Consider the following 56,810-nt stretch of genomic DNA (forward strand, 5'->3'; position numbering starts at 1 on the left):
TTACCCTCAATGCTTGAGAATTTACTGTGAACCGTCCGTTTGTTGTTGCCCAGATCAGCGACCTGCACCTGAAAGCCGGTAATCGCCTCACCTATGGCGTGGTCGACACGCTGGGCGCACTGCGCCGTGCCGTCGACCATCTGAATGCCAGTGACCCACGGCCCGACATCGTGGTGGTCAGCGGCGACCTGGTGGATTTTGGTCGCGCCGATGAATACGCCGTGCTGCACCCGGAGCTGTCGCGCCTGCACATGCCTTGCTATCTGGTACCGGGCAACCATGACACGCGTGGGCCGTTGCTGGATGCATTCGGCGATCACCGCTATTTGCCGACGTCGGCGGATGGCCCGCTGGACTGGGTTGTGGATGAGCACCCGTTGCGCTTGATCGGCCTCGATTCGACCATCCCCGGTGGCCATGGCGGGCAGTTGCTGGAAAGCCAGTTGCAGTGGCTGGACGCGCAATTGGCGCTGCGCCCGCATGTACCGACCCTGCTGATCCTGCATCACCCGCCGTTTATCAGCGGCATCGGTCATATGGACCGTGAACCTTTTATCAACGCGGCTGCGCTGGAAAAGGTCGTCGCCCGCCACCCACAAGTGGAGCGTCTGTTGTGCGGCCATTTGCACCGCCCGATGCAGCGGCGTTTTGGCGGAAGCCTGAGTTGTGTCTGCCCCGGCACCTCCCACCAGATCGTGCTCGACCTGCAAGACGCCGCGCCCGCGCATTTCAACCTGGAGCCGGCGGGTTACCTGTTGCATCGCTGGGATGAACAGCACGGGTTGATCAGCCACAACGGTGTGTTCGGGGACTACCCGGGGCCCTATCCGTTTTATGACGCCCATGGATTGATTGACTGAGGTTTCACGGAGGTCCACTTCCTTACAACCAGGTAATTGAACGTTAGTTAACGCAGCGACCCACGCAAGTTTGGTCGCGTGCACCCTGCTGCCCTTTTTTGCGCCCGGAACTTGGATTCCGCGCCGGAGTTCGCCTTGATGAAAGCCACTTTGAATGTTTTAAGCGTATTGACCGGCGGCTTGGGCATTGCCCTGAGCCCCTTGGCCTCGGCTGACTTTCTGAACGACAGCAAAGCCAACCTGAACATGCGTAACTTCTATTTCAACAACGATAACCGCGACGGCACCGCCGCGCCGTCGAAGACCGAAGAGTGGGGCCAGGCCTTTATTCTCAACTACCAGTCGGGCTTTACCGACGGCACCGTAGGCTTTGGCCTGGATGCTATCGGCATGCTCGGCCTGACCCTCGACAGTGGTGCCGGCCGCCATGTCGGCAGCTCGATGATCCCCAACGATGACGGCAAAGCCGCCGACAGCTGGGCCCGTGGCGGTGCGACCGCCAAGGCGCGTTTCGCCAAGAGCGAGCTGCGCTACGGCTACCTGCGCCCAAACCTGCCGATTCTGGTGAGCAACGATGGCCGTCTGTTGCCACAGTCTTTCGAAGGTGGGCAGATCACCAGTAAAGACATCGACAACCTGACCTTGATTGGCGGCCAACTGCAACACACCACCGGCCGCGGGTCCAGCGACCGCAGTGGCCTGGCAGCGGCAGGCGGCACCCAGGAAAGCAATAAATTCAACTACGCCGGTGCCGACTATCAAGTAAACAAGGACCTGCTGGTGCAGTACTACTACGCCAACCTTGAAGACTATTACCAACAACACTTTGCCGGGCTGATCCATGTGTTGCCGTTGGGTGACTACGGCTCACTGAAAACCGATCTGCGTTATTTCAAGACCACCTCCGACGGCAAAAACAGCAGCGCCGCCGGCCGTGCAGAAGGCTATAAGTTCAGCGGCTATACCAAGAACGGCACGGGGGAGATCGACAACAACACCTGGAGCGCCGCGTTCATCTATTCGCTCGGCCCGCACGCCATTACCGCCGGTTACCAACAAGTCTCGGACGACAGCAACTTCGCCCAACTCAACCAGGGCGGGCTGGTGAATAAAGGGGAGGGCGGCTCCAGCCTGTACCTCTACACCGATCGTACCGTGCAAACGTTTATCCAGGCCGGTGAACGCACGGCCTTCGCCCAATACGCCTACGACTTCGTCGCGCTCGGCGTGCCCGGCCTGAAAGCGTCGGTGATGTACTTGAAGGGCGACCACATCCTCACCGCCAGCGGCAACAACGCCAGCGAATGGGAACGGGATATCTCCCTGGACTACGTGGTGCAAAGCGGCCCGTTCAAGAACGTCGGGTTCGGCTGGCGCAATGGCGTGTCGCGCAGCGAAGTCGCGCGGGACCAGGACCAGAACCGGGTATTTGTGAATTACTCGATTCCGTTGATGTAAGGCTCAAGGTCCGGTGACGCCCGGCACAAGCGATTTCGCGTGGGTTGCTGTGCCATTGGTTATCTGATGAAAGCCGCAGCGCAGATAAAACGCTGCGGCTTCTGGTGTATCGGTGGTCAGGTGCACCTGTTGAAAATGTGCCGCTGCGTGTTCCAACAACCGTTGCACCAGCGCCTTGCCAACGTTGTGTCTGCGCATTGAGGGGGCAACGTATACGCGGCGTAACCGGCCGGTGTCTGGATTGGAGTACGGATCACGTGAAACACCTCCGATCGCAATCAACAGGTTGTGACGAAACACGCCCAATAGGCACTCACCAGGTTTGTCAAACCGCAGGGTGCCGTTTTCCCATTCGCTGACAAGCCGGGTCAAAAATCTGACCGCATTGGATGATTCTATCGTTTGGCCGGCTGACACTCTACCTGTGGCGAGGGAGCTTGCTCCCGCTGGGGCGCGCAGCGGCCCCGATTTAATGTGTAGCGGGCGCCCAGGGACTCACTACAGAGTGTGGCTTCGGGACTGCTGCGCAGCCCAGCGGGAGCAAGCTCCCTCGCCACAGGTGCGCCAATCAACCACAAACGTTCAAGATTGCGCACCACCCCGCTCAGTAGACTCGCCCGACTTCTTCTACTGCAGGTTCGCCATGGACATTTTCCTTTACGCGTTCAGCGTCATGTACAGCCCCGGTCCGGTCAATTTGATGGGCCTCAATGCCGGGCTTACGGGCAAATTGCGTCGCTCCAGCGGTTTCTACATCGGCGTGGGGTGCGCGATGCTGCTGATGTTCGTGCTGTTTGGCTACACCGGCGAAGCGATCATTTCCCAGGCGGCATTGCCGTATATTTCTTTGATTGGCGGCGTGTACACGCTGTACCTCGCCTACCAGGTGTTCACCGCACGTACCGAGGTGGATGACGCCCCAAGCACGCCTGCCAAGACCTTGACCTTCTGGAATGGCCTGGTGATCCAGTTGCTCAACCCCAAGGGCATCGTCGCGGTGTTGCCAATCACCAGCGTGATGTTGCCGGCGGCGCATATTACCGGGGCCTCGATCTTTGGCGTATCGGCCTTGCTGGGGCTGGGGGCGGTCGGCGCGCCGTGGGTTTACGCATTGTTGGGCGCACTGTTGGGGCGGCGGATCAACGGGGCGGCGGCGTTTACCTGGTTCAACCGCTGCATGGGGCTGGCGTTGGCCGGGTGTGCGTATTTCATGTTTCACGCGTTCTACCTGCACGTTATTGCGCCTTGAACCCGGTGGCGCGCAGTTTCAGGCCACAGGGCGCTTGAGCTCAATGGCATCAAGGCTTTTCCAGCGGTACAGCATCACCGAGATCGCGCAGTTGGCGACAAAGATCCCGTTGATGTTGTACCCGACAGCTTGTTGCGCACTTGGCTATTGGAGTCGCTGAAAACCTGGGCAGGACGGTGGATCATCAGGTAAACCCTATGTGCAATGGTGCGACCGCGCGCAAGCTTGCGCAGCCCATGTGGGACACTTGATGGATATCGCCGACGTCGATGATGAAGTCTGTGCGGCTTTTTTTGTGTTAAGTGTTGGAGAGGACGATGACGAGCATGAACGAACAATCCGCCGAGGCAGTGATCGCGTTCTGGAAGCAGGCAGGGCCAAAACGCTGGTTCGCCAAGGACGACGCGTTTGACGCAGCCTTTCGCGAGACCTTTCACGCCACGCATATGCAAGCCGCCCGGCGTGAGTTGGAAAGCTGGCTGGATTCGGCGCAGGGTGCGCTGGCCTTGCTGATTTTGCTGGATCAATACCCGCGCAATGCGTTTCGCGGCACGGCCCATATGTTTGCCACCGACCCGCTGGCGCGTTTGTATGCGCGGCGGGCGGTGGACGCCGGGTTGGATCAACAGATCGAGCCCGAACTGCGCGCCTTCTGTTATCTGCCGTTTGAACATTCCGAAGACCCGGCGGACCAGCAGCGTTCGTTGGCGCTGAACCAGTATTTGGATGCCAGCACCTACCATTGGGCCAAGGAGCACGCGGATATCATTGAACGGTTTGGGCGGTTTCCCCATCGCAACGCGGTATTGGCCAGGGCAACCACCCAACCCGAGCATGAGTTTCTCAAGGCCGGTGGTTTCGCCGGCTAGGCCGTGATCGTTCCCATTGCGTGGGAGCGATCATGGGCCTCCTAGACCTCGGTGGGTGCCAAGGCTGCCTTGGCGCCCACCGGACGAAAGCGCCGCAACCCCTTGAGGTCGACCGCCCAGCGCAAGGCTTCGGTGGCCGACGGGCGCTGGCCATGGCTGATTGCGCTGTCATCCTGAGTGAGCGTGCCGAGGTAACCCTGGGCACCGCCGCGCTCGCTCCAGTATTGGGTGTGGCTGAGCCAGGAGCGGGCGAGCCAGCCTTTCCAGGTGCCTACGGTGACGGGTAAATCCAGCACGCCTGCACCCATCACCGGCTTGACCGGGCCGCCGACGATATCGCCAAACAAGCCGTAGGGCGCGGGAAAGTAGAGGTTGGTCCAGCGCGTCACGGCAAACGCCGCAGCATGGTGCAGGTACTGCGGGGTAAACGGTTTTTGCCCAAGCATCACTGGCTTGCGTGCGTTATAGCCATAGCCCTTGGTGTCTTCGGTCGGTGGGCAGGCCGGCGCTTCGCGGCGTTCAATGCGTTTTTTGAAGTCACTCACACTGCGGCCCAACAACAGGCTGGCGTGGGCCATCGGGCTGCCGACGGTGACCAGGTCGCTGATGCGCCACGGATTGCCCAGGCCGCGTTGCTCGATAAATGCCTGGGCCTGCTGCTCGCGGAACCTCAAGGTGCTGCCCAGGCTGCCATCGAGGGCGGCGCCGGCGTTGGGCAATGCTTCATTAATCACCGGTTGCAACGTGGCATTGGCGGCATAACGGCTGGCCAGCTCGCGGTTGCTGGGGATCACCTGGGTCAATTGGTCGTGGTGTTCATGCCACAGGTAACCGACGATGTCGTAAGCAATCACGCTGCCCAGGCTGTGGCCGACGACGATGATACGGTCGTAGTCGCCCTGGTTGTGCAGGGCGCGCAGCAACGCCACCCCGTCTGCGCGGATCTGTTCGCGAATCACCACGTTCTGCGGGTTGGGACTCAAGTAGCGCGCCGCATCGCCCAGGTAAGACAGCGCTGAATAGCGCAACCCTAGCCCGATGGCGCCAAGCAGCAGTGGCAACAGTGCGAACGGATTGTCACTGGGCTCGAACCCGCCCCGGGCCGTGGCTAGAGTGCCACTGGCAATCAGCAGCAGGAGCACCATCAGCGTCCAGCGCGTGGTGCGCCAGATCGGCACGATGGCCTCGGGAATGTCACGGCGCGGGCGTTTGAAAATATCCCATAGCCAGCCCAGCAGGTGACCGACCTTGGTGCCCTGCATTTTGTGGGCCCAGTAGTATTCATAGAAGTCCGTGGAGGTGCGACCTGACGACTTCAGTACGCGCAGGTCGAAATTGCGCGAAAGCCGGTCTGGCTTGCTCCAGTAAAACGGTGTGCCATCGGGCGGGGCGGCAGGGATCATCGCTTCGACGAAGCCGCGTAGCGTGTCCATTGGGCGCTGTTCGCCGATGCCGTGGATAACCACAACTGCTTGTTTCATAAGCTTATCTTCCTTGAAAGCTATGGGGGTAATGCGACGAATACCGGGGCGGTTTTGCTTCGTAGCCAAGAGCTATGATATTGCCATCAATGCGACTGATTCCGCCAGGAATGCACTCGGTGCGCCAGACACTTTTTACGCCAGCCCTGTTAATTCTGACAGTAGACGGAGTATTGGATTCGGCGTGTAGTGCTGTGAGTCCGCCCAGGTGAGGGCGGGTACCTACCTGTTACTGAGGTAGGTGCTCTTAGGCCCCAGGAGTGTCGATCATGTCCGATTCAAGCCAAGCCCCGCGTGAAGTCTGCTGCACCGTTGTATCTGAGCAGTGCCATGAAGATCACAAGGCCTGCCTCGATCATGGGGAGGTGGCGCACGTGCATATTCATGTTCATGTACACCATAAATGCTGTTCGACGGGGGCGGTGTCCGTACCCGTACCCGTGCCGGTGGCCGAAAAAAAATTGCCAGTTATCAGGCTTGGTTTTACCAATATTGCAATTGGCAGTCCGAATTATTCTAAAGTGATGCCGCAGGTCAAGTTGCCAGCCAACTATGGTGCAGAGGGCACGTATAATAAAATTCAATCTGTCATTACGTTTGATGCGATGGCCGATATTGTATCGGTCACCGTAACCGCTGCCGAACTCAAGGCTAAATATGACGTGCTGTCGGTAGGGCTGCATGTGAGTACGTTTACCGTGGCACAAGCTGCCAAGTTGAAAGCGTATGCCGATTTGGGCGGTGTCTTGCTGCTGACCTGTGATAATAGTACTGCGGCTGGCATGACAAATGTTCTGCAGGTATTTGGGCATACCGGCTCCTTTGTTAGCAGTGCTATAGGGAGTTACACCGGGGTCTCCTCTGCGTCGGAAAACTTCAGTGACTGTTTTGGTGATTCGTCTGGGCTGCCACTTAAGGGGGGAGGATTACTTGTGATAACCGCCGCACAACTTCCAGCCGGCAGCAGGGTGTTAGCTACCTTTGGTTCTAATGTGCTTTTTTGGGTGGTAGGAGGGACAAAGGGTCGGGTGATCGCCTTTAGTGATATAGACCTGGCGGTGATTGATGTCGATGGCGCTACGATCGATAACGGGCAAGAGAGATTTGTAAATAATATGATGGCTTATGTTTTTGATCAGGTGCTGGTGAGCGCGGAATAAGCGCATATGCGGTCGGCAGTAACGTTCCGGTAAGTTTGCTAAGTTTATAGGAGTTTTGAATATGTCTGATTCAAGCCAGTCCCCGCGTGAAATCAGTGGTGTCGTAGTTTCTGAGACGTGCCGTGAAGATCACAAGAACTGCCTCAGTGGTGAAGAGGTGCATATACACGTGCATGTTCATGTGCACCGTCATTGTTGTTCGGCGGCGACTGCGGCCGTGACCAAGCCAGTAAAGTTGCAGGTTATAAAGTTTGGTTTTACGAGTGTCGCCATTGGTAATTCAAGTTACCCCAATTTGATGGCGCAGGTTAAAGAGCCCGCAAATTACGGACCCAACGGGACTTATAATAAAATCCAGTCTGTAGACGCTATTGATGCCGCGGCAGATATTGTTGCTCCCTCTATAACGGCTGCTGAATTGAAGGCTAAATATGATGTGCTGTCTGTCGGGTTACATAATAGTAGTTTTACCGTGGCACAAGCAGATAGGTTGAAAGAATATGCAGCGCTAGGCGGCGTCTTACTGTTAGCCTGTGATAATGGCGCCGCTGTAGGCATGTTGAATGTTTTACAGCGATTTGGGCATACCGGTACGCTTGCTGGCGTGCCTGTTGTGGGGGTTTACAGTGGCTTGTCTTCCACAACGGAAAACTTGAGCAGCTATTTCGGCAACTCTTCAGGCGTGACAATCAAGGGGTCTGCATCACTTGCAATGACTGCAACACAACTTCCCCCAGGCAGCAAGGTGTTGGCTACTTTTGGTGCTAATGTGCTTTTTTGGTTGGTAGGCGGCACGATGGGCCGAGTGATCGCATTCAGTGATATTGAACTTACCACCACTGAGGTTTCAGGCACCACGGTAGACAATGGGCAAGAGAAGTTCTTGAATAACATGATGGGCTATGTATTTGATCAGGTGTTGGCAAACGCTGGATAAGGGCTCGCATTCCCACTTGGAATGCCCCCATAAAAATCGCGCATTGTCTTTCCAGCTGCCGATCTCGTAGCGTGGGCATTCACCCAAGGAGAGCCTTTATGCCGTCACCGTCTTTGCGCCTTTATGTCGATGCTCAATTCACCAGCCCCTACGCCATGTCGGTATTCGTCACCCTGCTGGAAAAGGGCATGACCTTCGAAACCGTCACCCTTGACCTGGACACGGCGCAAAACCAGGCAGCGGAATTTGTCCAACTGTCCCTGACTCAGCGTGTGCCCACGTTGGTGGAAGGCGACTTCGCCTTGTCGGAGTCCTCTGCAATCAGCGAATACCTGGATGAGGCTTTCCCCCAGACCACGGTATACCCGACGGACTTAAAACAGCGGGCGAGGGCGCGGCAGGTTCAGGCGTGGTTGCGCAGCGACTTGCAGGCTATTCGCCAGGAACGTTCGACGCTGGTGGTGTTCTATGGGCAGAAGATGCCGCCGTTGTCGCCTGCGGGTGAGGCGGCCGCGCACAAGTTGATTCAGGCGGCACAGGCGTTATTGGCAGGCAACCCGCTGTACCTGTTCGGTGCGTGGTCGATAGTCGATGTGGACCTGGCGGTGATGCTCAACCGTTTGATCCTCAACGGTGACAACGTGCCCGCCGAGTTGGTGGCCTATGCACAACACCAATGGCAGCGGCCTTCCGTGCAGGCCTGGGTCAACCTGCACCGCCCGGCGCTCTAGGGGTTACAGCCATTCCTGGGCCACACGCCGGCCCAGGTCTTCCCAATCGGCCATGCCCAACACCCGCGTGGTGTTCAAGCCGCGCAGGTAACCGAGCAGTTGCTGGGCGCTGGCGTAACGCAGGTCGGCGTCTGCGGTGTCGTCCTGCAGCACGTTTTCATATTCAACCAGGTAATCGGCGACCCGCTCGCGAAACTCCGGCAATACGGCTTCGCGGATGCGGTCGAAGGTTTTCTGGTGGGGCTTCATGGCGTGGTCCTTATAGGTTTTATGGAGTTAGGCTGCCTGACACTATCGGTTCAAATGATAGTCACCATCAAGGATCACACGTTCTGTTTTTGCGCCAAAAGCGGACAATCACGCCATCGACACGCTGTTCAAGGAAATGCGCGATGAGGACGATAATCCAGCTGGGCCTGATGATACTGATGCTCGGCACCACGGTGCTGGCCAACCCGGCGATTGCCGATGATCTGCGTACAAGCCATTTGCTGCCTCTCGTCGGTAGCGTAGACTCCCTGCGGCACGCGCAATCGGTGGGGGTGTTGTACAGCGAAAACACCCGCGACAACCTCAGCTACCTTGAACGCTACCACGCCATGGCCATGAACGGCGCCAAGGATGCCCTCGACGGGCGCATCCGTGAAGCGTTCGTCAACAGCTCCGACCCGGAACTGGCCATCGATTGGTTAATGAGTTCGTTGCAGGGCACTTTTCTTACAGTAACGGTCTATAGCAGCCTCGATGAATTGGTGCAGGCGCACCCGGATGTGGTGGTGGTGCTCGATACCCACAACCAGCTGCTGACCCAGCGTAACGATCAGGTTGAGGCGCGCTTTGTTGCAAGGTTCTATGACGCGAACCTGCAATACATCGCCAAGGCTGAAGGCTCGGTGCACAAACAGGTGCCGTCTGTGTGGGTGCATGACAAGGCGGTGCCGGAAATTGCCGCACAGATTGAACAGCAGCGTGATGTACAGCTTGATGCATTGAAGCAGTTCGATGTGTCGCTCAAGGCGTTGGTAAGCGCCAGTTGATGTGAACTTTTCTTTTTATACTCAGGATTTTATATGCGCGCTTTTTTCGTTCCGGCCCTGGCTGCGGCTCCTTTGTTGCTGACCGGTTGTATCACCGCTCCCAACGCTCCGAGCTTGACCCTGCAAACCAATAAGACCCCTGAAGGCTATGTGCAGTGCGTGTTGCCCAAGCTTGAAAAACACGGCATTACCTCGACGGTGACCCAGAACTCGCGTCATGCCAAAGTGGTGTTGACCAGCAAGATTGCCGCCGATGATGTACTGGAAGCCTACAAGTCCCAGGACGGCACCAAGGTGTTCCTGTATGAGCGTAAGCCACTGGCGTCGGCGATCAAGCCATCGCGGCTTGAGTTGGCGGCACAGGATTGCAAGTAATCCGAGCCTTCACACCGTTCAAGCCAGCTCCCACATTTGGATTTATGGTGGGCCTAGGGTCTGGCTTCGTTGCTGAAGGCGTTCACGCTGTTGACCAACCCCTTGGCTGCCAACGCCACCAACTCACCGCCTTTTTCCACCGTCGCCAGCGCAGGATCAGAGCCCATGCGCCCGTCGGGGAAGCGTGCGCGAAAGTCCAGCGCTTCGCGGATCGGCCCGGTGTTGGCGATTTGTGGCGAATACTCAGCCGACTTGATCGACTCTGGGTACGCCCACTGCGTCACTGCAATTTCCGACGGCGTGGCGTGGCTGCCGTGGCCCACCGGGAATTGGCGGTGAGCCAGTTCGTTGACGCCTTCCAGGTCCCACCAGTTCACCAGCTTGAGTGCAAACCCGGCCGGGCGGCGCGCGTAGCTGGCTTCGGCGTAGAGCTCGGAAAAGGCCGCCTCGATGGTGGCGATATTGCCGCCGTGACCATTCAAGAACAGGATTTTCTCGAAACCATGCCCGGCCAATGAACGCACCCAATCGCCAATGGCAGCGATAAAGGTGGAAGGGCGCAGGGAAATGGTCCCGGGAAAACCCAGGTGGTGCTGGGCCATACCGATATTGAAGGTCGGGCCGATCAGGATGTCGGCGTTTTTCTGCGCCTCGTGGGCGATGATTTCCGGGCACATCCAGTCGGTGCCCAATAGGCCGGTGGGGCCATGCTGCTCGTTGGAGCCAATGGGAATAACCACCGTGCGGCTGCGTTCCAGAAACTGCCCGATTTCGATCCAGGTGGAGGTGTGTAGAAGCATGCGACGCTCTCTTTTATCTGTGGGGACAGGCTAACCACCACGGATTGTACGACTACTCGCCACCTGTTGGGGTTTGCAGTTGAGATACGTCGACGACTTCAGCCAGCGCTGGTCCGGGTACCAGGAGAACATGAACTGCCCATCCTTGAGTTTGTCTACCACCTGGCGCGCTACTTGCGGGCGCACGGCCGGGCAACCCTGGCTGCGGCCGATTCGGCCTTCGCGCTTGCTCCACGCCGGGTTGACGTAGTCGGCTGCATGAATCACCAGTGCGCGGTCGCGGGCCTGGTCATTGAAGCCCGGCTCCAGGCCGTCCATGCGCAACGAGTAGCCGTGGGTGCCCAAGTAACTCTCCTGGGTGCGGAACAAACCCAGGCTGGATTGGTGGCTGCCTTCCCGATTGGAGAATTGCGTGGCAAAGTTTTCCCCGGATTTGGCACCATGGGCCACCAGGTCGCGCAGTACCAGGGACCTCTTGCGTAGGTCGAAGATCCACAGCCGACGGGCGGTAGAGGGCTGGGAGTAGTCAATGACGGCCAGGCGATCCGAGCGTTCCTCGCCGTTATTGACCGCGCATTGCACCGCGCTCAGGGCGCTTTTCAGTACAGTGGGATTGAGTTCTGGAGCCGAGCGCGCCAGGCTGCTATACAAAGTAGGAGGGTTGGCAGTGGCGGCGAGCGTAACATTGCTCAGCGTAGCCAGGGTCATGGCGATCAAGCCGGCGCGGCATATTAAAGTCAGCATCTACAGTACATCCCCCCCGCTGTGGATTGGAGTTAAGTCAATTGTTCAAAAAACACGCATGTTACTTGAGCATTTGCCTGCTCGTTGCACCACTGGTCGCGACAGCTGATGAGCTGCCGGTGGACGCTGTGCCGGTGGTTTCGACCAGCCCGGTGCAGTTGGCCCTTTCTGAACTGCCCAGCGTTTGCCCCAACCTTGCCGCGCAGATAGACGCAACGACCCAAGCGCGCTTGCAGGCGTTCTACCAGCAACAGGGCAATGTGACGCTGTGGTCCGATGAGCGCCGCCACACTCTGCAATCTCAGTTGCTGATGCTGGCCGACGATGGCCTGGACCCCACCCACTATAGCCTGCCTACCGTGGATGCCACGGGTAACGTGCTGTGCAGCGATATCGGCAGCAGCCGGCAATACCTGCAAGCCCTGCAGGATTTGCATTACGGGCGCCTGCAACAGTCGCGTTTCGAGCCGCTGTGGCATTCCCAGCCACCCACCCTCGACCCCAATACCCAATTGCTGGCTTTTGCCACCACCGGCCTGCAAGACATGGCGCAAGCCTTTGATCAGGCGCGCCCCAGTGCCGACCTGTACCGCAGCTTGCGCAATACCTACGCCACTGTGCGCCTGCAGCCGTTGCCCCATTGGGACCCGGTCGCCACCGGGCCGCTGCTCAAGCCAGGCATGGAGGACCCGCGCGTGCCCGACCTGGCGCGGCGCTTATATAGCGGTGGTTATCTCGCCAAGGCGCCGACGGGCAACAGCCGGCAGTACCGTGACGAGTTGGTCAAGGCGGTCAAGGCCTTCCAGCTCAGCCACTCGTTGCAGGCCGACGGTGTGATAGGCACGGGTACTGTGGCCGAACTCAATATCAGCCCGGCGATGCGCCGCGATCAGTTGCGCATCAACCTCGAACGTTTTCGTTGGCTGGCTCAGGACCTGGAACCCGAAGGTGTCGTGGTTAACGTCGCGGCTGCGCAATTGAGTGTTTACCAGAGCGGCATCCCGGTGTGGCAAACCCGCCTGCAAGTGGGGCGTGCCGAACGCCAGACGCCGCTGCTCAAGTCGCGCATTACCCGGCTTACCCTCAACCCCACGTGGACCATCCCGCCGACGATCATGCGTGAGGACAAACTCCCGGCCATCCGCCTCAACCCCGAATACCTGCGCCAGCAAAACCTGCAAGTGCTCGACGCCCAGGGCCGCCCATTGACGGCCGACCAGGTGGATTGGTCGCACCCCGGCAACATTCTGCTGCGCCAGGAGGCCGGCCCGCGCAACCCGCTGGGCCGCATCGTGATGCGCTTCCCTAACCCCTATTCCGTTTACTTGCACGACACGCCGAGCCAGCCGCTGTTTACCAAAGGCCCACGGGCATTCAGTTCGGGCTGCGTGCGGGTTGAGCAGCCGATGATGCTGCGCGACCTGCTGGTAACCCCGGCCGAACGCACGCGCACCGAAGAATTGCTGGCCACCGGCACAACCCATGAATTCAGGCTGGCCACGCCGGTGCCGGTGCTGTTGGGTTACTGGACAGTGGAAGTCGATCGCCAGGGCGGGTTGGTGTACTCGCCGGATATTTATGGGCGTGACCCGGTGTTGGTGAAGGCGATGGGAGCGGTGCTCTAAAAACTCACTGTGGCAGACGGGCTTGTTGTGGCTAGCTGGTTTGTTGTGGCAGACGGGGCTGTTGTGGCGAGCAGGCTTGCCCTGCGTTGGGCTGCGTAGCAGCCCCAAAACCAGACGCTTATGTGTCTCTGATAAAACGCGGTGACTGTACTAGGGCCGCTTCGCAGCCCAACGCAGGGCAAGCCTGCTCGCCACGGTAAGCCCGCTCGCGACAGGGGTGATGTGTGCCAGGATCACTTCGACGGCCTCGGCGGCTGTCACACTTGCAGTGTCGACAGTCAGTGGCGTCTCAGCCCACGCCTCATATTCATGTACTGAAACGGACTGCCAGGAGGGCGGCACCAACCCGGCAATATCGCCCGTGCGGCCCTCCACCCGGCGCTGATGTTCCAGCAGGTCAGAGCAAACCACCTCAATATCAAGCATCTCGACGCCCGCTGTCGCCGCCACGGCCTGCCACGCCTCCCGGCTCTCCTTCAGCGGGTTCACACAGTCGGCAATCACCGTCTGCCCCATTCTCAAATTACTCAATGCCAGCGCATTCGCCACGCCATAACCGCTGGCGCCCACATCACCGGTCAGTACGTTTGCATCCCGAAGCGCCTGCTCAATCACATCAATACGCAGGTAAACCGCGTTTATCCGACGTGCCAGTTCGCTGGCAATCGTGGTCTTGCCGGTGCCGGGCAGGCCGCTGAATACAATAAGCATGGTCAATCCTTTGAATAGGGCGCCCGGCCAGTCTAGCCGCGCTTACTTCAAATAGCAGGCGCTGATCCAATCGGCCGGGTGGGCCGCCAGTTGTGTGGCCACGGGCAAGTAGCGTTTATCCAGTTGCGCCGCCAGCCAGAACAGCGTCGCGCTGCTTTTGGCATCCCAGGTGCCGCTGTAACCGGCTTCGCCTACTGTGGCACGGTCTTTGTCGAACTGAACGTGGGTGTGCACGAACTCCTGGTGGCTGCGTTGCCCAGTGGCGTAAGGCACCAGCCAGTCGAGGGCGGCGCCCAGCGACGCACCATTGCTCTTGAGGTTCAGCCAGTCGCCGCCGTAGGCCTTGGCCGCCAGTGCGGTCTGCACCAGCGGTTCAAGGTCGTAGACCACGTAATGCAGGGCGTCGCGGTCCTGGAAGTCGGTGACCGAACCGTCAGGCAGGATGTTATCGGCCACTTGCTGTTTAAACAGTTGATGAGCGTGCTCAAGCATGGCCTGGTCGTTGAGTGCGGCGGCGGCGAGGGTCACCAACTTGATGCGGTGGCTCTGCCAGTTATTGGTCTGGGTGCCTTTTTTCTGGCCGTGGAATTGTTCGATATGCGCGATGTAGCCATTGCCCAGCTTGCTGATCAAACGGCGGCTGGCGGCGCGGGTTTCCAGACGCAGGTGGTCGGCGGTAAGCGCATAGGCCGTGATCAGCATGTCGAGATTGGTTTCGTCGATGGGGTTGAAATCCGGCTGGTAGACATCGGCCCAGGCGGCGAGGTAGTCGTCGACTTGCCTGAGGTAACGCGGGTCACCGCTGATGCGCCAGGCCAGCGCCGCCTGGCGCATCAGCGGCCAGTCCTGTTCGGCAACCAGGCTTTGCTCGCGAATGCCATGGTTTGGCAGGGTGCCTTCGGTGTGCACCTGCGGCAACGGCGCAGGCTGGTCGGCCAAATGCCGTTGGGCGGCGGCCAGCAGGGCGTGGGCTGCCGGGTTTGCCGACGCAGGCTGGCAAAGGCTTGCAGCCATCGTCACCGCGGGCAACGCGGCCAGCAGCAAGGTAAAGGCAAGGGTGGTTTTGTTCATGGACGGTTCTGTTGGATAAGGATGTGCCAACGCTAGCACGCGGCTGAAACGGCTTGGATGAAACTCCCGTATGCTTGCAGGCTGATCTCGACCGAGGACCGCCCATGACCTTGCCCTTTGTGAAGATGCATGCCCATGGCGACGATTTCATCATCATCGACCGCCGTGGCCTGGACGACCCGATCACTGCGCAGGTCGCCCGGCGGCTGGGCAACCGCCACACCGGTATCGGCTTCAACCAACTGGCGGTGGTGCTCGACTGCGAAGACGCCCTGGCCCGCATCAAGTTCTGGAACCCCAACGGTACGCCGCTGCAAACCTGCGGCAGCGCCACCCGCGGCGTGGCCGACCGCTTGATGCATGAGACCGGTCGCGACGCCATTGTATTGCGCACGGATCGAGGCTTGCTGACGTGCGTGCGGGCCGCCGGCCAGCAAGTGTCGGTGGACATGGGCGCGCCCTCGCTGGACTGGTCTGGCGTACCACTGGCTGACGCGCTGGACACCCGCACCTTGCCCATCGATGGCGCGCCTGCCGCCTGCAGCATGGGTAACCCGCATTGCACGTATTTTATCGACGACATCAGCACCATCGACGTGGCGGCCGTGGGCCCGGCGCTGGAAACCCATCCGCTGTTCCCGGCCAACACCAATGTGCATTTTGTGCAGGTGCTGGACCGCAGCCACATCCGCCTGCGTATCTGGGAGCGCGGCGGGGGTGTGTCGCTGGGTTCCGGCTCCTGCTGCTGTGGCGCGGTGGTCAATGGGATTCGGCGCGGGTTGCTGGACGCCACGGTTCAGGTGCAATGCGACGGTGGCACGGTCACTGTGCAGTGGGACGGGCAGGGCGGTGTGGTGTTGACCGGCCGTGTCGAGCCGATCATGCAGGGCACGGCGTACCTGCTTTAAAGCGTTACGGTAAAGGTCGTGCCCTCGTTGACGCAGGAACTCACCGCCACGTCTCCACCGTGCGCCCTGGCCAGTTCACGCACGATATACAGGCCCAACCCCACGCTACGCACCTCGCTGCCCTGGTCGGTGCCTCGGGTCATGGGCTCGAACAGCCCGGCCAGCAGCGTTTGCGGGATCGCGGCACCGTGGTTATGCACGGCCACTTGGCAGCCACCTTCGCCCAAGCGTGAGGTGATGGTAATTGGCATCAACAAGTCGCCATAGGCCACGCTGTTGGCCACCAGGTTACCAATGATCTGCTGCACCCGGTCGGCATCCAGGCACGCTTGGCCTATACCATCGGCCTGGTGCTTTAACGTGGCCTTGGGAAAGGCCACGCGCAGTTCATCCACGGCGTGCCGGATCACGCCGTGCAGGTCCAGGGGTGTGGTCTTGATGCTGATCCCGTGGCCGACCCGGGCCTGGGTGAAATCCAGCAGGTCGGCAATCATTCGCTGGGCGCGCTCGGAGGACTGGCCGATATGGCCCAGCAACTGATGCTCCCTGGGCGTGCGCTCGCTGCGTGCAAGCATGTCGGTGGCCATGCGGATGGCGGTCAGTGGGTTTTTCAAGTCATGGCTGACGATCGCCACCATCTGCTCGGCAAACAACGCGCGGCGCTGGGCGATGGCATAGGCTTCGCTCAGTTCCGCCTGGGCCTGATGCAGCGCCAATTCGGTGCTGGTGCGTTCCTGCAACAAGGCTTCGGCAAGCTTGCGCGCATTGAGCAGCTCGCGCTCGTACTTGTCGCGGTCGGTGGTACCGAACAGCGCCAGGTCGTGTACCAATGCGCCAGCCTGTTCGCGGGCGCTGGCGTTGAGCAGTACGGTCACTTTGTGGCCGTCGTGGTGCACCAAGTCGAGTTTGACTTCGCTGACGCTGCCACGCATGCGCAGCATCGGCGTCAGGTGGGTCTGGTGGAATATTCGCCCGCCCATGGTCAGCAAATCCTGAAACCGCCGCCCGCACAGCTCGGCACTGCGCAGCCCCAGCCATTGGCCGAGCAGCGTGTTGGCGCGCAGGATCGTGCCGTCTTCAGCCGTCACCGCCAGGGCACAGGCGGCGCTGTCGAACAGATCAGCCGACATCAGCCATGGCCCATGGCGCCAGGAAGTTGTCCATCGCCCTCGTGCAGGCCTCGGGCGCGCTCATATGCGGGCAATGGCCGACATTATCGACCAGGCAATAGGTGCTGTTGGGCAGCACGCTGTGCAGGTATTCGCCCACCGCCACGGGTGCAATCAGGTCGTCACGTGATTGCAGGATCAGCACGGGCGTGGTCAGGCCGATCACGTCCTTACGGTTGTCCGACATAAAGGTCACCCGCGCAAATTGCTTGGCGATGTCCGGTTCGGTACGGCAGAAACTGTCGCTCAGCTCGGCACTCAACGCCGGTTGCTCGGGGGCGCCCATGATCACGGGGGCCATGGTGCTGGACCAGCCCAGGTAGTTGCTGTCGAGCGTGTCAAGCAGGTCATCGATATCGCTGCGCTTGAAGCCGCCGACGTAGCCCACGTCGTCGATATAGCGTGGCGACGGGCCGATCATCACATGGGCGGCGATACGGCCTGGTGCCAGGCGGTCGGCGAGGGTGGCGATCATCGCGCTGACCGAATGGCTGACCAGGATCACCGGGCCGCTGGCGAAAGCGTCGATAATCTCGTTTAAATCGCGGGCATAACCGCCCAGCGCGGCATATTTGGTCTTGTCGAATGCGCTGAGGTCCGACAGGCCAGCCCCCACCAAGTCATACATCACGACGCGAAAACGCTCGGTAAAGTGCGGCGTCATATAATTCCACATGGCCTGGTTGCAGCCGAAACCGTGGGAGAACACCAAGGTCGCCGTGCCGTTGCCCATCACACTGACGTTGTTGCGGTGCTTTAGGTTCATGGGGTTCTCAGCTATGGCGCATTGCTATATGTGTGGGCAGTTTAGATAGTCGCGGGCGTGGGGTCACGCGTTATACGTCTATAAGGTAAAGTCGACGCCTCCTCGAAGAAACTTCAGGTAACAAAACATGCGGCTGTATTTGCGCCAATCCGTCTTGAGTCTGCTGGCGCTGGTGTTTATCGGCCTGTTGACCAGTGCCCAGGCGGACACTTCGCCGATCAAGGTCGCCCTCGATCAACGGGTGATCGACCTCACCAATACGTTGGATAACGGCACAACCGAGCGCTTGAAGGCTCAACTCGCCGCCCTCGAACAGCGCAAAGGCGCCCAGGTTGCCGTGCTGCTGGTGCCCACCACCGGCGGCGCAACCATCGAAGACTTTGCCAACCAACTGTTCCGTGCCTGGAAACTGGGGCGCAAGGACGTCAATGACGGCATCCTGCTGGTGGTGGCTAAAAACGACCACACCGTGCGTATCGAAGTAGGTTACGGCCTGGAAGGCACGGTCACCGACCTGCTGGCTCATCGCATCATTGAAGAACACCTCACCCCGGCGTTTCGCCAGGGCGACTATGCGGGTGGGATTCAACAGGCTGTCGATGACCTGGGCGTACTGGTAGACGGCGGCGACCTGCCCAAGCCCGTGGGGCCTGAGGTCAACCCGCAGGCCATTGCGGTGCTGTTGGCGTTTATCTTGGGAGGCGTCGGCGGTGTGCTGATCGCCGCCGGCAAGCTGCCGTGGCGCCCGGCGTTAATCGCCACCGTGGCGGTTACGGTACTGTTGACGCTGTATGGGGGCGGTCGCGACTGGCCGATGTACCTGCTGGTGTTGCCGCTGACCCTGCTGATTGGCGGCGCGACTTTCGGCGCCTTATGGCTGGCGCGCACCGTGTTTTATTGCGTGATTGGGGTGCTGGCCTACGTTGCCGGGCTGCTGGTGGTCGACCATTTCGTGGCCGTCAACTTCGTCCATTGGCTGGTGTGGCCGTTTGGCTGCGCGTTGGTGCTGGCGTTGTATATGGGACTGTTTTTCGTTATCCACCAATCCTGGAAGAATAGCCCGCGCTTCTTCTTCGTGCGGGTGGCGGCGGTGGTAGCGGTGTATGTGGCAGTCGGGTTACTGCTGGGGCACGGTTATCAAGGCTGGATCATCGCCATACCCGCCGCTTCGGTGGTGGCGTTTATAGTGTTTTTGCAGAGTATTTCCGATGGCGGCTCGGGTTCGGGCGGCGGGTCTGGCTCAAGCTCAGGCAGCTCGGGTTCAAGCTCCAGTTCAAGCAGCAGTTCGTCCGGAGGCGGTGGTTCCAGTGGTGGCGGTGGGGCATCTGGTAGTTGGTAAGCGCTAGCGCGGTTTATAACCTACCCATCCTTTGAAACTGAAGCCGGCGTAGAACAGCTCCACGCCTTCGAACCCGGCTTCAACCATCAAGGCTGCATCTTGTGCGGGTGACAGTACCGGCAATTTGGCGCTGATCGCGGTAATCGCGCGCTCTGCATCCTCGGCCGGCACGCCCGAGTCCACCGCAAACGCGGCGTAACGCTTCAACCAGCGGCTTTTTTCCTGCGGTGCCTGGGGGAAACTGTGGTGCGCCACGATCAGCGGTGCTCCGGGTAGCAACCGTTGCCACAAGGCCTTGAGGGTTTGCAGGCGTTCCTCTTCTGGAATGAAGTGCAAGGTCAGCAAGCAGGTGGCGCCGTCAAAGGGACCCAATGGGGCGGTATCGATATAACCCTCGTGCAACTGCACGCGCTCATTTAAAGGGCCCAGTGTCGCCTGCGCCAACTTCAGCATCTCGGCCGACGGGTCGACGCCTGTAAAGCGCCAGCCTGGCTCGGCGTCGGCAAACCGTTTTAGCTCCAGGCCGCCCCCGGCGCCCAATACCAACACGCTGCCGGTCGCTGGAACAGTTTCACGCAGCAGCAGGATGGTCATCCGTTGCAAGCCATCGAAGCCCGGTACCAGACGCACAGGGCCTTCGGCGTAGCGGGCGACGGCATCAGGGTCGGAAAAAAAGCTCATGGCGGGCTCCTGCAGATTGGGCGAGGCGTAAACCCTACTGCGGCCCATCGGTAGAGGCAATTGCTGTTGGCTGCATTCGTGGTAAAACGTTGATCCCTGCACCCCTTGAGTACGGAGACTCAATGCCTGTTATCAACCCGCCGCCCATTACTGTTCGGGATGCCACTGCCGAGGACGCCTTATGCATCGGCGTGCTCGGTATGCAGGTGTTTCTCGATACTTACGCGACCCAAGGTATCCGCGCCTCGATTGCCAGAGAGGCGCTGCAAGCCTTTGCGCCGCAGACCATCACCCAACTGCTGATACAACCCGGTCTCTCGCTGGTGGTGGCTGAGTCGAATGGCCACCTTGTTGGCTTTGCCCAGATCAAACTCCACGCCACTCATTCGATGATCACAGCATCAGATGCCGCCGAGTTGCAGCGCCTCTACATCCAGGAGCGATTTACCGGCCAGGGAATTGGCTATCGGTTGCTGCAGGCGGCAGAACAGCGCGCGGTGATGGGCGGGGCGTCTTTCGTGTGGGCAACCGTGTGGGTGGGCAATGAACGCGCACTGGGTTTTTACCCCCGACGGGGGTACGCGGTGCTGGGTTCGCCGACCTATACCTTCCAAGGGGAAACCCATGGCAATCGTTTGTTTGGCAAAGCCTTGGCGCCCTGCACGTAAAGGCTCAGGGCAGGGTGATGTAGTCGTTCTGCTGGATGACCGGCTGGTGCGCGCCTGGCGCCAGGTGAACGTAGCGACCGTCCACCAGATCGATAGGCAGGCAGTCGTCAATATCCATCACGCCATCGGTATGGGCCTGCGACCAGTGCTGCAATAGCTGCTGCTGGCCCTTGCGCTTGGCTTCCTGTTTGTCGCGAGCCACCACCAGTAAGTAATGGTGGGCCTCGCCGAACACCTTGGCTTCATAACCACCCAGGTTGATGAAGTACAGGTGATGGGCACCTGCAGGCGGCGCCATTTGGCTGAGTTCGACTTTCCAGCCGTCTACGCCATCGACGGCCATCCAGGCGTCGATATGCATGCCCTTGGGGCTGCCGAACCAGCCGTCGCGCAATTGCGGGTAGGTGGCTTTCAGCGTGTCAGCCACTGCGAACACCACATCGTGAACTTCGATTTTGGCCCTTGGGTGCTTGCCCCCGAGCATGACAACAAACAGCATTACAGGTCCTGCCTGGTGATTGGGTAAAGGCTAACCATACTTCGATTGAACCCTTTTGTCCGGTCAGTGCCACACTGTTAATTCGCCAACTCATCAGGAGGTTGTTATGCGCACCATTGATCTGGCCGGTATTCCCGTGCCTGTCATCGGCCAAGGTACCTGGCGTATGGGTGAAAACCCGGACCTGCGCAAAGCTGAAGTCGCCGCGTTGCAATTGGGTATCGACGAGGGCATGAGCCTGATCGACACCGCTGAAATGTACGGCGAAGGTGGCGCCGAAAAGGTGGTAGGCGAGGCCATTCGTGGCAAGCGCGACCAAGTGTTCCTGGTCAGTAAAATCTACCCTCACAATGCCAGCCACAAGGGCGTGCCGCGTGCCTGTGACGCCAGCCTTCAGCGGCTGGGCACTGATTATATCGACCTGTACCTGTTGCACTGGCGCGGCCAGTACCCGCTCGAAGAAACCGTCGAAGCGTTCGAACGTCTGCGCGAGGCAGGCAAGATCGGTCGTTGGGGTGTTTCCAACTTCGACGTCGCCGACCTGCAGGAACTTGCATCCCCCGCGTGTGCCACCAACCAAGTGCTCTACAACATCGAAGAGCGGGGTATCGAGTTCGACCTGTTGCCATGGTGGCAACAGCACCATTTGCCACTGATGGCGTACTGCCCAATCGCCCAGGGCGGTGAACTGCTGTCCAGCCCGACGCTCAAGCAAATTGCCCACCGACATGAGGCCACACCCGCACAGATCGCCCTGGCCTGGGTACTGCGTCAGGAGGGTGTGATTGCCATTCCCAAGGCGGTGAGCCCCGAGCATGTGCGGCTAAACGCAAGTGCCGCGAAACTGGTGCTGGATGAGCACGATCTGGATGCGATCGACCGCGTGTTCGGTGCACCCAAGCGCAAGCATCCACTGTCAATGGTGTAGCAAGCGTGCAGAAACGCTGCCGTCCATGGCCGGCGTTTCTGCGTCACCCAGGGTTAGCCGGCGACCGGGCTACGCCAGTCGTCCGAGCCGGAAGTACCTGCCACTTCGTGCGTCCAGATGATCTTGCGATAGGTGAAATGCACATCTTCCAAATGCGTGAAGTGCGCGTTTTCCGGTGCCTGGCAGTTGGGCATGCGTGACTGGATGTCCACGATGGTCGCACCCTCAAGCTCGATGGTGAAATAGTGCTCCTGGGTGCCGGCCGAGGAGGTGCGGAACCATTGCAGTTGGCATTTGACTTCTTCGCCACTGGTCAGCGCGCTGAACAGCAGGGGCGATGATTTATCGAAGACCTTGCTGATCATCAGCGGTTTGTGAACCCTTTGGCCGGTTGGCTGGCCGGATTGCGGGTCACGGGGAATGATCACTTGATGCGAAAAAGCCTGGACCAGGATCTGGTCTTCGTGGCCCTCCTGATAAATGTTGCCTACCGAGTCCTGGGTAAACGTGCCTGCCGTAATCAGTCCTTGTTTGACACCGGTGATCGAAAGGTATGCGGGTGTTGGCATGACGGGTTTCCTTGCCTGATGGTTGAAGTAGTGCCCAGCGGCAGTTGTGCCGGCTGGGCAAGTTCCTATAACAAGAAGCGTGCCTGAAATTAACAAGCCCAGTAAAAGCAGGGGGTTGCTTGTTATTGAGCTTGATTTCATTAAGGAGGTGGATGTTTTAATCCGATTTAAATGAAATTGGTTGCGCAGAAGTGTGCATTAATTTGCTCGTCTAGTTTTTTCGTGTGCTTATTGGAGGAGAGGGTTAATTGAGCATGGCGTGCTGGTTTTGCTGCGCAAAATGGTGCGCACGCCAATGATTTAGGGGGTTGTAGGAAAATCCTTAAGTGCCGATTTGACACTTGCCGGATGTTATTTGTCCGGCTAGTGTTTGCGAACTTCGTGGAGAGAGTGGCGAGGTTTTTATAATCGTGTTTTTTGCGCCTGAGTGTGCTTCAGGTGTGCAGAATTTAATTGTTTTAAATGGTGTGCGGCCCAAAATGGATTATTCAGGCGCTTTGTGTGGATATTATCTTGAACTTGCCTTGGCGCCCTGTTCGCAGGGTAACTTTGCAGGCAGCGATATGCGCTTTTCAAGTGAATATGAGGCCTTGGAGTCCGAGCTTGGCAAAGTGCAATCGATACATGTCAGCACCCAGCCGGACTGGCAGGAGGCCATGCACATCAGCGAGTGCCTGCTGCGTCAGCACACCAAGGATCTGCGGGTGGCGGCCTGGTTGACTTGGGCGCTGTACCAGCGTGAATCCTTGCCGGGGCTGGTGGCGGGCCTCGGGTTGATACGTCATTTATGCGAGCACCATTGGGCGGTTGTCTATCCGGCAAAATTACGTACCCGTGGCGCAGCACTGGGCTGGTTGGCGCTACGCCTGGAGCAGGTATTTGCACAAAGCTTTTCGCTCAAGGACCAGCAGCCATTGTTTCGCCGCATGCTTGAGCACCTGACGCACCTCGATGAGCTTTGGTCTGCGCATTTGAGTGATGAGGCACCGACGTTATTGCCGCTGCGCAGGCAATTGACGCAGCGCTTGGAGCAGGCCGTAGAAGTGGAGCTGTCAGAAGCCGGTTCGGCGCGTGTGACTGCTCAGGTCAAGCAGGCGACGACGCGGCTGCTGATCCCCGAGTCGGCAACGGGTCACGACAAAACGGGTAACCAGACGATAGCCAGTGAAAAAGAAGCCCACAAATCACTGCGCGCCTTACAGGAACATGGCCGGCACTTGTGCAACTGGTGGCTGCGCCAGGATGCGACCGACCTGCGCGCCTTGCGGCTTAACCGGACACTGACCTGGCTGGCACTCAACACCTACCCGGACGCTGACAGTGACCGGCTCACGGTGCTTCGTGGCCCGACGCCTGACAAGCTCAAGCGCTACCGGGAGCGTTTTGCCCAAGGGCATTACGGCGACCTGTTGCTTGAACTTGAGGCCAGCCTGGCGGGTGCGTTGTTCTGGTTTGACGGCTTGCGCATGGTCTGGGAATGCCTTGACGCCTTGCAGGCCGATCTGGCTAAGACCGAACTGGAAGTCAGCTTCGCGCTGTTATTGAAACGTTTGCCAGACCTGCCCGAATTCAAATTTCACGACGGTGCGCCGTTTGCCGATACCGCCACCCGGGACTGGATCACGCTTCAGGTCGCTCGACACTTGCAGCCGCCTGCGCCGTCCGGCGTGGTTGTGGATGCCAACGCCGAACCCTGGGAAGCGGCCTTGCAAGAGGTCATGCCCAGGTTGCGTAAGGACGGGCTCAAGGAGGCAATACGCGAACTCAAGCAGGGCATGCACACCGCACGCAGCGAGCGCGCGCGTTTTCATTGGCGTCTGGCACTGGCGCGGTTGTGCGTATCGGCAGGCAAGCAAGCGCTGGCGAAGGTGCAGCTGGAAGACTTGGACCACGAGCTTCAGCGCGCCGGTCTGGATCGCTGGGAGCCGGAACTGGCACTGCAGGTTGCGCAGCTTTTGTATCGCTGTTGCGAGCTTTTGCCGCAAAGCCAGGCCATACGCGAGCGTAAGGAAACTACCCACCGAAGGCTCTGCCACTTCGATGTTGAAGCGGTACTTGAATAGGCTTTTGAACCCCCTCGAAAAAAGGAGATTTACCGTGGCCAAAGAAGGTTCGGTAGCACCCAAGGAACGCATCAATATCACCTTCAAGCCCGCCGTCGGGGGCGCCCAGGAAGAGGTTGAGCTACCTCTGAAGTTGCTGGTGCTGGGTGACTTCGCCCAGCGCGAAGACCCACGCAAGCTCGAAGACCGCAAGCCTATCGGTATCGACAAGAACACCTTTGATGACGTGCTGGCCAAACAGGCACTGGCGTTGACGCTAAGTGTGCCTAATCGCCTGCAGGAACTGCCCGATATCGAAGCACTGTCGATCCAGGTGCGGGTCAACTCGATGAAGGATTTTACCCCGGCGAACCTGGTCGAGCAGATCCCGGAGCTGCAAAAACTCATGGCGCTGCGTGAAGCACTGATGGCCCTCAAGGGGCCATTGGGTAACACGCCGAGCTTTCGCAAGGCGATCGAACAGGCGCTGGCGGATGACGACTCCCGCGCACGTGTATTGACCGAATTGGGGTTGAGTGACCCCACCGCCTGACATTTTCAGTAAAGGACACTGACGCCATGACCACCCAACAGCATCCGCTACCCACCCGAGTGGCTGACGAGCACAGCATTCTCGATACCATCATTGCCCAAACACTGCTGAGCGCCGATGACGAGGCCTACAGCATTGCCAAACGCGGTGTCTCGGCGTTTATCGAAGAGCTTGTCAAACCGCACAACAGCGGCGAGCCGGTCAAGAAGCGTCTGGTCGATCGAATGATCGCCGAGATCGACATGAAGCTCAGCGAGCAAATGGATGAAATTCTTCATCACCCGGATTTCCAGGCACTGGAAGCTTCGTGGAGAGGGTTGCAACTGCTCGTCGATCGCACCAATTTTCGCGAGAACATCAAGATCGAACTGCTGAACGTCTCACGACAGGACCTGCTGGACGATTTCGAAGACTCCCCGGAAACCACCCAGTCCGGGCTCTACAAGCATATCTACAGTGCCGAGTATGGTCAGTTCGGCGGCCAGCCCGTGGGCGCCATCATTGCCAACTACTTCCTTGGGCCCAGCGCGCCGGATGTGAAGCTGATGCAATACGTTTCCAGTGTTGCCTGCATGGCCCATGCACCGTTTATTGCCGCCGCAGGGCCGAGCTTTTTCGGTTTGGAAAGCTTTACCGGTCTGCCTGACATGAAGGACCTCAAGGATCATTTCGAGGGGCCGCAATTTGCCAAATGGCAAAGCTTTCGTCAGAGCGAAGACGCTCGTTACATTGGCCTGACCGTGCCGCGGTTCCTGTTGCGTACCCCTTACGATCCCCTTGAGTGCCCGGTCAAGACATTTGCCTACCAGGAAAACGTGGTCAACAGCCACGAACACTATTTGTGGGGCAATACCGCGTTTGCCTTTGCCACCCGGCTGACGGACAGTTTTGCCCGGTTTCGCTGGTGCCCGAACATTATCGGCCCGCAAAGCGGTGGGACAGTGGAAGACCTGCCCCTGCATCATTTCCAGAGCATGGGTGAAATTGAAACCAAGATCCCGACCGAAGTGCTGGTCTCTGACCGTCGCGAGTACGAACTCGCACAGGAAGGTTTTATTGCCCTGACCATGCGCAAAGGCAGTGATAACGCGGCGTTCTTTTCCGCCAGTTCAGTACAAAAACCCAAGTATTTCGGCAGCAGTGCCGAGGGCAAGGAAGCTGAGTTGAATTACCGCCTGGGAACACAACTGCCCTACATGATGGTGGTCAACCGGCTGGCGCATTATCTCAAGGTGTTGCAGCGTGAGCAGTTGGGTTCATGGAAGGAGCGTACCGACCTTGAGCTGGAGCTCAACAAATGGATTCGCCAATACGTTGCCGACCAGGAAAACCCCAGCGCCGAAGTGCGTGGGCGGCGCCCATTGCGGGCTGCCCGCATCGTGGTCAGTGATGTTGAGGGCGAACCTGGCTGGTACCGCGTTAACCTCAGTGTGCGACCGCACTTCAAGTACATGGGCGCGGACTTCACCCTGTCCCTCGTCGGCAAACTCGACAAAGAATGAGAAAGGGGCAGGGGATACCCGACTATCGCAGCCTTTTTGAGCGTCTCGAAGGCCTGGCACCCGCCAGGGCCGGAAGTGTAGCGTCGATTGCCGCGCACTTGGAGAACATGCTCGGCACACGTGCAGGCAGTGTCTTGACGCTGCCGGACTATGGGCTGCCCGACCTCAATGACATGCGCTTGAGCCTGCATGAGTCATTGAGTCAGTCGCGCCTGTCGATTGAGCGTTTCATCCAGGTTTACGAACCACGTCTTTCGAATGTGTGTGTCAGGGGCTTACCCGATACCGGCAACCCCTTGGTCCTGGCGTTTGTGATTGAGGCAACACTGCTCATCGACGGCGTTATGCAACCAGTGGTTTTTAACGCGCAGTTGGCCGGTGGTGGTCGGGTTGAGGTACTGCCTGATGTCCTTTAACCACTTTTACCAAAGTGAGCTCAGTGCCTTGCGCCAACTTGGGCGGCGTTTTGCTGAACGCAACCCAGCCTTGGCACCTTTTCTCGCCGACTCAGGCCAGGACCCGGATGTAGAGCGTCTATTGGAAGGCTTCGCCTTTCTGACCGGGCGCTTGCGCCAGAAGCTTGCCGACGAGCTTCCAGAGCTGACTCACTCATTGATGCATCTGCTGTGGCCCAACTATATGCGGCCACTGCCGGCGTTCAGTATCTTGCAATTTGACCCGTTGAAACATGCGTGCACCACGGTGAGCGTAGAACGGGACACGCCGGTTGAAAGCGTGCTGGTCAATGGTGAGCGCTGCCGCTTTCGTACCTGCTACGCCACCCAGGTGCTGGCGTTGCAACTGAGTCGCCTGGAGTACGTGTCCCAGGGAGCACAAACGCTCCTCAACCTGCATATGGAGATGAGCGTCGAGGGCAATTTGAGCCAGTTGGCGTTCGATCAATTGCGTTTGCACCTGGCGGGTGATCGACAGGTGAGCCAAGGCTTGTACCTGAGCTTGTTGCGTCATCTGGAAGGCATCGAATTGCGGCTCTTTGACCACGAAGGGGTTGTGATCAAGGATCGCGATGGCCAGCCGTTGTCGCTGCGGCTTGCTGCAAGCCAGGTAAAACCGGTGGGGTTCGATGAGGAGCATGCACTGATTCCCTATCCCGCCAACACCTTTTGCGGTTATCGCCATCTGCAGGAATATTTTGCGTTTACGGACAAGTATCTGTTTGTCGATGTACTGGGGCTGGATGCGTTAGAGGCGTTGCCAAATGAATTGCGCAAGCAGGCGAGATGTATAGAGCTGCGTTTCAAGTTAAACCACCCCGCGCATGCGGCGCATCGCCCCACTCTGGACAACGTAAAGCTGTATTGCACGCCGATTGCCAACCTGTTCAAGCACGACGCGGTGCCCATTCGCCTCGATGGCAAGCAGGATGAGTACCTGCTGCTGCCGGGTGGCATAGCGCGGGGCAATGCCGCGGTCTTTTCCGTGGACCAGGTGACCGGATGGCGCCCGGGTGGGCTGGGCTACCAGGCGTATGTGCCGTTCGAATCCTTCGAGCATGGCAGTGGCAATGCCACTTCGGCGCGCACGCCCAGCTACAGCATTCGTCAGCGCTCGTCGGTGCAAAGTGCCGAACTGGATACCTGGTTGAGTTTTGGCACTGGCCCAGGCAATGAGCAGGAAACCCTTTCGATTGAATTGACCTGCACCAACCACAACTTGCCACGGCTGCTGCAGGTGGGAGAGATCAATCAGCCCTGTGAACAAACCCCGGAATTCCTGACGTTTCGCAATATCTGTGCGCCGACGGCAAGCTTTGCTCCGCCTTTGGACCAGGACTTCCTCTGGAAACTGATCAGCAACATGTCGCTCAACTACCTCTCGTTGACCGATACCCGTGCCTTGAAAGTCATCCTCCAGACATACGACTTGCCGCGCTATCACGATCGACAGGCTCACAACGTCAGCCAGCGAAGACTGGATGCGTTGAAGTCCATCCGTCATCAAGCCGTCGATCGAATACATCGTGGGCTGCCGATACGCGGCCTGCAGGTCGACTTGAGTATTGACGTCAACGGCTTTGCCGGCCAGGGCGACCTGTTTGTCTTCGCCTCAGCACTCAATGAGTTTTTTGCCCTATACGCCGGCCTCAATTCGTATCACGAACTGCGGGTCACCAGCACACAAGGAGACGTGTATCTATGGCCACCCCGGATGGGTCGGCAGGCCCTGCTTTGACTGCTCTAGCACGCACAATTCGCGAGTATTCGTTATTCCAGGCGGTACTGCAGGTGATCGAGCGCCTGCGCGACAGCCATCCTTCACTGGATGACGACGCGTTATATGACCTGCTCGAGTTCCAGGCCAACCCAAGCTTGGGTTTCCCTGGGCACGACATTGACCGGGTGGTTTTTTTTGTCGAGCACGGACAGTTACGCGCGCGCCTGCGTCTTAACGTGCTCGGCTTGTTTGGCGCCGGTTCGCCATTGCCTGGGTTTTATCAAGAGCAGGCGAGTGGCAGCGTCAGCCGTGGCTTTCTCGACGTATTTCACCACCGCCTGCAGAGGTTGATGTTGCCGATCTGGCGTAAGTATCGCTATCGAGCGAGTTTTCGCACCGACGCCAGTGATGCTTTTTCCGCGCAGATGTTTGCGCTGGTCGGGCTGGGCAGTCGCCAGATTCGAGACGCGGCGCAATTGGACTGCAAGCGGTTGTTGCCGTACCTGGGGCTGCTGAGCCTGCGAGCGCATTCGGCAACGTTGATCGAAACGGTGCTGCGCCATTACTTCAAGCACAGTCGTTTGTTCATTGAACAATGGGTTGAACGCACGGTGGTCATCGCCCAACAGCAACGCAATCAACTCGGTACGGCCAATAACGTGCTTGGCGAAGACCTGCTGCTCGGGCACCGGGTTGCCGATCGTAGCGGCAAGTTCAGGGTGCATGTCGAGGGCTTGAGCTGGCAGCGCTTTCACACGTTTCTACCCGCCGGCAGCGCGTGCAAACCGTTGTGCTCGCTGGTTCGCCTGATGCTGCGGGTGCCATTGGACTATGACGTGCGCCTGGTACTGGCCGAGGGTGAAGTGCGGCCATTGCATATTGGCGAGCGCAACGTATGTCGTCTCGGTTGGACCAGTTGGTTGGGGTACGAGCGTGCCGAAGGTGTGGTCACTCTGGCCAGCCACTCTGATTAGGGACTGATGATTATGATGAATGTAGACCTGCAACAACTGATCCGGACCTTGACCCCGCAAACGCGCGTTGACTTGGCGCGGGCAGCTGAACGATGTGTTACGCGCGGTGGCAAGGAAGTGTTGGTTGAGGACCTGCTGCTGACACTGCTGGAACACCATGATGGTCCTTTGGCCAGGGCGCTGGCGGATGCCGAGATCGCTCCAGGCGAGCTTCAGGCCATGCTGCAGCTCAAAGGTGAACACAGTGCATCGCGCAGCCCGGTGTTTGCCCCGGCACTCGTGCAGTGGTTGCAACAAGCATTAATGGTTGGCCACCTTGAACTGGGGCAGGTTGAAGTCGATGCCGGTGCTTTATTGCTGGCACTTCTGCGCCATCCACTGCAACACGCGGGCAGTGGTTATCAGCAATTGCTGAGTCGTTTGGACGCGCAACGGGTGCTCGATTTTTTGTTGAGCCAGGGATCTGGAACTGGCCCTTTGCGACCAGGCGAGTCGCTGCTGGAGCGCTTTACCCACGACCTGACGCATCAAGCCCGCGAAGGCCGTATCGACCCGGTCCTTTGCCGCGACGCAGAGATCCGTCAATTGATCGATATCCTTGTGCGTCGGCGCAAGAACAACCCGATCCTGGTGGGAGACGCGGGCGTGGGTAAGACCGCCATCGTCGAAGGGCTCGCTTTGCGAGTGGTTGCCTCACAGGTGCCCGAGCCACTCAAGGGAGTACGCATAATGACCTTGGATATGGGCTTGTTGCAGGCCGGCGCCAGCATCAAGGGCGAGTTCGAACGGCGGCTCAAAGGTGTGATCGACGAGGTCAACGCCTCACCACAGGCCGTGATCCTGTTTATTGATGAGGCACATACCCTGGTGGGTGCCGGCGGGCAGGTGGGTGGAGGCGATGCCGCCAATTTGCTCAAGCCCGCCCTGGCGCGCGGTCAATTGCGCACAATCGCAGCCACGACCTGGTCCGAGTACAAAAAATACATCGAAAAAGACCCAGCGCTGGCACGGCGCTTCCAGCCGGTGAAGGTTGGCGAGCCGAGTGTGGCGGCGGCAGTTTCCATTTTGCGCGGGTTGGTGCCGGTGTATGAAGCCAGCCATGGCGTCTATGTACGCGACGATGCGGTGGTGGCGGCAGCGCAACTGAGCGCTCGTTACCTGGCGGGGCGCCAGTTGCCGGACAAGGCCGTCGATGTACTGGATACAGCCTGTGCGCAAGTGCGCATTAGCCTGACGGCGGCGCCTGAGGTGTTGCAGCAGCTGTGCGCTGAATTGGCCGAGGGCACACAGCAGCGCGTGGCGCTTGAGCGCGATGTTCAAGCAGGCTTGTCAGTTGACCAGTCAGCGTTGCAAACACTGGTCCGGCGTCTGGACGCCCTCGAGCTTGAGCGCCAGCAAGCCGAGCAGGGCTGGATGCAGCGTGAACAGCAGCAAGCCAGTCACGAGGTCTGCCCACGGGTGGTCGCTCAGGTCATCAGTGGCTGGACCGGTGTTCCGGTCGAGCAACTGGCGTTGGAGCACAGTGAGCGCATCCCGGGTTTTGCCGATGCCCTGCGCGAGCGAATTATTGGGCAGGAACCGGCGGTGCAGGCGCTTGATCGCAACCTGCGAGCGGTGGCTGCAGGCCTTAATAATCCTGAGGCCCCAGTAGGCGTATTTTTGCTGGCCGGCCCAAGCGGGGTCGGCAAGACCGAGACGGCGCTGGCGCTGGCGGACTTGCTGTACGGCGGCGAGCGGTTTGTGATCACGCTCAATATGTCGGAATACCAGGAGCAACACTCCCTGTCCCGATTGATCGGAGCGCCTCCCGGTTACATTGGATACGGCGAGGGCGGGGTGCTGACCGAGGCCGTGCGCCAGCGCCCCTATTCAGTGGTGCTGCTCGATGAAGTCGAGAAGGCCGACCCAGAGGTGCTGAACCTGTTCTACCAGGTCTTTGACAAGGGCTTGGCCAATGACGGTGAAGGTCGCGAAATCGACTTCCGTAACACGCTGATCCTGATGACGTCCAACCTGGGCAGCGATTGCATCACAGCACTGTGCGCCGATGGCCAGCGCCCTGATTCTGAGGTGCTGGAGGAAGTGATTCGCCCCGTATTGCGCGCTCACTTCAAGCCGGCTCTGCTTGCCCGGATGCGTGTCGTGCCGTATTACCCGCTCGCAGGCGAACGGTTACAGGACGTGGCAAGGCTCAAGCTTGCGCGCCTTGGCCAACGGCTGCACACGCGTGAACTGGTGTTCAGCTACAGCGCCGAACTGGTCACGCACATGGTCGAACGCTGTATGCACCAGGACAGTGGCGCGCGTTATATCGACCAGTGGATCGAATCCCACCTGCTGCCGCAGATCGTTGATCGCCTGCTCAGTGCGATGGCCGTTGGCGAATCCCTCTCTGCCACCCACGCGACGCTGGATGGCCGCGGTGTGCCTGTGTGTGAGTTCAGCCAATGACGCACAGCACATTCAAGCCGTTGCCTGGTCCGCAGGCCTGCACCGACCAACTGCTGGGCTGGTTCACCCGCCTGGGATTTGAGCGTGAGGAATCGACGTTGGCGCAGCTTTGCGTCACGGCCGCTGCGCAGTTGAGCGAGTGTGACCTGTGCCAACTGTATGCGCGGGAGGAAACCACCGGCCAGTTGGGGCTGATCGCTCAATACTTTCCTGACGGGGAACCCTCAGGCGAGCGGGCTGCAACTGTGGAGGTTCAACACCAGCAGTTATTGCACTACGTCCTTAACCAGGGGCGGGAGCTGACCATTGATGAACTGTGCAACAGCGCCTATGACAGCGGTTTTCTGCCCGTAGCGACGTTGCCTTGGCACGCGCTGACATGCCTGCCCTTGTTCAACCGGAGCAAGGCGGTGTGCGGCGTCCTGCTTTGTGCCAGCCTGCGCCCGACGCACTTGCAGGGCTACGCCGTGTCGTTGGGCCAACTGGGTAGCTTTGCCCTCGGCCAATTAACTCTGCGCCGGCTTGCCCATCCTGGGCGCATCACTGCGGTTGCCCAGCGCTGTGCGCCCGTCACAGGCGGCTATGGCTTGATCGGCAACAGCACCGCGATGGAAGCGACCTGTCACCTCATCGGCAAGGTTGTGCAGGCGCCTTTTACCGTGCTGTTGCACGGTGAAACCGGCACTGGCAAGGAGGTGGTGGCGCGTGCGATTCACGCCGCCGGCCCGCGCAGCACGCGAGCGTTTGTCGTGCAAAACTGCGCAGCCTTCCCTGAGGGCTTGCTGGAGAGTGAGCTGTTCGGCTACCGCAAAGGCGCGTTTACCGGTGCGGAGCGTAACTATGCTGGGCTATTTGACGCGGCTGATGGCGGCACACTGCTGCTGGATGAGATTGGCGATATGCCACTCTCCCTGCAGGCAAAGCTGCTGAGAGTTCTACAAGAAGGTGAGGTGCGCCCCCTGGGCGCCAATACCGCCCACAAGGTCGACGTGCGAATCATCGCCGCCACCCATCGCGACCTGCTGGCAATGGTCAGCCAGGGGACTTTTCGCGAGGACCTCTATTACCGATTGGCACAGTTCCCTATCCAATTACCGGCCTTGCGTGAGCGTGACGGTGATGTGCTGCAGCTTGCCCGGCACTTTGCTGAAAAGGTCTGCGCGGCACTCGAAAAACCGGTGGTCAGTTGGTCCAGTGCCGCGCTTGATCAGCTCTCCGGCCACGCCTTCCCAGGCAATGTGCGTGAGCTCAAATGCCTGGTGGAACGGGCGGTGCTGCTGTGTGATGACGGGGTGATTTTACCTGAGCACCTGTCGCTGTCGTCGGCTCCCGCGGGTACGACCGCCGAAGCGACTCTGCGTCAGCGCCTGGAGCGGGTGGAACGGGTCTTTCTGATCGATTGCCTGCACAAGAACCGTGGTAATCGAACGCGCACCGCGCGTGAACTTGGGGTCGCGCGTCGCACGCTGCTGTACCGGCTTGCGCGTTTGAATATCCCCATGGGCGCGTCTCGAGGGGAATGCTGAATGGCGTATTCACGCTGGCGTGCTAATGGGCTCTGCGATGCCCCGCTTGTTTTATCTACCAGGGAGAACCCCGATGCCTGATCGTCCATGGCGAGCCGTACTGCTTGTGTTGTGTTTGCTGAGCGGTTGCAGCGCCAATTATGTGTTTGATGACGCTGACTATCGTCCTTTGGGTGACTCCCAAGCGACCCGTCGCGGCCAATGAAATGGAGCCTTTCATGCAATTAGTGCTTGAAGTGTGTGATGGCGGGGGCGATGAGCCGCCACCGCGCAAGGTGTTCGATGGAGTGGGCGGCGTGGTCGGTCGTGGAGCCGGTTGCGACTGGAGTATTCCTGACCCCAGTCGCTTGCTTTCCAGTCACCACGGGTTGATCGCGTACCGTGACGCGCGTTATTTCCTGACGGATATCAGCAGTAACGGTATCCGTGCGGTGAGCAGTGGCAAGTCGCTGCAAAAGGGGCAGGCGCGGTTGATCGTGGAGGGTGATGTTTTCCAGTTGGGGCCATTTGCTATCCGTGCGCGGTTGATTGAGCGCGTGGCGTCGCATCGCCAGCCACTATCCACTGCGGGCGGGGTGATACCCGATGATGCTTACCTGGGCCTGGACCCCGTTCAAGAATGGGATCGCCAGTCGATGCACGGCGCAACGCCGTGCGAACTGGACGCCTTGAACGACGTGCAAGAGGCACCGAGTGCCTGGATGTCTGGTGACGGTGTTGAGCGCGACTACCTGACCTTACCTGCACAGGCAGACGTTTTGGTAGAGAGGGTCGAACCTGTCTTGCCTGACTCGCAGGCGCCCGAGGCTTACGAAGTGTTCTGGGCGCAGTTCGCCAAAGCGTTGGGCGTCAGTGCGCATGCGCTCGATTGCGCTGGCCGCGAGGCGTTGGCGATTAAGGTTGCGGGTTTACTCAGGCACGCGATTGATGGGTTGCAACAGAACCTGCGCACTCACGACGAACTGCACAACGAATTGGACCTGGACGCGAGCACCTTGATCAAACGTCCGAACGCGTTGAAAGACAGCCTGTGCATTGACTCTGCGTTGGCGTCGTTGCTGGGCACGGGCGAGTTGGCGCAACCCTGCGCCGAAGCGGCCATTACGCAGGTGTACCGGCAAATGCAAGTGCATCAGGTCGCGCTGCTCGTTGCATGCCGCACGGCGCTGCGCACCTCGTTGGCGACGTTTGCCCCCGGTCACTTGCTGGCCAGTTTTGAGCGCGATGACAAGGTGCCGAGGTTCTTTGCCGACAGGGCGCATTGGCGGGCCTACCAGCGCCACTATCACCGATTGGTCGAAGCAGATGCACTGAACACGGGCCCGTTGCGCGGCGATTTTGCCAAGGCCTATGAGGAGCAGGTACGCCTGGCCTCAGCCTTGTTTGCCACACCGCCAGGAGGATGCCCATGACCCGTGTCACCCTACCTCTTTTGGTTGTATTGGTGCTGCTGGGTGGTTGCAGCAACCTGTCACCGTTTTCCACATTGACCAAGCTCGACTTGACGCTGGCCGCCAGTGACGAAGTGAACCCCGACCTGCATGGGCGCCCCTCGCCGGTGGTGGTGCAGCTTTTTGAACTCAAGCATCCAGTGGCATTCGAAAACGCAGATTTTTTTACCCTGTATGGGCATGCCGAGCAGGCGCTGCCCAAAGACTGGGTGAGCAGCGAGGAGCTGGAGCTGCGCCCCGGCGAGCAGGTGGCCCTCAAGCTCAGGAGCGAACCGCAAAGCCGTTACGTGGGCATCATTGCGGCGTACCGCGATTTACCCCATGTGCAATGGCGCTGGGTGCTGGCGCTGGCGCCACAGCAAGTCACAAGAGCACACCTGGTGCTTGACCAGGCGGGTATCCGTGCTGGCGACCCGCTCGCCAGCCTGGAGGAGAACTGATATGCAGGCTCATAAAGTCATCTGGCAGGAAGGGATGTTGCTGCGCCCCCAGCACCTGCAACATAACGACCGTTATTACCATCAGCAGCTTAATCGAACTCGCTTGCTGGGCAGTGATGCCTGGGGTTTCCTGAGCCTGGACATCGATCTGCAATACCTGAACCTGGGCAAGCTGGTGGTCAATCAAGCCAGTGGCGTTTTGCCGGATGGCAGTCTTTTCGAGTTGACCACCGCCATGGCGCCACTGGTGCTGGAGGTGCCGGCCAACGCGGGTAGGCAATCGGTGTACCTGGCGTTACCGATGACGACCGGCAATCAGGTTGAAACCCGCACGCAGGAGGCGCCGGAGGTGTTGGCGCGCTACATCGCCTGTGACATTGAAGTGGCGGACTCCAATGCGGGCCGGGACGCTCGTTGCCAGATCAGTTGCGCACGGCCGGATTTGCGCCTGTTGCTGGGTGAGCAGCCGGGGGATGAGGTCTACGTGAAGCTGAAGATTGCCCAGGTGCTGGAATGCTCTGCTGAAGAGGGGCTGCGTATGGAGCCTGATTTTGCCCCGACATTTATTTATGTGCAGGGCTCGGGGTTTGTTTCGTCCTGCCTCAAAGAAGTGATCAGCCTGCTCGCCAGCCGGGGGGATGCGATTGCTGAGCGGATGGGCGGCAATGGCGCCACGGCGGGTGCGCAGATTGCGGACTTTTTGATGCTGCAACTGATCAATCGGACCGAGCCGGTGTTGCGCCATTATCTGGTGCAGGCGCAAGTGCGTTCAGAGGCGTTGTTCCGCGAGATGCTGTCGATACTGGGCGAACTGGCGACGTTTGCCAGCGACAGCAAACGTGCCACCCAGCAGGTGCGCTACCTCCACGGCGACCAGGGCGCGAGTTTTCGTGGGTTGATGGCGGGGTTGCGCACAGTGCTGTCGATGGTCTTTGAGCAGCATGCCCTGGAGCTGGTACTGCAACAGCGCCAGTATGGGGTAATGGTCTGCCCAGTGGCCGATCTCAAGCTGCTGGGCACCGCGACATTCATCCTGGCAGTCGCGGCTCAATGCGACTCGGAAGAACTGCGCCATCGTTTGCCGGCCCATCTGAAGATCGGTCCCGTAGAGCGCATCCGCGAACTGGTCAACCTGCACCTGGCGGGCATCAAGGTCAAACCACTGCCGGTGGCGCCCCGCCAGATCCCTTTTCATGCCGGTAAAACCTATTTCATGCTCGAACTCAGTGCCCGGGATATCGCGCAGTTGGAGCAATCGGGTGGTTTTGCGTTCCATGTCGGCGGCGAGTTCAGCGAGTTGGAACTGACCTTCTGGGCTATCAGGAATTGAACAGCATGAACATGGACAGTGATTACCCGCTGGATGAAAAAACCGTGTTGCTGGATCGTAACGGCCACGGCCCGGTACAGCGCCCGGTGACGGACTTTCCCTCGCCACCGCGTTTTGAACAGTTGGAAGACCGCATGGTCTACGCCGCCGCTGTGCAGGGCGCTCAACGTTTCAACGTGGGCCTTAACCCGCTGGTGACAGCGGCCTGGGAACTGATGTGCGAGGTGCTTGAACTTAAACTCAGCAGCGGTCGGGAAAACCTGCAGACGCTCAATGAGCGACTGGCCGCAAGCCTCACACGCTTCGAGGTCCGCGCCCAGCATGAAGGCATGGAAAGCGCTCAGGTGATTGCTGCTCGCTATGTGCTGTGCAGCGTCGTTGATGAAGCGGTAGTCACCACGGCGTGGGGAAGTCGCAGCGACTGGTCGAAGATCAGTCTGCTGAGCCGTTTTCACAACGAAACCTTTGGCGGCGAAAAGTTTTTCCAGCTGTTGGAGCGACTGTCTCGCGACCCCGTGAAGCACTTGGCCATGCTGGAACTGATGTACCTGTGCCTGTCGATGGGTTTTGAAGGCAAATACAGGGTCATGGAGCGCGGCGTGACCGAGCTTGAGGGCGTCCGTGACGCCTTGTATCGCCAGATAAGACACGTGCGTGGCGACCCGGTGTCTGTGTCCGCCTCTGTTCCCCGGCCGGAGCCGGCACGCCGCAAACGGCTGCGCACACTCTCCGCAACCTGGTGTGTGGCGTTGGGCTTGATCGCTTTGCTGGCGATGTATTCGGCAACTGCCTGGGTACTGGAGCAGGAGCGAGCCCATGCATTGCAATCCTTTCAATCTTCGGCGCCGGAACTGACTCCGACGCCCTTGTAACGCTGGGAACATTGAATGAACGCATTCTTCAAGGGCGCGGGCAACCTGCTGCGCATCGTTTGGGTATGGAGCTTGTTGCTGGTGCTTTCCAGCGCGTGCCTGGTGTGGTTTTTCGGGCCTGTGCTGGCGGTGGATGACCACCGGTTCTGGCAAGGTGCTACGGCTCGGCTCGTGACTATCAGCGGGCTGTTTCTGCTATGGGGGCTGGCGATGGTCATTGCGGGCGCACGCCACAGCGCAAGGTCCAAAATCGACGAAAGCCGGGCCGACCGTCAGCATCCGGGGCTGGTAGAGGATGAGCGCAAACAGGTACGCGCCCGTTTCAAGGACGCGCTGCACACCTTGAAAACATCTCGCCACTATTTCGGGCGCAGCGTGCGCTCACGCAACGAACTGCCCTGGTACTTGTTGATCGGACAGCGAGGCAGCGGCAAGAGCGCTTTGCTGGCAGCGAATGGCTTGCAGCGCCCGCCGGATCATCTTCAAACCGCATCATCAGGGGCCAGCGCCTACTGTGACTGGTTCTTCGCCGATCAGGGCGTCCTGATGGAGAGTGCCGGACGCTACCTGGACCAGCCCGACCGCGCGGTCGATGCCGCAGGTTGGTCAACATTACTCGGGCTGCTCAAGTCCAGGCGGCGAGTACGTCCACTCAACGGCGTGGTGGTGACGTTGTCGGTGGACACCCTGTTGGGCAGCAATGAGCATGATCTGGAGCGCCATGCACGGCATGTGCATTCCAGGTTACAAGATATCCAGCAGACGCTGCATATCGATATTCCGGTTTATCTGGTGCTGACCCACGCTGACCACATCCCAGGCTTTACCGCGTTTTTTGATACGCCGCACGACAGCGCCGCAGAGGGCGTACTCGGTGAGCTGATCACTGGCAGCCACACGGGTGTGCCTATGGCGCAGGTGCGTCAGGTGTTCGAAACGTTGCTGCAGCGCCTGAGTGGCGAACTGGTGCAGCGCCTGCACCAGGAGCGCAATGTCGAGCGCCGTGGCTGGATGCTGGGTTTTGTGCCCCAGGTGGCACGCATCGGTGAGCGTTTATGCCTGTTTATCGAAGTTGCGTTCTGCGCCCATCGCAATCAGCGCATCCAGGGGTTGCGAGGTTTCTATTTGACCTGTGCCGGTGAGCGGCACGAACGCTTTGTCCAAGGTCTTTTCAACCAGGTGATTTTCGCCGAGGCCGATATTGCGGGGCTGCACGCCGAGGAGCACCGACGCATTCGTTGGCAGCAGGCGGGATGGGCGAGCGCCGTAGCACTGGTCATCGGTGCGGCGGGCATGCTCTGGGTGCACAGCTATGGGATCAACCACCAACGCCTGGAGCTGTTGGCGCAGTTAGGTCAAGTTAATACGCCAGCCCCGGACGATGCGGACCATACGTTGGGGTTACTGACATTGCTGGACAATCGCCTGGCGGCCACCCGGGTGTTTCCGCCGGTGTCAGAGGCCGGCGTGCTGGAGAGAGCCGGACTGTTTCAGGGTGAAGTGAGCCGACCACCGTTGGTCAGTGCCTACAACGACGCCCTGCAGCAAATGGTCGCCCAGGTCGCTTCGCTGCTCGAAGCACAGGTGCGGTCGAGCCTTGGGGATCGTGAACGGTTACTGGATAACCTGCGCGCCTACCTGATGCTCAATCTGCGCGAGCGACGTGATGCCGGGTGGCTGGCGGAGCGCGTGGCGACTCGGTGGTCCGAGCGCTATGCCGGTGAGGCTTCGACGCAGGCGCGCCTGAGTGAGCACTTCGGCCGGCTGCTTGAACAACCTTTTGCCGCGCCACTCAATGATGAACTGGTCGCCCAGGCTCGCCAGGTGCTGCGCGGAGAGTCGCTGGCAGACGTGGTATATCGCGTGCTGCGCGAGCAATCGCACACGCTGGAGCCCAGCCGTCTCACCGACGGCACTGTGTTCATGGCGCTGGACCAACCGATTTCCGGGTTTTACAGCAAGCGCTATGTGCAGTATTTCGACCAGCAAGGCCCGCGATTGGTTAACGCGATTGTCCTGGACAATTGGGTGCTGGGGCAGGCGACTGACCTCAGTGCGATGGAGTTGCGCCGGTTGATAGTCGAGCTCGAACAGCGCTATTTCAGCGAGTACGCCGATGCGTGGAGCCAGGCCCTGGGCCAGATCCGATTACGCGAAACCGAAAACCTGCGCCAGGACGCCGAACAACTGGCGAGCCTCACCTCGGCGCAATCACCACTGGTGTTGTTGTTACAGCAGGTGCGTGAAAATACCCGTTTGCTATCCACTGATGACCCAATGTCAGCGGTGCCCCACGAGGCCGGTGACGTGGCGGCTATCGCTCAGTCGATGGCTGCCCGTGTACGCGCGGGTGTTTTGCCCAAGCCCACAGGCGATGACGCTGCAAGACGCGCCTTGCAACGCCGTTTCGAGCCTTTGCATCAACTGCTTGATGAGCAGCAAAACCCGGGTGAGCAACTGACCCAGGCGTTGCGCCAGCTTGATGCTGTGCACCTGCAAATGGCAGCGCTGAACCGCGAAGGGTCACCGGAGCAGGCGGCTTTCCAGATGGTGAAACGGCGTATGGAAGGGCAACAACCTGGGTTGGGACAGTTACGCGATATTGCCGCACGTTTGCCGCTGCCGCTCAAAGGTTGGGTCGAGGGCCTTGCCGACGACAGTTGGCGGCATTTGTTCGATGAGGCCTATACGCATGTGAACCAACGCTACCAGAGCGAGGTGTATAGCCTGTATGCCAAGGCTATTCGCCAGCGTTACCCGTTCAATGCCCATGCCAGCAGCGACGTGGCCCTGGGCGACTTCGAGGAGTTTTTTAAACCCCAGGGCGTGCTGGCAAGGTTCCATGAAACCTACCTGCGCCCGTTTATCAGCGCCGACGGCGGGCGTTATCGCTTGCGCGGCCTGGAAGGCCAGAGCCTGCCAATGTCGCGCGCGCTGCTGGAACAACTCGGCAAAGCGCAGACCATTCGCCGTGGTTTTTTTGGTGGCGACCCAGGCGAGTTGTCGGTTCGATTTACGTTGGCACCTTATAGCCTGGATCAGGCGGTCAGCCGCGCGGTGTTGAGCTTTGGCGGTCAGCAGTTGGAGTACCGTCATGGGCCGATTGTGCCTGTGACGTTCCAGTGGCCCAGCGAGGTGGAAAATGGTCGCAGCAGCCTGGTATTGGAACGAGGTGCACAGCGGCCGTTGGGCATCGAGAAGAACAGCGGTGCCTGGTCGTTGTTCCGGTTTTTTGACTTGCTGCACAGCGAGCCCGCCAGTGGGCGCGATGCGCAAATACTCAAGTCCGACCTCGCTGGTTTGCGTGCCAATTACCTGTTGGTCAGCCAGCGCACACCCAGCCCGTTTCAGATGGACACGTGGCGCACGTTCCGTTTGCCGGAGCGGCTGTGACCGCGCCGCAAGCCGCCGCAAACAGCGCGGCACGTACTCAACGTGGCAAGGCCAGGCAGCGCAACGAAGATGCGTTCCTCGACTGCCCCCAACAAGGTTGCTGGGCGGTTGCCGACGGTATGGGCGGCCACCGGGCCGGACACAGGGCCAGCCAATGGGTGGTCGACAGCCTTGCCGCGTTGCCGGTCCACGGTACGTTCGATCAGCGCATCGATGCGGTGCGGCGATGCCTGCAACGGCTCAATCAGTGTTGGGGGGATAACACCTCACCGCCGGCCGCAGGTCGCGACGACAGGATGGGCAGTACCGTGGTGGTCCTGCTGCTGGAGGGCCGGCGCGCAGCGTGTATCTGGGCGGGGGACAGCCGCTGTTACCTGTGGCGAGGCGGGCGGTTGTATCAGCTGTCGCGCGATCACTCACTGCTGCGCCAATTGATGGATGAGCAGCGATTGAGCCTGGCGCAGGCCCAGGCGCATCCCGACGCCAGGGCATTGACCCGCGCCGTAGGCGCGCGGCACCCGCTGAAACTCGAGGTGCTGGAGTTGGGCGCGCACCCAGGCGATGTGTTTGTGCTGTGCAGTGACGGTATGTACCAGGCGATGACGCACGCCGAGCTGGGCAGCGCCATGGACAGCGGTACGCCGCAACAGGTGGTGGCGCGGCTGTTCACGGCGGCGCTACGCGGGCCGGCGCGGGATGACCTGACGGCCGTGGTGGTGCGCGTATGACCACGGCACCTGGCATGCCCACCTTGCTGGCGGGGCGTTATCACCTGGAGCGCGTGTTGGGCTCGGGCGGCATGGGTGTGGTCTACCGGGCGCGCGACCTGCTGCATGAGCAGTTTGGCGAGCCCTGTTCCAGCGTGGCAATCAAGGTGCTCGGTGAGAATCTCCGCCTGGCGCCCGATGCCCATGTGCTGCTCTACAGCGAGTTTGCCCTGACCCGCAGCCTGCAGCATGAGCGCGTGGTACGCATGTTTACGTTCGAGGTGGATATCAGCAGCCAGATTGCGTTTTTCAGCATGGAGTTGATGCACGGCATGACCCTGGACCGGCTGCTGCTGGAGTGTCCCGATGGCTTGCCCTGGTGTGAGTTGCAGCCTCTGGCTGTGCAACTGCTGGATGCCGTGGCGTATGTGCATCGTCAAGGTGTGCTGCATGGTGATGTGAAACCGGTGAATATCATGGTGGGTGAAGAGGGTATTCGTTTGTTCGATTTCGGCCTCGGGCAGGCGACGGCAGAGGCGATGGCAGGGCTGGCGAGTGTGTGTCGCGACCGGTTCAATGCCTGGACAGCGGCTTATGCTGCGCCGGAGTTGTTGGCGGGCGGTGCATTGACGGCGAGTGCTGATCTGTATGCGGTGGCGTGTGTGGTGTATGAGTTGGCCCATGGCAAACGCTTGGGCGAGCGTCGGGCCACTGAGCGGCTGGAGCGCCCCCGCCAGCTGCCCGCAGCGTGCTGGCCAGCCTTGCGCTTGGCGTTGGCGATGGATCCTGAGCGCCGAACGATCAGCGTGGAGGCGTTGGGCGAGGTTATGGCGCGTTGTCGATGGCGCTGGTTCAGGTAGCTATGGGTGCCTGCCAAGGTATCGATTTGGCCTACGCTGTGTATCGGTTGTTCTGTGGGAGCTGGCTTGTCGAATCGTCGCACCGCTGCGATGCAGACACCTCGGTGTGTCAGGTGCACCGAGTTGATGCCATCGCAGGCAAGCCAGCTCCCACATGACCTACCCAGCCAACTCATGCAGCCGGCAGTACTCTTCCCACCCCAACCCCGCCATCTGGGCGACTTCTTTATGCACTTCCAGGCGCTGAGCCTCAAAAGTTTCAGCCGACTCGGCCGTCAACTTGAGCGTCAGCTCCCAGGCAAACAGATTCTGGCGCTCAGCCTCGGCCTCGAAAGCTTCATGCAAGCGCTCGGCGCGATACTGCGCGAGGGTTTCGCCTTTGGCTTGGGCGGCCAGAGGGTTGAGGGTATCCAGTTGCGTCGCCACCTGGGGGTGTTCATTCAAGAAACGGTCCAGGGCGCGCTGGTGGTTATCACCGGGTTCTGACAAGGGCTTACTCCTGATGGGATGAAGTGAATAGATGGGGTCACGCACAAGGCTTTGCAATCAGCTGGCGGGCAATCGCCACGTAGGCGGGCAGGGTCGCTGGCCTGGGCATCGAGAAAACGGGTTTGAGGGCTGACCTGACGGCCCCGATACACCGCGCAATCTGAAATTAATTCTGAATAATTAATTGTAGTGCGGCAAAAGCCTTTCGCTACCGGTAGGTGGCCGTGTAGCGTTACATGGGATTTTTGGGCACTGCCAAGCATGGGCAGAAAGCGATACGGGCAGAGGGACGGGGCATGGCGCAAACGCTGTTCAAACTTTTCCTCACCCAACGCCTGGCGGCCTTGGCCAGTACCGAATCATTGCGCGCCATCCGTGAAGGCTTGCTGTGGATCCTGCCGTGCCTGCTGGTGTCTGCCGGTTTCCTGATCTTGGCTGAATGCGCCAAGGTGCTGGGCTTCGATCCGCAGGTGGTGGCCTTTCTGTCGGGGTTGCATAACCAGATCAGCTCGGTGATCCCGCTGCTGGTGGCGGCATCGATTGGCTACATGCTCGCCATCCAGCACCGGCTGCCACAATTGCCAGTGGCATTTTTGTGCCTGGCCCACGTGGTTATCGCCACCTTTGTATTGCGCGACTACCCGCGAGCATCGGCGACGTTTGTATTGTTTATCGCCATCGCTTCGCCGCTGTTGAATGTGCCGACGATCGCCTGGCTGCACCGTTTCCGCTGGACGCGGCTGGTCAACGAAGACTTGGTGGGCCACAACCTGCGCGGCACCATCAACATGGTGGTGCCCGGCGCGATTACAGCGCTGTTGCTGGTGGTGGTGTTGTCGTTGATGTTGCAGATTCCCTATGTGGCGCAGCTACAGGGGCCGCAGGTACTGGATGCATTGCAAACGCCGTATGGCAGCGGATTGTTTGTGACCTTGATGAATTCGCTGCTGTGGTTTTTCGGCATTCACGGTGTGTACGCCATGCAGCCGCTGTTTGATGTACTGGACCAGGCCGTAGTGCTCAATGGCGCCGCGCTGGCGGCGAGTGAACCGGTCAAGTACCTGCTCAACAGTGGCCTGCTCGGTTCTTTCGCGTTTATCGGTGGGTCGGGCGGGGCGTTGTGTTTGCTGCTGGCGATCCTGTTGTTTTCCAAAAGCCAAACCATGCGTTTGCTGGCAATGGCCAGTCTGCCGCTGTCGTTGTTCAATGTCAGCGAAGTGCTGTTGTTCGGCTTGCCGATCATCCTTAACCCACGCTTGTTTATCCCGTTTCTGCTGGTGCCGGCGTTCAACACCCTGCTGGCATTGACGGTGGTGCAGTTGGGCTGGGTATCGCCGGCGGTGGCCAGCGTGCCATTTACCGCGCCAGTGCTGCTCAATGCCTACCTCAGCACTCACGGCGACATGGCGGCGGTGGTGCTGCAAGTGGTGCTGTTGGGGCTGGGCACGCTGGTGTATGCGCCGTATGTGCGCGCGAATCATCGCCAGTCCAGTGAGGGTGGCACGGTGTACCTCAAGTCTTTGGACATGACCTTCCGTGGTCTCGAAGAGAAAGGCCGCCTGCTGGAATTGGACCCGGTGTTGGCGTCCCACAAGGCGGCCGCCCGTCAGGCAGTCGAACTGAGCCGTATCCAGCAGATCAGCGATTACGAGTTCTACCTGGAATTCCAGCCGCAAGTCTCGACCCGCACCGGCCTGTGCACCGGCTGTGAGGCGCTGATGCGCGCGCGGGACAGCCAGGGCACGGTGCATTCACCCTGGGAGTTCCTGCAATGGCTGGCCCAGGCGCGGTTGATGCCGGATGTTGATCTGTGGGTGGCGTCCCAGGCCGTGCGCCAATATCAGAAGTGGCAAAAGATCGGCTTTGCCTTGCCCATGACCATCAATATTTCCAGCGCCACGCTCACTCACGCAGGCTATGGCGAGCGCCTGGTGGAGATCCTCGCCCAGGCCTGTGGCCAGATCTCGGTGGAAATCACCGAAGATGCATTGGTGGGTGATGTCCAGGCCACCCGCCAGACCATCCAGAGGCTCCAGGCGATCGGCGCCAAGGTGTATATCGATGACTTCGGCACCGGGTTTTCGGCCTTGAGTTACCTGCATCAGTTTCCGGTGGACTTTATCAAGATCGACCGCAGTTTCGTGGTGGCCCAGCGCGATCCCAAAGGCGCCCAGGTGTTGACCGGCATGTTGCGCTTTTGTGAGGCGCTGAACCTGGGCGTGGTGGTCGAGGGCGTGGAGACCGCCGAGCAGTTGGCCTTTTTGAATACCGGCACCGAGCTGTTTATCCAGGGCTGGTATTTCAGCAAGGCGCTGCCCGGCGACCTGCTACCGGGCTTTGTCCGCAGACGTGCGGCGGCTCAGGCTTAAGCGTGGGCGGACGCGTATTCGCGCCGGGTTTGTTCAATCGCTTCGACCAGGTCGTCGATACCCGCCAGGCGTGCACGGTTGTCATGGTCCCAGGGGTGAAAGCCCGGTTTGAAATAGTGCAACCACGGCCGCAGCATGCGTGGGAACACGCCCTTGGGTCCGTATAGAAACTTGAGCATGCGCCAGAACCCCTTCAGGTGCCCACCGGCTTTGCGGTCGGCCAACAGCAGGCGCACATGGAAATCAAACACGACCAGCCAGAACAGCAGCGTGGTGGTCAACATGGTGCCGGTGCGCAACAGATAGCGCATCGGCCCAGGCTTGATCACGGTGTTCCACACATCGAACGCCACGGCCTTGTGCTCGGTTTCTTCAAGGGCGTGCCAGTACCACATCTGCTGGTAGCCCTTGAGTGACTCGCCAAAACGCGACGGGTCGCTGAGCAGGATTTCCGCGAGCATCGCGGTGTAGTGTTCCAGGGCGATGGTCACCGCCAGGTTGAACGACGGTGGCAGGTGTTTCTTTTGCAGGTCGAGGAAGAACTTCAGGCGCTTGTCGAGGGTGTGCGCCGGCAGACCGGCCGCTTGCAAGTGATCGTTGTAGGCCACGTGTTCGCGGCTGTGCATGGCTTCCTGGCCGATAAACCCCTGGATTTCTTTCTTCAACGCCGGGTCGTCGATGCGCTGGCGGTAGTGGCGCACGCTGTCCATGAAAAACAGCTCGCCCTGGGGAAACAGCAGCGACAACGCGTTGAAAAAGTGCGTGATGAACGGGCCTTGTTCGTGCCAGTCCTTGATGCGCTCGGCAGGCAAGGCAAAACGGATATCGCGACGGATCGGCAGCATGGTGCGTGCTCCTGTTCAGAGTCGGGTTTCGTCGTTGGTTTCGAACACCGGCGTGCGCGGTTTGGGCGCCATACGCTTGCTTGCGAACACCACCAGGGCCTGATAGGCCGCCGGCATGCACCGGGCGAGCAGGTCGAGAAAATACGCGTCGCGACCGATCAGCACGCGGCGCTTGTTCTTGCGTACGCCTTGCAGAATCACCTTGGCGGCCTGGTCGGCGTCGGTGATGAAGAGTTTTTCGAAGTCGGCGCGGGCCTGTTGCTCGCTGTGGATCAGAAAGCCGGTCATGTTCGCGTCGATGCGGCTGCTGCGGCAGATATCGGTGCGAATGCCGCCGGGGTGTACGCAGGTGGCGGACACACCGCAGCCTTGCAGGTCGAGCTCCTGGCGCAGGGATTCGGTAAAGCCGCGCACGGCAAACTTGGTCGCGTTGTAGCCGCTCATGCCCGGCTGGGCAAACAGGCCGAACACGCTGGAAGTATTGACCACATGCCCTTCGCCGCTGGCTTTGAGGTGCGGCAGAAACGCCTTGGTGCCATGCACCACGCCCCAGAAGTTGATGCCGACGATCCACTCAAGGTCGGCATAGTCCACACCCTCGACGGTGCTCGACAGCGCCACGCCGGCATTGTTGAAGATCAGGTTGACCTGGCCATGCTCGGCCGCGCAGCGTGCGGCCCAGTCTTGCACGGCCTGGCGGTCGGCCACATCGACGACGTGGGTGGTGATCATGATCGGCGACAAGGTTGAAGACTTGATCAGCGCGAGGGTGTGTTCCAAGCCTTGGCTGTTCTTGTCCGAAAGCGCCAGGTGGCAACCTTCGCGCGCCAACGCGAGGGCCAGGGCACGGCCCATGCCGGAGGCTGCGCCGGTGATTGCCGCCACGCGGCCATTGAATGACTTCATGACAGGCTGCCTTCTGCAGTGGGTTGCGGGGCCACAACCGCGCGCGGCGCGGAGGCCGGCAACGGGTTGGCGAGGTAGTCCTTGAGGGCAAAGTGCCGGGTGATTTGCTTGAAACGCCAGGTCGATCCGGGCCACAGCGTGGTGTTTTTGCCGGTGCGCGGGTCCAGGTACCAACTTTGGCAACCACCGGTGTTCCAGATGGTGCGCTTGAGCTTGTCCTGCAGTTGCTGGTTGTAAGCCTGTTCGATGGCAGGTTTGACCTCGACCGTGGCAATGCGCTGGTGCTGCATGTGCTTGAGCGCATCAAGGATGTAGGCGACCTGGGCCTCGATCATCAGAATCATCGAGTTATGCCCCAGGCCCGTGTTAGGCCCGACAATCAGGAACAGGTTGGGATAACCCGGCACCGTCGTACCTTTATAGGCGTGGGCGCCGTCGCGCCAGGCGTCCATCAGGTCGATACCGTCGCGGCCGATGATGCAGTCGCGGGGGAGTGGATCGGTGGCCTGGAAACCGGTGCCGAAAATCAGGCAGTCGGCCGGGTGCTTGATGCCGTCGCTGGTGATCACGCCATCGGCTTCGATGCGCAGCACCGTGTCGGTGACCACCTCGACATTGCTGCGTGACAGCGCCGGGTAGTAGTCATTGGAGATCAACACGCGCTTACAGCCGATGGTGTAGTCCGGCGTCAGGGTTTTGCGCAGGGAAGGGCGCGCCACCTGTTTGCGCAAGTGACGCAGGGCGATCTTCTGCACCATCTTCATCAGCCGCGGGTGCAGGGCAAAGCCCACCACGCGGCCTTCCAACGCCCAGTAAAAGGCGCCGCGCACCAGGCGTTGGGTAAACGGCAGGTGTTTGAAGGCCCAGCGTTCGAGCCTTGAAATCTCGCGATCCGGCTTGGGCATGATCCACGGTGGCGTGCGCTGGAACAGGTCCAGGTGCGCCACCTGCGGGGCAATCTGCGGCACGAACTGGATCGCACTGGCGCCGGTGCCGATCACCGCCACGCGCTTGCCTTTCAACGAATAGTCATGATCCCAGTGCTGGGAGTGAAAGCGTTTGCCCTTGAAGCTGTCCAGCCCTGGAATATCCGGCAACGCCGGGCGTGACAGGCCGCCCATGCCCGACACCAACACCCGCGCGCTAATCTTGCGGCCATCGCTGAAACTCAGTTGCCAGCGTTGCTGCTGCTCATCAAACACCGCACGTTGCAGGCCCATGCCGAAGCGCAAATAGGGCGCCAGCCCGAACCGCTGCGCGCAGTGCTCAAGGTAAGCGCGGATCTCCGCCTGTGGCGCAAATTGCCGCGTCCAGTTGGGGTTGGGCGCAAACGAATACGAATACACATGGGACTGCACGTCGCAGGCGCAGCCAGGGTAGTGGTTGTCACGCCAGGTGCCACCGAGGGTGTCGGCCTGCTCGGCGATAAAGAAGTCGGTAAACCCGGCTTCCTTGAGTTTGATCGCCATGCACAGGCCGGCAAAACCTGAACCGATGATGGCGATGTCGATGGAATCAGTGTGGGCATTCATAGGCTGTCCCTCATGGGCATCAGATGTGCTCCTGTTTTTGTTTTGTCTTTTAGATAGAACACCATTGCAAAGAAAAAATGAATTAATTATTTTAAAAAAGATTTTAAATAATCTACCTGAAAATATCGCCTACGCTAGGACCTTGTTCGCAATGTGCGCCTTGTCCGACAGACGCGCACGCTATGCAGCAAGTCCGGGTCCAGGGTGTGGACGGTGGCTGAGGCCTTGACCAATACCGGTCAGGGAGCAGCAGCAGGGAAGCAGAGGACCGAGCTATGGCGGTTGAATGGGTTGTTGCTGCGGGTGTGTTGGTGGGCGCCAGTGCGCTGCTGTGGGGCTTGAGTGCCTGGATGACACGGCGTATAGAAACCACCGTTCCGATCAACGGGCGTTTCGTCGAGGTCGATGGCGAGCGCTTTCACTATGTCGAAGAAGGTAAAGGCCCACCGCTGGTGATGATTCACGGGCTGATGGGCAGCAGTCGCAACCTCACCTATGCGTTGTCCGGGCAATTACGTGAACGCTTTCGGGTGATTACGCTGGACCGTCCGGGCTCCGGCTATTCCAGCCGTGGCGCACACACGGCGGCAGATCTGCCGGCCCAGGCCCGGCAGATTGCTGCGTTTATCAAGACCCTCGACCTGGATAAACCGCTGGTGTTGGGGCACTCCCTTGGCGGTGCGATTGCCCTGGCGCTGGCGCTTGATCATCCGCATGCAGTGTCCGGGTTGGTCCTGGTTGCGCCGCTGACCCACCCGCAGCGCCTGTTGCCGCTGGTGTTCCTGTCACTGGCCGTACGCCCGGCCTGGTTGCGTCGTTGGGTGTCGCACACCCTGACCCTGCCCGTGGGGCTTTTGACCAAAGGTTCGGTGGTCAAGGGCGTGTTCGCCCCCGATACCGCGCCACCGGACTTCGCCACCCGTGGCGGCGGGCTGCTGGGGATGCGCCCGGACAACTTCTACGCCGCCTCCACCGAGATCAACACAGTCAACGATCACCTGCCGGACATGGTCAAGCGCTACCCGCAACTGACCTTGCCCATCGGCCTGATCTATGGCGCGCGCGACAAGGTGCTGGACTTCCAGAAGCACGGCCAGGCCCTGGCCAGCAAGGTGCCGGGGCTGAAGCTGCAAGTGGTGGAGGGCAGGGGCCATATGCTGCCGATCACCGCCACAGAGCGTGTGGTGGCGGTGGTGGAGCAGATTGCCAAGCGCGTCAAACCGCCGCAAAACGACCCGCTTTCGCAACGGCCATTGGCCCTGGTGGGTAAGTAGCTGGGTAAGTAGCTGGGTAAATGATTGTGCAATCCGACTCGCGGTTCAACGGCGTCGATGCCTGCTTTAGACACCTGACCAAACGGCTGAAAAAGAGACTGCCCGGTCACGTTAAAAAGCCTTCGAGAAACTAGTTGACGACCTAACGATTCCGCGCTATTAATTTTAAAAAATTATTTCAATGTGTAATTTGAAACAGTTTTTGAAATGCCTAAGAGCGAATAAAATAATGAAAAAAACGCCTTTTATCGCATACCCAACCTGCCTCGTTCGGAGGCTGCCATGAATCAGACTATGGCAAGCCCAACCGTCTGGACCGACGGCAAGCGTCACCTCTGGTGGCTCGGCATCATGCCACTGGCAACCCCCTTGCTGTCCGGCGCCCTGGCAATTACCACCGGCGTACAGCAACTGTGGTGGGTCGGTGTGCTGGTGATCTTCGGCCTTATCCCGCTGATCGACGGCCTGCTCGGTGAAGACGTCAGCAACCCACCCGAATCCGCCGTCAACCACCTCGAATCCCAAAGCTACTACCGCTGGATCGTCTACACCGGTGTGCTGTTCGTCATCTCGTCGGTGGTGATCACCGGCTGGCTCGCCGCCGGCGGCATCGACTGGATCATCAGCGGCGGTCTGCTGAACGCCACCGCCCACCTGGACCCGTCGAGCTGGCTGGCCAAAACCGCCGCCTTCATTACCGCGCGTACTGAGTTGCACGGTGCGGTCAGCTGGTTCACTTACCTGGGCATGGCGATGTCCACCGGTGCTGCCACCGGCATTGCCATCAACACCGCTCACGAACTGGGGCACAAGCCCAAGCCGCTGGAAGTGTTCCTGGCTAAAGTGACCCTGGCGCCGACCTTCTACGGGCACTTCTACACCGAACACAACCGTGGCCACCATGTACGCGTCGCCACCCCGGAAGACCCGGCCAGCTCGCGCCTCGGTGAGAGTTTCTGGGCGTTCCTGCCGCGCTCGGTGTGGTTCAGCGCCGTGTCAGCCTGGAACCTGGAGCGCGAACGCCTGCGCAAACTCGGCCTGCCGGCCTTGCACTGGAAGAACGCGGTGCTCAGCGCCTGGATGTACAGCCTGGTGTTGTGGGGCGCGATGATTGCCTGGCTGGGCGCGGCAGTGATTCCGTTCCTGATCATCCAGGGTATCTACGGGTTCTCGCTGCTGGAAGTGGTCAATTATGTCGAGCACTACGGGCTTAAACGCCAGAAGTTGCCCAACGGTCGTTATGAGCGTTGTTCGCCTCGGCATTCGTGGAACAGTAATCGGATTGTCACCAATATCTTTCTGTTCCAACTTCAGCGCCACTCCGATCACCATGCCAACCCGACCCGCAGTTACCAGTCGTTGCGCCACTTTGATGAATCACCGCAACTGCCTTACGGTTACGCCAGCATGATTGTCTGGGCCTATGTGCCGTACTTATGGCGACGGCGCATGGACCACCGTGTATTGAACCACTATGCCGGGGATATCACCCTGACCAATCTTCAACCCTCACAGCGGTTGAAGTATCTGGAGAAGTACAGCAACAGCGCGACGCCGTTTTAATCTGAACTAACGCCTGTGTGGTTGAACTCGGGGTCTGTGTACCGCGCAGGCCTTCATCGCCCAGGATTCATCGGTTTTATTGCAAGTTAGTGGTTTGACCCTACAACAATAATTTCAAGGGAAGGACGTACACCATGCAAAGCCCTGCCACCTTTACCGCCCATGTCATTCTGGCCGCACTGGGCCTGATGGTTTACCAACAAGCCCAGGCTGCGCGTATCGAGCCGGCCGGCAGCGCCTTTACGGCCCAAGGCCCGATCAGCTTTTCCAAGGGTGCGTTGATCAGCGCCGACTGCACCATCAAAGTGGCCGGCAAGGTCGCGGCCAATGGGGCGTCGGTGAATGTCGATAAAGTTGAATTCGACGGCGGCCTGAAATGCAGCCGCGTCGAGGCCATCAACTTGCCGTGGGTATTGATTGCCAAAGACACTAAAAGCGGCTCGATGTCGAACATCAGCGTGGATGTGCATGCCTTCGGTTTAGGCGGCAAGTGCGGCCCGTCGACCGCCGACGGTACTTGGGATAACGCCACCGGCAAGTTGGAAGCGACGAATGTGCCAATCGGCGAAGACTGCAAGATCAAGACGGTGTCGATCAAGATGCCGCCGAACTTCAAAGTGGTCGAATAAACGAATTCTAAAACTGTAGCGGTATAGGTATTGAAATTTGGCTGGAAAGGGAAGTTCTGCAGTTTCACCGTGACCTCTCGATCATGGCCATTACCCCTGGCGAACTGACTCGCCATAACATGTGAGGAAAAACAATGAAAAGCTTGAAAACTCTCGTGTCGTTGACTGCTCTGGCTGTTTGCATGGGTGCTGCTTCCATGGCGAGTGCAGCCACTATTTCTCCTGCAGGCACGGGCTTTTCCACGCCTGCCGGGACCATTGCGGTGTCGTCGCCAGCGTCGTTCGGTGCGCCTGTTTCCTGCAATATCGTGTTCACCGGTAGTGTGGCCGCCGACGGTTCCGCCGCTGCTATTACGGGCGCGACTGTCAGTGGTGCCAACCCACTCTGTGGCGTGCCGGTGCTGCTGGGTCTGCCTTGGACCTTGACGCCAACCTCCACGAGCACCGGTGCAGGTGTGTATGCGGGTACCGTGTCCGGCGTCAACTTCAAGATTGTCAGCAACTGCGCCAGTGGCCCGGTCACTATCAATGTGCTCTACAACAACAACACCCACGCCATCACTGTTCCATCTGCTCAAACGGTCGGCAGCTGCAAAATCACTGCTCTGAACGCCGCTCCAAGCCCAGCACTCACTGTAAATCCTTGATAGCAACGCGTTGGACGTGATGATCACACGTTGAAATGCAGGTGCCCCTCTCGGGGCACCTGTTGAGGAAAACCAGGGACGGTAGGCCCGGCCGTGGTGGATAAAAATAATAAGGAGTGGAGCATGAATAATAAGAAACAACCGGCCCAGACGTTTATCGGCCTGGCATTGTTGGGCGGTCTCATGGTCGCGGGCGGTTCGGTGCAGGCCGGTGGCTTCTCGACTCCTACATTTGGTGCCCAAGGTTGGGGTCGTGCGTTCGGTGGTGGTTCGTTGTTCAAGGACGACCCGTCCTCGGCGTACAACAACCCGGCTGCCATGGCGTTTATCGATCAAACTATCGCGCAGCAAAACGTCATTTATGCGCGCGTCAATATCAAGTTCAAAGGCAATGCCACTGATTACAAAGGCGACCCAGCTTCTGTAGGGGTATTGGACGAGTTTGGTGGCGTTACCTCTACGCCGCGTACGGGTGATGGTGGCGAAGGCGGGTTCACCGCTTGGCTGCCGACCGGGTTCCTGGTGATACCCATTAACGATCGTTTCAGTGTTGGTTTAAGCCAGGTGGTGCCCCAGGGGATGAAGTCGACCTGGGACCCGGATTGGAAAGGCCGCGATTTTGCCGTAGACACCAAAATCGAAACCGTGGGACTGACCGGTTCGCTGTCCTTCAAAGTTAACGATCAGTTCTCTATCGGTGGCGGCGCCATCGTTCAGCATACGAGTGGGTTTGTCAGCCAGAACGTCGACTTGTACGCAGCAGCGGCAGTTTCACCGGGGCTGGGCGGCTTTGGTATTCCCTTTCCATCCGGAGTGGGCCAATCGCTGATTCGGGTCAAGGTCGATAATACGTCTGTGGGCTGGTTTGGCGGCATGGCGTGGAAACCCACCGACCAGGATACCGTTGGCTTCAACTACCACGCCAAAATCAAGAACAAGCTGGAGGGCAAGTACAAATTCAATGCCGACCCAGGAAGTCGGTTACTGATGACTGACGTAGGCGGCGACGGCTTGACGCTGGTTGAGCGCGCTTACCCAGGCTTGAAACTGTTCCCGGACGGTGCCAACGCCAGCACGCAACTGGACATCCCGGCGACTGCTGCCATCGACTGGGTACACGTGTTCAATGACCGCTTCACCCTGGGCGCCAGTGCCTTGTGGACCCAGTGGTCGTCCTTCAAGGCCCTGACGTTGAAGTCTGACGGCAATACCATTGTGTCGATTCCTTACAAGTACAAAGACGTGATGATGTACTCGCTGGGCGGCGACTATAAGCTCACTGACGATTTCACTCTGCGTGCCGGTGTTGCCTATGATCAGACGCCTACCCGTGACTCCACGCGTGACCCGCGCATTCCTGACGGTGATCGTTATTTCGCCTCGTTGGGTTTTGGCTACAACATCAAAGCGGTTCCAGGCTTGAGTGTTGACGGCGCCTACTCGCGGCAGTTTGTACAGGAGGTCAAGCTCAAGACCGTCAACGAAGATCGCCTTGGGGCTGCGCGCCTGGATGGAAAGGTGGACAGCAAAGGGGAGGTGGTAAGCCTGTCGGCCACGTATAAGTTCTAACCCACAATCTGTGCGTGCTCAGGTGTGAAGTGGTCAGTCAGCGCATCTTTCTGGCGCTTCACACCCGTGCTGCAAATGTCCTGGTTTTAATGTTTTCCCAATGCAGAAACTGGCTGACTCGATCAGCCTATTTTTTTTCGTCAAAGCATTAAATAAAAATTTCAAAACAAAATTTGAATTTGTCCCTTCAAGTTTGTAGTGTGGTTTTACGCCCTCGTTCATCCCGAACGAGCGACGCGCATGCCATACCCTGAATTGAGTAGAGGTATCCCCATGGTTATCTGGTTATTGTTGGGTGTCGCCGCCGCGATTGCCCTGGCCTATCGACAAGCTGCTGCTGCCCTGTGGTTGGGCGTCGGCCTGGTCTGGCTGGCGCTTGGTTATCTGTTCAATGTGGTCGCAGGCTTTGGCGCCAGCGTCGTGGCCATTCTGGTGGTACTGCCCGCCGTGCTGATGACGATCAAGCCGCTGCGCCGCACGCTGCTGACCAGCAAGGCCCTGGGCCTGTTTCGCACGATCATGCCGGCGATGTCCGACACCGAGCGCGCGGCCATCGAGTCCGGCACCGTGTGGTGGGACGCCGAGCTGTTCAGCGGCAAGCCCAACTGGCAGCGCTTGCTGCAAGCCGCGCCTGCCAGCCTGAGCGCCGAAGAGCAGGCGTTTCTCGATAACGAAGTGGAAACCCTCTGCGACATCGCCAACGACTGGGAAACCACCCAAGTCTGGCAGGACATGTCCCCCGAAGGCTGGCAGTACACTAAGGACGCCGGGTTCCTGGGCATGATCATTCCCAAGCAGTACGGCGGCAAAGGCTTCTCCCACTTTGCGCATTCGCAGGTGGTGATGAAGCTGTCGACGCGTTGCTCGGCCGCGGCGATTTCGGTGATGGTACCCAACTCCCTCGGCCCGGCTGAACTGCTGCTGCATTACGGCACCGATGCCCAGCGCAATTACTATTTGCCGCGCCTGGCACGCGGCGAAGACATCCCGTGCTTTGCCCTCACCAGCCCGTATGCCGGTTCCGATGCCGGGGCGATTCCAGACCTGGGCATCGTCTGCAAAGGCGTGCATGAGGGCGAGGAAGTGCTGGGTTTCAAAGTGACCTGGGACAAGCGCTACATCACCCTCGGCCCGATTGCCACGGTGCTGGGCCTGGCGTTTCGTGCCGAAGACCCGGATGGCTTGCTCGGCAAGGCTGGTTCGCTGGGCATTACCTGTGCGTTGATCCCCACCTCCCACCCGGGCGTGAACAGCGGTCGTCGGCATTGGCCGCTGAACGCGGTGTTCCAGAACGGGCCGACCACCGGCAAGGATGTGTTTATTCCGCTGGAATGGGTGATCGGCGGCCGCGAACAGGTCGGCAATGGCTGGCGCATGCTGATGGAATGCCTGGCAGCCGGGCGCGCCATTTCGCTGCCGTCGGCCAACGTCGGCCTGGGCAAGGTCGCGGTACGTGGCACCACGGCTTATGCGGCGATGCGCAAGCAGTTCGGCCTGCCCATCGGCAAGTTCGAAGGCGTACAGGCGCCCTTGGCGCGCATGGCCGGGCATTTGTATGCCTGCGATGCGGTGCGCAAGGTCTCGGTGGCGTCTTTGGATGCTGGTGAAAAGCCCTCGGTGATCTCGGCGATTGCCAAGTACCACGTCACCGAGCGCGCGCGGATGATCGTCAACGACGGCATGGACATCGTGGCCGGCAAAGGCATCTGCATGGGGCCAAACAATTTCCTGGCTCGCGCTTACCAGCAAAGCCCGATTGCGATCACCGTGGAAGGCGCGAACATCATGACCCGCTGCCTGATCATCTTTGGCCAGGGGCTGATTCGTTGCCATCCGTATGTGTTCCGCGAGATGGAAGCGGCGCACAACCCGGATCGACGCAAAGCCCTGGAAGCCTTCGACAGCGCGATGTTCGGCCACCTGAGTTTCGTGTTGGCCAATACCGTGCGCGCTGCGGTGCATTCGCTGACAGGCGGGCGGCTGCTTGCCGCACCGGCCAAGACCGACCCGGCGCTGGCGTCCTACTACCGCCAGGCCAATCGGCTGTCGGTGGTGCTGGCATTGATCTCGGATGTG

52 protein-coding genes and 1 pseudogene (2 of these 53 only partly in view) are annotated in these 56,810 nt (G+C 59.6%); 37 read left to right on the plus strand and 16 right to left on the minus strand.

Going from position 1 to position 56,810, the window contains the following annotated elements; all coding sequences use genetic code 11:
• The 3 genes from HBO41_RS22310 to HBO41_RS22320 all read left to right on the plus strand — a co-directional run.
• Positions 1-17: the final stretch of an ABC transporter ATP-binding protein gene (locus tag HBO41_RS22310; RefSeq protein WP_169987753.1), read on the plus strand. Its footprint begins 1,015 nt before the window's first position; the window shows 17 of its 1,032 coding nt (coding positions 1,016-1,032); the start codon falls outside the window, past its left edge; its stop codon occupies positions 15-17.
• 9 nt (positions 18-26) lie between these two features.
• On the plus strand, positions 27-860 hold the full coding sequence (locus tag HBO41_RS22315; protein WP_169987761.1) for a phosphodiesterase: 834 nt from the start codon (positions 27-29) through the stop codon (positions 858-860).
• Positions 861-998: 138 nt separating this feature from the next.
• A complete protein-coding gene (locus HBO41_RS22320; protein ID WP_017136858.1) occupies positions 999-2,318 on the plus strand; it encodes an OprD family porin in 1,320 nt (439 codons plus the stop codon).
• A gap of 3 nt (positions 2,319-2,321) precedes the next feature.
• On the opposite strand, the pseudogene HBO41_RS22325 reads toward HBO41_RS22320, so the two are convergent.
• Positions 2,322-2,696, minus strand: a pseudogene (locus HBO41_RS22325) (GNAT family N-acetyltransferase); the annotation flags it as partial.
• A gap of 265 nt (positions 2,697-2,961) precedes the next feature.
• Between HBO41_RS22325 and HBO41_RS22330 the strand changes: the two are divergent.
• Positions 2,962-3,567, plus strand: coding sequence for a LysE family translocator (locus HBO41_RS22330; RefSeq protein WP_099547802.1), 606 nt, complete (start codon positions 2,962-2,964; stop codon positions 3,565-3,567).
• A 326-nt stretch (positions 3,568-3,893) separates the two neighbouring features.
• Positions 3,894-4,436, plus strand: a complete 543-nt coding sequence (locus HBO41_RS22335) for a DUF924 family protein (RefSeq protein ID WP_026013690.1) — start codon at positions 3,894-3,896, stop codon at positions 4,434-4,436.
• Between the two features lie 41 nt (positions 4,437-4,477).
• On the opposite strand, the gene HBO41_RS22340 is transcribed toward HBO41_RS22335, so the two are convergent.
• Positions 4,478-5,917 carry a hypothetical protein gene (locus tag HBO41_RS22340; RefSeq protein ID WP_169987763.1) on the minus strand — a complete coding sequence of 480 codons (1,440 nt, stop codon included), beginning with the start codon at positions 5,915-5,917 and terminating at the stop codon, positions 4,478-4,480.
• A 269-nt stretch (positions 5,918-6,186) separates the two neighbouring features.
• On the opposite strand from HBO41_RS22340, the gene HBO41_RS22345 reads away from it, so the two are divergent.
• The 3 genes from HBO41_RS22345 to yfcF all read left to right on the plus strand — a co-directional run bounded on the left by HBO41_RS22345 (position 6,187) and on the right by yfcF (position 8,745).
• The gene (locus HBO41_RS22345; RefSeq protein ID WP_256592271.1) at positions 6,187-7,077 is read left to right on the plus strand and encodes a hypothetical protein; all 891 of its coding nucleotides are present in this window, start codon (positions 6,187-6,189) and stop codon (positions 7,075-7,077) included.
• A gap of 61 nt (positions 7,078-7,138) precedes the next feature.
• On the plus strand, positions 7,139-8,014 hold the full coding sequence (locus HBO41_RS22350) for a hypothetical protein (RefSeq protein ID WP_262380470.1): 876 nt from the start codon (positions 7,139-7,141) through the stop codon (positions 8,012-8,014).
• A 98-nt stretch (positions 8,015-8,112) separates the two neighbouring features.
• A complete protein-coding gene (yfcF, locus tag HBO41_RS22355; RefSeq protein ID WP_017136850.1) occupies positions 8,113-8,745 on the plus strand; it encodes a glutathione transferase in 633 nt (210 codons plus the stop codon).
• A 3-nt stretch (positions 8,746-8,748) separates the two neighbouring features.
• On the opposite strand, the gene HBO41_RS22360 is transcribed toward yfcF, so the two are convergent.
• On the minus strand, positions 8,749-8,994 hold the full coding sequence (locus HBO41_RS22360) for a hypothetical protein (RefSeq protein ID WP_017136849.1): 246 nt from the start codon (positions 8,992-8,994) through the stop codon (positions 8,749-8,751).
• Between the two features lie 143 nt (positions 8,995-9,137).
• Here HBO41_RS22360 and HBO41_RS22365 point away from each other — a divergent pair, with 143 nt between their 5' ends.
• Together HBO41_RS22365 and HBO41_RS22370 are read left to right on the plus strand one after the other, a co-directional pair.
• Positions 9,138-9,782, plus strand: coding sequence for a hypothetical protein (locus HBO41_RS22365; protein ID WP_017136848.1), 645 nt, complete (start codon positions 9,138-9,140; stop codon positions 9,780-9,782).
• A 33-nt stretch (positions 9,783-9,815) separates the two neighbouring features.
• Positions 9,816-10,157 carry a hypothetical protein gene (locus HBO41_RS22370; protein WP_017136847.1) on the plus strand — a complete coding sequence of 114 codons (342 nt, stop codon included), beginning with the start codon at positions 9,816-9,818 and terminating at the stop codon, positions 10,155-10,157.
• Positions 10,158-10,210: 53 nt separating this feature from the next.
• Here the strand turns inward: HBO41_RS22370 and HBO41_RS22375 are convergent, their stop codons facing one another.
• On the minus strand, positions 10,211-10,957 hold the full coding sequence (locus HBO41_RS22375; RefSeq protein WP_169987765.1) for a creatininase family protein: 747 nt from the start codon (positions 10,955-10,957) through the stop codon (positions 10,211-10,213).
• Between the two features lie 30 nt (positions 10,958-10,987).
• Positions 10,988-11,701: a murein L,D-transpeptidase catalytic domain family protein gene (locus HBO41_RS22380; protein ID WP_017136845.1), complete on the minus strand. Its 714-nt coding sequence runs from the start codon at positions 11,699-11,701 to the stop codon at positions 10,988-10,990.
• Positions 11,702-11,742: 41 nt separating this feature from the next.
• Between HBO41_RS22380 and HBO41_RS22385 the strand changes: the two genes are divergently transcribed.
• Entirely contained in the window at positions 11,743-13,326 is a 1,584-nt protein-coding gene (locus HBO41_RS22385) for a murein L,D-transpeptidase (protein ID WP_169987768.1), read from the plus strand.
• A 150-nt stretch (positions 13,327-13,476) separates the two neighbouring features.
• On the opposite strand, the gene HBO41_RS22390 is transcribed toward HBO41_RS22385, so the two are convergent.
• On the minus strand, positions 13,477-14,037 hold the full coding sequence (locus tag HBO41_RS22390; protein ID WP_017136843.1) for an AAA family ATPase: 561 nt from the start codon (positions 14,035-14,037) through the stop codon (positions 13,477-13,479).
• Between the two features lie 42 nt (positions 14,038-14,079).
• Positions 14,080-15,108 carry an alginate lyase family protein gene (locus HBO41_RS22395; RefSeq protein ID WP_169987769.1) on the minus strand — a complete coding sequence of 343 codons (1,029 nt, stop codon included), beginning with the start codon at positions 15,106-15,108 and terminating at the stop codon, positions 14,080-14,082.
• A 104-nt stretch (positions 15,109-15,212) separates the two neighbouring features.
• Between HBO41_RS22395 and dapF the strand changes: the two genes are divergently transcribed.
• Complete coding sequence (gene dapF / locus HBO41_RS22400; RefSeq protein ID WP_169987771.1) at positions 15,213-16,016, plus strand: diaminopimelate epimerase; 804 nt, start codon at positions 15,213-15,215, stop codon at positions 16,014-16,016.
• On the opposite strand, the gene HBO41_RS22405 is transcribed toward dapF, so the two are convergent.
• Entirely contained in the window at positions 16,013-17,146 is a 1,134-nt protein-coding gene (locus tag HBO41_RS22405) for a PAS domain-containing sensor histidine kinase (RefSeq protein ID WP_169987773.1), read from the minus strand. The genes dapF and HBO41_RS22405 overlap by 4 nt on opposite strands.
• Positions 17,136-17,951 (minus strand): alpha/beta fold hydrolase, encoded by an 816-nt coding sequence (locus HBO41_RS22410; RefSeq protein WP_017136839.1) that lies wholly within the window; start codon positions 17,949-17,951, stop codon positions 17,136-17,138. The genes HBO41_RS22405 and HBO41_RS22410 overlap by 11 nt, the downstream gene beginning before the upstream one ends.
• A 127-nt stretch (positions 17,952-18,078) precedes the next feature.
• Here HBO41_RS22410 and HBO41_RS22415 point away from each other — a divergent pair, with 127 nt between their 5' ends.
• Entirely contained in the window at positions 18,079-19,290 is a 1,212-nt protein-coding gene (locus HBO41_RS22415) for a YgcG family protein (protein ID WP_169987776.1), read from the plus strand.
• A 3-nt stretch (positions 19,291-19,293) separates the two neighbouring features.
• Here the strand turns inward: HBO41_RS22415 and HBO41_RS22420 are convergent, their stop codons facing one another.
• Positions 19,294-19,971: a bifunctional 2-polyprenyl-6-hydroxyphenol methylase/3-demethylubiquinol 3-O-methyltransferase UbiG gene (locus HBO41_RS22420; RefSeq protein WP_017136837.1), complete on the minus strand. Its 678-nt coding sequence runs from the start codon at positions 19,969-19,971 to the stop codon at positions 19,294-19,296.
• A 122-nt stretch (positions 19,972-20,093) separates the two neighbouring features.
• On the opposite strand from HBO41_RS22420, the gene HBO41_RS22425 reads away from it, so the two are divergent.
• Positions 20,094-20,639 (plus strand): GNAT family N-acetyltransferase, encoded by a 546-nt coding sequence (locus HBO41_RS22425; RefSeq protein WP_099547816.1) that lies wholly within the window; start codon positions 20,094-20,096, stop codon positions 20,637-20,639.
• A gap of 4 nt (positions 20,640-20,643) precedes the next feature.
• Here HBO41_RS22425 and HBO41_RS22430 read toward each other — a convergent pair whose 3' ends face one another.
• The gene (locus HBO41_RS22430; protein ID WP_099547817.1) at positions 20,644-21,138 is read right to left on the minus strand and encodes a DUF1543 domain-containing protein; all 495 of its coding nucleotides are present in this window, start codon (positions 21,136-21,138) and stop codon (positions 20,644-20,646) included.
• A gap of 106 nt (positions 21,139-21,244) precedes the next feature.
• On the opposite strand from HBO41_RS22430, the gene HBO41_RS22435 reads away from it, so the two are divergent.
• Positions 21,245-22,066 (plus strand): aldo/keto reductase, encoded by an 822-nt coding sequence (locus HBO41_RS22435; RefSeq protein ID WP_169987779.1) that lies wholly within the window; start codon positions 21,245-21,247, stop codon positions 22,064-22,066.
• Between the two features lie 53 nt (positions 22,067-22,119).
• Here HBO41_RS22435 and HBO41_RS22440 read toward each other — a convergent pair whose 3' ends face one another.
• Positions 22,120-22,635: an Hcp family type VI secretion system effector gene (locus tag HBO41_RS22440; RefSeq protein ID WP_017136833.1), complete on the minus strand. Its 516-nt coding sequence runs from the start codon at positions 22,633-22,635 to the stop codon at positions 22,120-22,122.
• Positions 22,636-23,114: 479 nt separating this feature from the next.
• Between HBO41_RS22440 and tssA the strand changes: the two genes are divergently transcribed.
• The 15 genes from tssA to HBO41_RS22515 all read left to right on the plus strand — a co-directional run bounded on the left by tssA (position 23,115) and on the right by HBO41_RS22515 (position 42,911).
• Positions 23,115-24,698: a type VI secretion system protein TssA gene (gene tssA, locus HBO41_RS22445; protein WP_169987830.1), complete on the plus strand. Its 1,584-nt coding sequence runs from the start codon at positions 23,115-23,117 to the stop codon at positions 24,696-24,698.
• Between the two features lie 34 nt (positions 24,699-24,732).
• Entirely contained in the window at positions 24,733-25,230 is a 498-nt protein-coding gene (tssB, locus tag HBO41_RS22450; RefSeq protein ID WP_017136831.1) for a type VI secretion system contractile sheath small subunit, read from the plus strand.
• A 26-nt stretch (positions 25,231-25,256) separates the two neighbouring features.
• Complete coding sequence (tssC, locus tag HBO41_RS22455) at positions 25,257-26,732, plus strand: type VI secretion system contractile sheath large subunit (protein WP_017136830.1); 1,476 nt, start codon at positions 25,257-25,259, stop codon at positions 26,730-26,732.
• A complete protein-coding gene (gene tssE, locus HBO41_RS22460) occupies positions 26,729-27,148 on the plus strand; it encodes a type VI secretion system baseplate subunit TssE (protein ID WP_178110997.1) in 420 nt (139 codons plus the stop codon). Before tssC ends, tssE begins: the two co-directional genes overlap by 4 nt.
• The gene (gene tssF / locus HBO41_RS22465; RefSeq protein WP_099547822.1) at positions 27,138-28,925 is read left to right on the plus strand and encodes a type VI secretion system baseplate subunit TssF; all 1,788 of its coding nucleotides are present in this window, start codon (positions 27,138-27,140) and stop codon (positions 28,923-28,925) included. The genes tssE and tssF overlap by 11 nt, the downstream gene beginning before the upstream one ends.
• Entirely contained in the window at positions 28,889-29,881 is a 993-nt protein-coding gene (gene tssG / locus HBO41_RS22470) for a type VI secretion system baseplate subunit TssG (protein ID WP_169987781.1), read from the plus strand. The genes tssF and tssG overlap by 37 nt, the downstream gene beginning before the upstream one ends.
• A gap of 6 nt (positions 29,882-29,887) precedes the next feature.
• Entirely contained in the window at positions 29,888-32,332 is a 2,445-nt protein-coding gene (locus HBO41_RS22475) for an AAA family ATPase (protein WP_262380473.1), read from the plus strand.
• Entirely contained in the window at positions 32,329-33,858 is a 1,530-nt protein-coding gene (locus HBO41_RS22480) for a sigma-54-dependent Fis family transcriptional regulator (protein ID WP_169987787.1), read from the plus strand. The genes HBO41_RS22475 and HBO41_RS22480 overlap by 4 nt, the downstream gene beginning before the upstream one ends.
• Before the next feature lie 218 nt (positions 33,859-34,076).
• Entirely contained in the window at positions 34,077-35,270 is a 1,194-nt protein-coding gene (gene tagH, locus HBO41_RS22485; protein WP_169987789.1) for a type VI secretion system-associated FHA domain protein TagH, read from the plus strand.
• Complete coding sequence (gene tssJ, locus HBO41_RS22490; protein WP_169987792.1) at positions 35,267-35,749, plus strand: type VI secretion system lipoprotein TssJ; 483 nt, start codon at positions 35,267-35,269, stop codon at positions 35,747-35,749. Before tagH ends, tssJ begins: the two co-directional genes overlap by 4 nt.
• A 1-nt stretch (position 35,750) precedes the next feature.
• Positions 35,751-37,079 carry a type VI secretion system baseplate subunit TssK gene (tssK, locus tag HBO41_RS22495; protein WP_169987794.1) on the plus strand — a complete coding sequence of 443 codons (1,329 nt, stop codon included), beginning with the start codon at positions 35,751-35,753 and terminating at the stop codon, positions 37,077-37,079.
• A 5-nt stretch (positions 37,080-37,084) separates the two neighbouring features.
• Complete coding sequence (gene icmH, locus HBO41_RS22500) at positions 37,085-37,951, plus strand: type IVB secretion system protein IcmH/DotU (RefSeq protein WP_099547826.1); 867 nt, start codon at positions 37,085-37,087, stop codon at positions 37,949-37,951.
• Positions 37,952-37,966: 15 nt separating this feature from the next.
• Entirely contained in the window at positions 37,967-41,344 is a 3,378-nt protein-coding gene (tssM, locus tag HBO41_RS22505) for a type VI secretion system membrane subunit TssM (protein WP_169987797.1), read from the plus strand.
• Positions 41,341-42,072: a PP2C family serine/threonine-protein phosphatase gene (locus HBO41_RS22510; protein ID WP_099547828.1), complete on the plus strand. Its 732-nt coding sequence runs from the start codon at positions 41,341-41,343 to the stop codon at positions 42,070-42,072. Before tssM ends, HBO41_RS22510 begins: the two co-directional genes overlap by 4 nt.
• Positions 42,069-42,911, plus strand: coding sequence for a serine/threonine-protein kinase (locus HBO41_RS22515; protein WP_017136818.1), 843 nt, complete (start codon positions 42,069-42,071; stop codon positions 42,909-42,911). The genes HBO41_RS22510 and HBO41_RS22515 overlap by 4 nt, the downstream gene beginning before the upstream one ends.
• Positions 42,912-43,070: 159 nt before the next feature.
• Here HBO41_RS22515 and HBO41_RS22520 read toward each other — a convergent pair whose 3' ends face one another.
• Positions 43,071-43,400: a DUF6388 family protein gene (locus HBO41_RS22520; protein WP_169987799.1), complete on the minus strand. Its 330-nt coding sequence runs from the start codon at positions 43,398-43,400 to the stop codon at positions 43,071-43,073.
• 296 nt (positions 43,401-43,696) lie between these two features.
• Between HBO41_RS22520 and HBO41_RS22525 the strand changes: the two genes are divergently transcribed.
• Complete coding sequence (locus HBO41_RS22525; protein ID WP_169987801.1) at positions 43,697-45,769, plus strand: EAL domain-containing protein; 2,073 nt, start codon at positions 43,697-43,699, stop codon at positions 45,767-45,769.
• Here HBO41_RS22525 and HBO41_RS22530 read toward each other — a convergent pair.
• From HBO41_RS22530 to HBO41_RS22540, 3 genes are read right to left on the minus strand one after another with little or no spacing between them, the layout of a single operon-like run.
• Positions 45,766-46,614 carry a metal-dependent hydrolase gene (locus tag HBO41_RS22530; protein ID WP_099547831.1) on the minus strand — a complete coding sequence of 283 codons (849 nt, stop codon included), beginning with the start codon at positions 46,612-46,614 and terminating at the stop codon, positions 45,766-45,768. The genes HBO41_RS22525 and HBO41_RS22530 overlap by 4 nt on opposite strands.
• 15 nt (positions 46,615-46,629) lie before the next feature.
• On the minus strand, positions 46,630-47,520 hold the full coding sequence (locus HBO41_RS22535; RefSeq protein WP_169987804.1) for an SDR family oxidoreductase: 891 nt from the start codon (positions 47,518-47,520) through the stop codon (positions 46,630-46,632).
• Positions 47,517-49,052 carry an NAD(P)/FAD-dependent oxidoreductase gene (locus tag HBO41_RS22540; RefSeq protein WP_169987806.1) on the minus strand — a complete coding sequence of 512 codons (1,536 nt, stop codon included), beginning with the start codon at positions 49,050-49,052 and terminating at the stop codon, positions 47,517-47,519. The genes HBO41_RS22535 and HBO41_RS22540 overlap by 4 nt, the downstream gene beginning before the upstream one ends.
• 275 nt (positions 49,053-49,327) lie before the next feature.
• Between HBO41_RS22540 and HBO41_RS22545 the strand changes: the two genes are divergently transcribed.
• The 6 genes from HBO41_RS22545 to HBO41_RS22570 form a co-directional block, all read left to right on the plus strand.
• Positions 49,328-50,326: an alpha/beta fold hydrolase gene (locus tag HBO41_RS22545; RefSeq protein WP_099547833.1), complete on the plus strand. Its 999-nt coding sequence runs from the start codon at positions 49,328-49,330 to the stop codon at positions 50,324-50,326.
• A gap of 282 nt (positions 50,327-50,608) precedes the next feature.
• On the plus strand, positions 50,609-51,889 hold the full coding sequence (locus tag HBO41_RS22550; protein ID WP_099547834.1) for an alkane 1-monooxygenase: 1,281 nt from the start codon (positions 50,609-50,611) through the stop codon (positions 51,887-51,889).
• A 134-nt stretch (positions 51,890-52,023) separates the two neighbouring features.
• Positions 52,024-52,518 carry an alkane oxidation protein activator PraA gene (gene praA / locus HBO41_RS22555; RefSeq protein ID WP_017136810.1) on the plus strand — a complete coding sequence of 165 codons (495 nt, stop codon included), beginning with the start codon at positions 52,024-52,026 and terminating at the stop codon, positions 52,516-52,518.
• Between the two features lie 134 nt (positions 52,519-52,652).
• Positions 52,653-53,165, plus strand: coding sequence for an alkane oxidation protein activator PraB (praB, locus tag HBO41_RS22560; protein WP_017136809.1), 513 nt, complete (start codon positions 52,653-52,655; stop codon positions 53,163-53,165).
• A gap of 123 nt (positions 53,166-53,288) precedes the next feature.
• On the plus strand, positions 53,289-54,734 hold the full coding sequence (locus HBO41_RS22565) for an outer membrane protein transport protein (RefSeq protein WP_017136808.1): 1,446 nt from the start codon (positions 53,289-53,291) through the stop codon (positions 54,732-54,734).
• A 273-nt stretch (positions 54,735-55,007) separates the two neighbouring features.
• Positions 55,008-56,810, plus strand: partial view of an acyl-CoA dehydrogenase gene (locus tag HBO41_RS22570; RefSeq protein ID WP_169987808.1) — the 5' portion only. The gene runs 723 nt beyond the window's last position; 1,803 of the gene's 2,526 nt are visible here — the first part of the coding sequence; its start codon is at positions 55,008-55,010; its stop codon lies off the right edge, out of view.

It is taken from the genome of Pseudomonas sp. WS 5146, assembly GCF_012985495.1.
Taxonomy (GTDB): Bacteria; Pseudomonadota; Gammaproteobacteria; order Pseudomonadales; family Pseudomonadaceae; genus Aquipseudomonas; species Aquipseudomonas edaphica.

Bases quoted from the DNA above. Each gene is read 5' to 3' on its own strand.
- HBO41_RS22320 (WP_017136858.1), top strand. From the start codon at position 999: ATGAAAGCCACTTTGAATGTTTTAAGCGTATTGACCGGCGGCTTGGGC.
- HBO41_RS22330 (WP_099547802.1), top strand. From the start codon at position 2,962: ATGGACATTTTCCTTTACGCGTTCAGCGTCATGTACAGCCCCGGTCCG.
- HBO41_RS22335 (WP_026013690.1), top strand. From the start codon at position 3,894: ATGAACGAACAATCCGCCGAGGCAGTGATCGCGTTCTGGAAGCAGGCA.
- HBO41_RS22340 (WP_169987763.1), bottom strand. From the start codon at position 5,917: ATGAAACAAGCAGTTGTGGTTATCCACGGCATCGGCGAACAGCGCCCA.
- HBO41_RS22345 (WP_256592271.1), top strand. From the start codon at position 6,187: ATGTCCGATTCAAGCCAAGCCCCGCGTGAAGTCTGCTGCACCGTTGTA.
- HBO41_RS22350 (WP_262380470.1), top strand. From the start codon at position 7,139: ATGTCTGATTCAAGCCAGTCCCCGCGTGAAATCAGTGGTGTCGTAGTT.
- yfcF (WP_017136850.1), top strand. From the start codon at position 8,113: ATGCCGTCACCGTCTTTGCGCCTTTATGTCGATGCTCAATTCACCAGC.
- HBO41_RS22360 (WP_017136849.1), bottom strand. From the start codon at position 8,994: ATGAAGCCCCACCAGAAAACCTTCGACCGCATCCGCGAAGCCGTATTG.
- HBO41_RS22365 (WP_017136848.1), top strand. From the start codon at position 9,138: ATGAGGACGATAATCCAGCTGGGCCTGATGATACTGATGCTCGGCACC.
- HBO41_RS22370 (WP_017136847.1), top strand. From the start codon at position 9,816: ATGCGCGCTTTTTTCGTTCCGGCCCTGGCTGCGGCTCCTTTGTTGCTG.
- HBO41_RS22375 (WP_169987765.1), bottom strand. From the start codon at position 10,957: ATGCTTCTACACACCTCCACCTGGATCGAAATCGGGCAGTTTCTGGAA.
- HBO41_RS22380 (WP_017136845.1), bottom strand. From the start codon at position 11,701: ATGCTGACTTTAATATGCCGCGCCGGCTTGATCGCCATGACCCTGGCT.
- HBO41_RS22390 (WP_017136843.1), bottom strand. From the start codon at position 14,037: ATGCTTATTGTATTCAGCGGCCTGCCCGGCACCGGCAAGACCACGATT.
- HBO41_RS22395 (WP_169987769.1), bottom strand. From the start codon at position 15,108: ATGAACAAAACCACCCTTGCCTTTACCTTGCTGCTGGCCGCGTTGCCC.
- dapF (WP_169987771.1), top strand. From the start codon at position 15,213: ATGACCTTGCCCTTTGTGAAGATGCATGCCCATGGCGACGATTTCATC.
- HBO41_RS22405 (WP_169987773.1), bottom strand. From the start codon at position 17,146: ATGTCGGCTGATCTGTTCGACAGCGCCGCCTGTGCCCTGGCGGTGACG.
- HBO41_RS22410 (WP_017136839.1), bottom strand. From the start codon at position 17,951: ATGAACCTAAAGCACCGCAACAACGTCAGTGTGATGGGCAACGGCACG.
- HBO41_RS22415 (WP_169987776.1), top strand. From the start codon at position 18,079: ATGCGGCTGTATTTGCGCCAATCCGTCTTGAGTCTGCTGGCGCTGGTG.
- HBO41_RS22420 (WP_017136837.1), bottom strand. From the start codon at position 19,971: ATGAGCTTTTTTTCCGACCCTGATGCCGTCGCCCGCTACGCCGAAGGC.
- HBO41_RS22425 (WP_099547816.1), top strand. From the start codon at position 20,094: ATGCCTGTTATCAACCCGCCGCCCATTACTGTTCGGGATGCCACTGCC.
- HBO41_RS22430 (WP_099547817.1), bottom strand. From the start codon at position 21,138: ATGCTGTTTGTTGTCATGCTCGGGGGCAAGCACCCAAGGGCCAAAATC.
- HBO41_RS22435 (WP_169987779.1), top strand. From the start codon at position 21,245: ATGCGCACCATTGATCTGGCCGGTATTCCCGTGCCTGTCATCGGCCAA.
- HBO41_RS22440 (WP_017136833.1), bottom strand. From the start codon at position 22,635: ATGCCAACACCCGCATACCTTTCGATCACCGGTGTCAAACAAGGACTG.
- tssA (WP_169987830.1), top strand. From the start codon at position 23,115: ATGGATTATTCAGGCGCTTTGTGTGGATATTATCTTGAACTTGCCTTG.
- tssC (WP_017136830.1), top strand. From the start codon at position 25,257: ATGACCACCCAACAGCATCCGCTACCCACCCGAGTGGCTGACGAGCAC.
- tssE (WP_178110997.1), top strand. From the start codon at position 26,729: ATGAGAAAGGGGCAGGGGATACCCGACTATCGCAGCCTTTTTGAGCGT.
- tssF (WP_099547822.1), top strand. From the start codon at position 27,138: ATGTCCTTTAACCACTTTTACCAAAGTGAGCTCAGTGCCTTGCGCCAA.
- tssG (WP_169987781.1), top strand. From the start codon at position 28,889: ATGGCCACCCCGGATGGGTCGGCAGGCCCTGCTTTGACTGCTCTAGCA.
- HBO41_RS22475 (WP_262380473.1), top strand. From the start codon at position 29,888: ATGATTATGATGAATGTAGACCTGCAACAACTGATCCGGACCTTGACC.
- HBO41_RS22480 (WP_169987787.1), top strand. From the start codon at position 32,329: ATGACGCACAGCACATTCAAGCCGTTGCCTGGTCCGCAGGCCTGCACC.
- tagH (WP_169987789.1), top strand. From the start codon at position 34,077: ATGCAATTAGTGCTTGAAGTGTGTGATGGCGGGGGCGATGAGCCGCCA.
- tssJ (WP_169987792.1), top strand. From the start codon at position 35,267: ATGACCCGTGTCACCCTACCTCTTTTGGTTGTATTGGTGCTGCTGGGT.
- tssK (WP_169987794.1), top strand. From the start codon at position 35,751: ATGCAGGCTCATAAAGTCATCTGGCAGGAAGGGATGTTGCTGCGCCCC.
- icmH (WP_099547826.1), top strand. From the start codon at position 37,085: ATGAACATGGACAGTGATTACCCGCTGGATGAAAAAACCGTGTTGCTG.
- tssM (WP_169987797.1), top strand. From the start codon at position 37,967: ATGAACGCATTCTTCAAGGGCGCGGGCAACCTGCTGCGCATCGTTTGG.
- HBO41_RS22515 (WP_017136818.1), top strand. From the start codon at position 42,069: ATGACCACGGCACCTGGCATGCCCACCTTGCTGGCGGGGCGTTATCAC.
- HBO41_RS22525 (WP_169987801.1), top strand. From the start codon at position 43,697: ATGGCGCAAACGCTGTTCAAACTTTTCCTCACCCAACGCCTGGCGGCC.
- HBO41_RS22530 (WP_099547831.1), bottom strand. From the start codon at position 46,614: ATGCTGCCGATCCGTCGCGATATCCGTTTTGCCTTGCCTGCCGAGCGC.
- HBO41_RS22535 (WP_169987804.1), bottom strand. From the start codon at position 47,520: ATGAAGTCATTCAATGGCCGCGTGGCGGCAATCACCGGCGCAGCCTCC.
- HBO41_RS22540 (WP_169987806.1), bottom strand. From the start codon at position 49,052: ATGAATGCCCACACTGATTCCATCGACATCGCCATCATCGGTTCAGGT.
- HBO41_RS22545 (WP_099547833.1), top strand. From the start codon at position 49,328: ATGGCGGTTGAATGGGTTGTTGCTGCGGGTGTGTTGGTGGGCGCCAGT.
- HBO41_RS22550 (WP_099547834.1), top strand. From the start codon at position 50,609: ATGAATCAGACTATGGCAAGCCCAACCGTCTGGACCGACGGCAAGCGT.
- praA (WP_017136810.1), top strand. From the start codon at position 52,024: ATGCAAAGCCCTGCCACCTTTACCGCCCATGTCATTCTGGCCGCACTG.
- praB (WP_017136809.1), top strand. From the start codon at position 52,653: ATGAAAAGCTTGAAAACTCTCGTGTCGTTGACTGCTCTGGCTGTTTGC.
- HBO41_RS22565 (WP_017136808.1), top strand. From the start codon at position 53,289: ATGAATAATAAGAAACAACCGGCCCAGACGTTTATCGGCCTGGCATTG.